The sequence below is a fragment of the Vibrio sp. YT-15 genome (genome assembly GCF_033337445.1).
GTDB lineage: Bacteria > Pseudomonadota > Gammaproteobacteria > Enterobacterales > Vibrionaceae > Vibrio > Vibrio alginolyticus.
Genome location: NZ_JAWOQR010000001.1, coordinates 115,343 through 173,013, shown reverse-complemented (window position 1 = coordinate 173,013; position 57,671 = coordinate 115,343). Strand labels below are relative to the sequence as shown.

53 protein-coding genes and 1 pseudogene (1 of these 54 cut by a window edge) are annotated in these 57,671 nt (G+C 46.6%); 42 read left to right on the top strand and 12 right to left on the bottom strand.

All coding sequences use genetic code 11. From position 1 onward, the window contains the following. The first annotated feature begins 96 nt into the window (after window positions 1-96). Window positions 97-399 carry a hypothetical protein gene (locus tag R7D93_RS00740; RefSeq protein WP_031781024.1) on the top strand — a complete coding sequence of 101 codons (303 nt, stop codon included), beginning with the start codon at window positions 97-99 and terminating at the stop codon, window positions 397-399. Between the two features lie 288 nt (window positions 400-687). Here the strand turns inward: R7D93_RS00740 and R7D93_RS00735 are convergent, their stop codons facing one another. Then, window positions 688-1,572 carry an AEC family transporter gene (locus R7D93_RS00735; protein ID WP_137282530.1) on the bottom strand — a complete coding sequence of 295 codons (885 nt, stop codon included), beginning with the start codon at window positions 1,570-1,572 and terminating at the stop codon, window positions 688-690. 4 nt (window positions 1,573-1,576) lie between these two features. Then, complete coding sequence (locus R7D93_RS00730; protein WP_137282531.1) at window positions 1,577-2,749, bottom strand: pyridoxal phosphate-dependent aminotransferase; 1,173 nt, start codon at window positions 2,747-2,749, stop codon at window positions 1,577-1,579. Window positions 2,750-2,891: 142 nt separating this feature from the next. Between R7D93_RS00730 and R7D93_RS00725 the strand changes: the two genes are divergently transcribed. The 12 genes and pseudogenes from R7D93_RS00725 to R7D93_RS00675 all read left to right on the top strand — a co-directional run bounded on the left by R7D93_RS00725 (window position 2,892) and on the right by R7D93_RS00675 (window position 13,322). Continuing rightward, window positions 2,892-3,359: an Lrp/AsnC family transcriptional regulator gene (locus R7D93_RS00725; RefSeq protein ID WP_225496222.1), complete on the top strand. Its 468-nt coding sequence runs from the start codon at window positions 2,892-2,894 to the stop codon at window positions 3,357-3,359. A 178-nt stretch (window positions 3,360-3,537) separates the two neighbouring features. After that, complete coding sequence (locus R7D93_RS00720; RefSeq protein ID WP_137282533.1) at window positions 3,538-4,578, top strand: zinc-dependent alcohol dehydrogenase family protein; 1,041 nt, start codon at window positions 3,538-3,540, stop codon at window positions 4,576-4,578. 10 nt (window positions 4,579-4,588) lie between these two features. After that, window positions 4,589-5,410, top strand: coding sequence for a pyrroline-5-carboxylate reductase (gene proC, locus R7D93_RS00715; protein ID WP_137282534.1), 822 nt, complete (start codon window positions 4,589-4,591; stop codon window positions 5,408-5,410). Between the two features lie 254 nt (window positions 5,411-5,664). Continuing rightward, window positions 5,665-5,907, top strand: coding sequence for a hypothetical protein (locus R7D93_RS00710; RefSeq protein WP_318129388.1), 243 nt, complete (start codon window positions 5,665-5,667; stop codon window positions 5,905-5,907). Between the two features lie 164 nt (window positions 5,908-6,071). Then, a pseudogene (locus R7D93_RS26335) lies at window positions 6,072-6,851 on the top strand (PAS domain-containing protein); the annotation flags it as partial. After that, window positions 6,849-7,385 carry a methyl-accepting chemotaxis protein gene (locus tag R7D93_RS26330; RefSeq protein ID WP_374188916.1) on the top strand — a complete coding sequence of 179 codons (537 nt, stop codon included), beginning with the start codon at window positions 6,849-6,851 and terminating at the stop codon, window positions 7,383-7,385. The pseudogene R7D93_RS26335 and the gene R7D93_RS26330, both read left to right, overlap by 3 nt. A gap of 287 nt (window positions 7,386-7,672) precedes the next feature. Then, window positions 7,673-8,275: an ABC transporter permease gene (locus tag R7D93_RS00700; protein WP_017635730.1), complete on the top strand. Its 603-nt coding sequence runs from the start codon at window positions 7,673-7,675 to the stop codon at window positions 8,273-8,275. A 24-nt stretch (window positions 8,276-8,299) separates the two neighbouring features. Continuing rightward, window positions 8,300-9,469, top strand: coding sequence for an ABC transporter ATP-binding protein (locus R7D93_RS00695; protein ID WP_137282536.1), 1,170 nt, complete (start codon window positions 8,300-8,302; stop codon window positions 9,467-9,469). Next, window positions 9,466-10,200: an ABC transporter permease gene (locus tag R7D93_RS00690; protein WP_006742426.1), complete on the top strand. Its 735-nt coding sequence runs from the start codon at window positions 9,466-9,468 to the stop codon at window positions 10,198-10,200. Before R7D93_RS00695 ends, R7D93_RS00690 begins: the two co-directional genes overlap by 4 nt. 35 nt (window positions 10,201-10,235) lie before the next feature. Continuing rightward, the gene (locus R7D93_RS00685) at window positions 10,236-11,117 is read left to right on the top strand and encodes a glycine betaine ABC transporter substrate-binding protein (RefSeq protein WP_137282537.1); all 882 of its coding nucleotides are present in this window, start codon (window positions 10,236-10,238) and stop codon (window positions 11,115-11,117) included. A gap of 4 nt (window positions 11,118-11,121) precedes the next feature. Beyond that, window positions 11,122-11,958, top strand: coding sequence for a nitrilase-related carbon-nitrogen hydrolase (locus tag R7D93_RS00680; protein ID WP_137282538.1), 837 nt, complete (start codon window positions 11,122-11,124; stop codon window positions 11,956-11,958). Between the two features lie 17 nt (window positions 11,959-11,975). Beyond that, window positions 11,976-13,322: an MmgE/PrpD family protein gene (locus R7D93_RS00675; RefSeq protein WP_137282539.1), complete on the top strand. Its 1,347-nt coding sequence runs from the start codon at window positions 11,976-11,978 to the stop codon at window positions 13,320-13,322. 36 nt (window positions 13,323-13,358) lie between these two features. On the opposite strand, the gene R7D93_RS00670 is transcribed toward R7D93_RS00675, so the two are convergent. Then, window positions 13,359-14,315, bottom strand: a complete 957-nt coding sequence (locus tag R7D93_RS00670) for a GlxA family transcriptional regulator (protein WP_137282540.1) — start codon at window positions 14,313-14,315, stop codon at window positions 13,359-13,361. 154 nt (window positions 14,316-14,469) lie between these two features. Between R7D93_RS00670 and R7D93_RS00665 the strand changes: the two genes are divergently transcribed. From R7D93_RS00665 to R7D93_RS00650, 4 genes are all read left to right on the top strand, one after another. Next, a complete protein-coding gene (locus R7D93_RS00665) occupies window positions 14,470-15,363 on the top strand; it encodes an alpha/beta hydrolase (RefSeq protein WP_137282541.1) in 894 nt (297 codons plus the stop codon). Window positions 15,364-15,421: 58 nt separating this feature from the next. Further along, on the top strand, window positions 15,422-16,291 hold the full coding sequence (locus R7D93_RS00660) for an amidohydrolase family protein (RefSeq protein ID WP_137282542.1): 870 nt from the start codon (window positions 15,422-15,424) through the stop codon (window positions 16,289-16,291). A 55-nt stretch (window positions 16,292-16,346) separates the two neighbouring features. Next, window positions 16,347-19,394 (top strand): FAD-binding and (Fe-S)-binding domain-containing protein, encoded by a 3,048-nt coding sequence (locus R7D93_RS00655; protein ID WP_154203917.1) that lies wholly within the window; start codon window positions 16,347-16,349, stop codon window positions 19,392-19,394. A gap of 215 nt (window positions 19,395-19,609) precedes the next feature. Continuing rightward, entirely contained in the window at window positions 19,610-20,488 is an 879-nt protein-coding gene (locus R7D93_RS00650; RefSeq protein WP_005375761.1) for a DMT family transporter, read from the top strand. Between the two features lie 46 nt (window positions 20,489-20,534). On the opposite strand, the gene R7D93_RS00645 is transcribed toward R7D93_RS00650, so the two are convergent. The 5 genes from R7D93_RS00645 to R7D93_RS00625 form a co-directional block, all read right to left on the bottom strand. Then, window positions 20,535-21,443 (bottom strand): hydroxymethylglutaryl-CoA lyase, encoded by a 909-nt coding sequence (locus R7D93_RS00645; RefSeq protein WP_154203916.1) that lies wholly within the window; start codon window positions 21,441-21,443, stop codon window positions 20,535-20,537. Further along, complete coding sequence (locus R7D93_RS00640) at window positions 21,443-22,282, bottom strand: enoyl-CoA hydratase-related protein (protein WP_086047314.1); 840 nt, start codon at window positions 22,280-22,282, stop codon at window positions 21,443-21,445. The genes R7D93_RS00645 and R7D93_RS00640 overlap by 1 nt, the downstream gene beginning before the upstream one ends. A gap of 29 nt (window positions 22,283-22,311) precedes the next feature. Further along, window positions 22,312-23,916, bottom strand: coding sequence for a carboxyl transferase domain-containing protein (locus R7D93_RS00635; RefSeq protein WP_086047315.1), 1,605 nt, complete (start codon window positions 23,914-23,916; stop codon window positions 22,312-22,314). Between the two features lie 25 nt (window positions 23,917-23,941). Further along, window positions 23,942-25,111: an isovaleryl-CoA dehydrogenase gene (locus tag R7D93_RS00630; RefSeq protein ID WP_005387610.1), complete on the bottom strand. Its 1,170-nt coding sequence runs from the start codon at window positions 25,109-25,111 to the stop codon at window positions 23,942-23,944. Between the two features lie 66 nt (window positions 25,112-25,177). Next, complete coding sequence (locus R7D93_RS00625) at window positions 25,178-25,552, bottom strand: MerR family transcriptional regulator (RefSeq protein ID WP_017821195.1); 375 nt, start codon at window positions 25,550-25,552, stop codon at window positions 25,178-25,180. Between the two features lie 275 nt (window positions 25,553-25,827). Here R7D93_RS00625 and R7D93_RS00620 point away from each other — a divergent pair, with 275 nt between their 5' ends. The 13 genes from R7D93_RS00620 to R7D93_RS00560 all read left to right on the top strand — a co-directional run bounded on the left by R7D93_RS00620 (window position 25,828) and on the right by R7D93_RS00560 (window position 40,767). Next, a complete protein-coding gene (locus R7D93_RS00620; RefSeq protein ID WP_017821196.1) occupies window positions 25,828-27,039 on the top strand; it encodes an acetyl-CoA C-acyltransferase in 1,212 nt (403 codons plus the stop codon). A 23-nt stretch (window positions 27,040-27,062) separates the two neighbouring features. Beyond that, the gene (locus R7D93_RS00615) at window positions 27,063-28,556 is read left to right on the top strand and encodes a CoA-acylating methylmalonate-semialdehyde dehydrogenase (RefSeq protein WP_130545561.1); all 1,494 of its coding nucleotides are present in this window, start codon (window positions 27,063-27,065) and stop codon (window positions 28,554-28,556) included. A 19-nt stretch (window positions 28,557-28,575) separates the two neighbouring features. Then, complete coding sequence (locus R7D93_RS00610; protein ID WP_225496220.1) at window positions 28,576-29,730, top strand: acyl-CoA dehydrogenase family protein; 1,155 nt, start codon at window positions 28,576-28,578, stop codon at window positions 29,728-29,730. A gap of 38 nt (window positions 29,731-29,768) precedes the next feature. Beyond that, a complete protein-coding gene (locus tag R7D93_RS00605; protein WP_053307785.1) occupies window positions 29,769-30,554 on the top strand; it encodes an enoyl-CoA hydratase in 786 nt (261 codons plus the stop codon). An 8-nt stretch (window positions 30,555-30,562) separates the two neighbouring features. Then, window positions 30,563-31,702, top strand: coding sequence for an enoyl-CoA hydratase/isomerase family protein (locus tag R7D93_RS00600; RefSeq protein ID WP_213876110.1), 1,140 nt, complete (start codon window positions 30,563-30,565; stop codon window positions 31,700-31,702). An 11-nt stretch (window positions 31,703-31,713) separates the two neighbouring features. Next, on the top strand, window positions 31,714-32,619 hold the full coding sequence (gene mmsB, locus R7D93_RS00595; RefSeq protein WP_005375775.1) for a 3-hydroxyisobutyrate dehydrogenase: 906 nt from the start codon (window positions 31,714-31,716) through the stop codon (window positions 32,617-32,619). 110 nt (window positions 32,620-32,729) lie between these two features. Then, window positions 32,730-33,488, top strand: a complete 759-nt coding sequence (locus tag R7D93_RS00590; RefSeq protein WP_225496218.1) for an SDR family oxidoreductase — start codon at window positions 32,730-32,732, stop codon at window positions 33,486-33,488. Between the two features lie 798 nt (window positions 33,489-34,286). After that, window positions 34,287-35,168, top strand: coding sequence for a ubiquinol oxidase subunit II (gene cyoA / locus R7D93_RS00585; RefSeq protein WP_005388604.1), 882 nt, complete (start codon window positions 34,287-34,289; stop codon window positions 35,166-35,168). 5 nt (window positions 35,169-35,173) lie between these two features. Beyond that, window positions 35,174-37,210: a cytochrome o ubiquinol oxidase subunit I gene (gene cyoB, locus R7D93_RS00580; RefSeq protein ID WP_005375781.1), complete on the top strand. Its 2,037-nt coding sequence runs from the start codon at window positions 35,174-35,176 to the stop codon at window positions 37,208-37,210. Further along, complete coding sequence (gene cyoC / locus R7D93_RS00575) at window positions 37,200-37,802, top strand: cytochrome o ubiquinol oxidase subunit III (RefSeq protein ID WP_213911998.1); 603 nt, start codon at window positions 37,200-37,202, stop codon at window positions 37,800-37,802. Before cyoB ends, cyoC begins: the two co-directional genes overlap by 11 nt. Then, window positions 37,802-38,113, top strand: coding sequence for a cytochrome o ubiquinol oxidase subunit IV (cyoD, locus tag R7D93_RS00570; RefSeq protein WP_012842490.1), 312 nt, complete (start codon window positions 37,802-37,804; stop codon window positions 38,111-38,113). The genes cyoC and cyoD overlap by 1 nt, the downstream gene beginning before the upstream one ends. Next, window positions 38,074-38,988, top strand: coding sequence for a heme o synthase (gene cyoE / locus R7D93_RS00565; protein WP_213911997.1), 915 nt, complete (start codon window positions 38,074-38,076; stop codon window positions 38,986-38,988). The genes cyoD and cyoE overlap by 40 nt, the downstream gene beginning before the upstream one ends. A gap of 672 nt (window positions 38,989-39,660) precedes the next feature. Beyond that, on the top strand, window positions 39,661-40,767 hold the full coding sequence (locus tag R7D93_RS00560; protein WP_225496216.1) for an NADH:flavin oxidoreductase: 1,107 nt from the start codon (window positions 39,661-39,663) through the stop codon (window positions 40,765-40,767). Window positions 40,768-40,847: 80 nt separating this feature from the next. Here the strand turns inward: R7D93_RS00560 and R7D93_RS00555 are convergent, their stop codons facing one another. Beyond that, the gene (locus R7D93_RS00555) at window positions 40,848-41,738 is read right to left on the bottom strand and encodes a LysR family transcriptional regulator (RefSeq protein WP_205391130.1); all 891 of its coding nucleotides are present in this window, start codon (window positions 41,736-41,738) and stop codon (window positions 40,848-40,850) included. Between the two features lie 155 nt (window positions 41,739-41,893). Between R7D93_RS00555 and R7D93_RS00550 the strand changes: the two genes are divergently transcribed. The 7 genes from R7D93_RS00550 (at window position 41,894) to R7D93_RS00520 (ending at window position 49,682) form a co-directional block, all read left to right on the top strand. After that, on the top strand, window positions 41,894-42,292 hold the full coding sequence (locus tag R7D93_RS00550) for a RidA family protein (RefSeq protein ID WP_213869707.1): 399 nt from the start codon (window positions 41,894-41,896) through the stop codon (window positions 42,290-42,292). Window positions 42,293-42,365: 73 nt separating this feature from the next. After that, window positions 42,366-43,826, top strand: a complete 1,461-nt coding sequence (locus R7D93_RS00545; RefSeq protein WP_025767670.1) for an aldehyde dehydrogenase family protein — start codon at window positions 42,366-42,368, stop codon at window positions 43,824-43,826. A gap of 69 nt (window positions 43,827-43,895) precedes the next feature. Next, the gene (locus R7D93_RS00540) at window positions 43,896-44,885 is read left to right on the top strand and encodes a membrane dipeptidase (protein WP_176311592.1); all 990 of its coding nucleotides are present in this window, start codon (window positions 43,896-43,898) and stop codon (window positions 44,883-44,885) included. A gap of 109 nt (window positions 44,886-44,994) precedes the next feature. After that, window positions 44,995-46,596 (top strand): BCCT family transporter, encoded by a 1,602-nt coding sequence (locus tag R7D93_RS00535; protein WP_005375792.1) that lies wholly within the window; start codon window positions 44,995-44,997, stop codon window positions 46,594-46,596. A gap of 101 nt (window positions 46,597-46,697) precedes the next feature. Further along, window positions 46,698-48,434: a hypothetical protein gene (locus R7D93_RS00530; RefSeq protein WP_225496214.1), complete on the top strand. Its 1,737-nt coding sequence runs from the start codon at window positions 46,698-46,700 to the stop codon at window positions 48,432-48,434. Beyond that, entirely contained in the window at window positions 48,431-49,162 is a 732-nt protein-coding gene (locus R7D93_RS00525) for a DUF3726 domain-containing protein (RefSeq protein ID WP_132936382.1), read from the top strand. Before R7D93_RS00530 ends, R7D93_RS00525 begins: the two co-directional genes overlap by 4 nt. 142 nt (window positions 49,163-49,304) lie before the next feature. Further along, the gene (locus R7D93_RS00520) at window positions 49,305-49,682 is read left to right on the top strand and encodes a nuclear transport factor 2 family protein (RefSeq protein WP_005390944.1); all 378 of its coding nucleotides are present in this window, start codon (window positions 49,305-49,307) and stop codon (window positions 49,680-49,682) included. 82 nt (window positions 49,683-49,764) lie between these two features. Here R7D93_RS00520 and R7D93_RS00515 read toward each other — a convergent pair whose 3' ends face one another. Together R7D93_RS00515 and R7D93_RS00510 are read right to left on the bottom strand one after the other, a co-directional pair. Further along, window positions 49,765-50,760 carry an ABC transporter substrate-binding protein gene (locus R7D93_RS00515; protein WP_005375798.1) on the bottom strand — a complete coding sequence of 332 codons (996 nt, stop codon included), beginning with the start codon at window positions 50,758-50,760 and terminating at the stop codon, window positions 49,765-49,767. Between the two features lie 141 nt (window positions 50,761-50,901). Further along, window positions 50,902-53,136 carry a hypothetical protein gene (locus R7D93_RS00510; protein ID WP_225496212.1) on the bottom strand — a complete coding sequence of 745 codons (2,235 nt, stop codon included), beginning with the start codon at window positions 53,134-53,136 and terminating at the stop codon, window positions 50,902-50,904. 425 nt (window positions 53,137-53,561) lie between these two features. Between R7D93_RS00510 and artP the strand changes: the two genes are divergently transcribed. The 5 genes from artP (at window position 53,562) to R7D93_RS00485 (ending at window position 57,189) form a co-directional block, all read left to right on the top strand. Further along, window positions 53,562-54,290 carry an arginine ABC transporter ATP-binding protein ArtP gene (gene artP / locus R7D93_RS00505; protein WP_114139536.1) on the top strand — a complete coding sequence of 243 codons (729 nt, stop codon included), beginning with the start codon at window positions 53,562-53,564 and terminating at the stop codon, window positions 54,288-54,290. 88 nt (window positions 54,291-54,378) lie between these two features. Then, window positions 54,379-55,122, top strand: coding sequence for an arginine ABC transporter substrate-binding protein (locus tag R7D93_RS00500; RefSeq protein ID WP_005388572.1), 744 nt, complete (start codon window positions 54,379-54,381; stop codon window positions 55,120-55,122). Window position 55,123: 1 nt separating this feature from the next. Next, entirely contained in the window at window positions 55,124-55,813 is a 690-nt protein-coding gene (artQ, locus tag R7D93_RS00495) for an arginine ABC transporter permease ArtQ (protein ID WP_005388570.1), read from the top strand. Next, window positions 55,810-56,478, top strand: a complete 669-nt coding sequence (gene artM / locus R7D93_RS00490) for an arginine ABC transporter permease ArtM (RefSeq protein ID WP_206958915.1) — start codon at window positions 55,810-55,812, stop codon at window positions 56,476-56,478. The genes artQ and artM overlap by 4 nt, the downstream gene beginning before the upstream one ends. Before the next feature lie 138 nt (window positions 56,479-56,616). Next, complete coding sequence (locus tag R7D93_RS00485) at window positions 56,617-57,189, top strand: protocatechuate 3,4-dioxygenase (protein WP_213867782.1); 573 nt, start codon at window positions 56,617-56,619, stop codon at window positions 57,187-57,189. A gap of 9 nt (window positions 57,190-57,198) precedes the next feature. Here the strand turns inward: R7D93_RS00485 and R7D93_RS00480 are convergent, their stop codons facing one another. Next, window positions 57,199-57,671: the 3' portion of a LysR family transcriptional regulator gene (locus R7D93_RS00480; RefSeq protein WP_186585230.1), read on the bottom strand. 358 nt of this gene lie beyond the right edge of the window; 473 of the gene's 831 nt are visible here — the last part of the coding sequence; the start codon falls outside the window, past its right edge; its stop codon occupies window positions 57,199-57,201.

Genomic DNA, 57,671 nt, shown 5'->3' with positions numbered 1-57,671 from the left:
TACAGGCTATTGACTAAATACCACTGCCAAATACTGTTTAAGACAATGTACACTGAAACCTAATTAAAGGCGTTAGATAGGAATGAAGTTTAATTTATGCGCAAATCAGATAAGAAGGTCGAGAATCTAATTAGAGAAGTGTTGACCGAAGTTTGTGAAGATACGCTAAAAGGCTACGATGGCTTTCTTTGGGTGACTCATACCGTCAAATTCTCTTCTTTTCCACAAAGCTTAGAAATAGTCTGCGTCTTCGAAACGAAGCAAGATCGAGCTAACTTTTTTGAAGGAGAGGGCCGCCAGCATGTTTCCACAACTATTCAAAAGGCCTTTAATAAGGTAGGAGTGCAACTAAAGAACGTCAGTAAGCAAATCAGTTACGATACAAAACAAAAGTGTTAGTGCGGGCAGCAATTGAAGTGAGTTAGGGTTGTTTTAGGCATCCAAAGCTTCATTTTATGAGTTTTGATATAAAGCCTGAAGACTAAGCTTGGGCTTTCTCTGCCAAACTTATCTTTGCCCCATTATTTGCTAAAAAAATTTTCGATCGATAAATCCCGTCAGAATTTGCCCTATATTTCCTAATGTCGAACCAGAGCCGGGGTGTGCACATTCTGGACAAAAGCGAGAAAAACATGAACTCTTAAGAGTTTTGTCCAGAATGTATAGTCATTCAAAAGAGAACATTGATTAAAAAGGCTCTAATGACAAAGCAATCGTCAATAGCACTGGCAAAGTTACGATGCTTAAAAAGTTACCAAACAGAACCATTGAAGCGACCTTGGCAGGCTCAAGGCCAAACCTCTCAGCAAGCAGGTAATTCATGACTGCTGGAGGCAACATCGAAAAGAGTAACATCATCTGCAAATGCATGGTCGGCAGTGGAATAAGCATATAAATAATCCCAAAAGTAACCGCCCCTGTTGCCAACGACTGCAGAGTGCAAAGCAGACCGACTTTAAGACCGCTCAGGCGCATATTACACATCTGAGTCCCGAGGGATAAAAGCATAATTGGGACGGCTGTCTGCCCCAGAAGTGCTGTTGCATTATAAAGAGGCTCCCAGATACCAATGTCAGTCAAGTTTAGTATCAGAGCCACAATAGCCGCGATAAACATAGGCATACGTACCACTTGCTTAAGAGGATTCCCTTTGCTGACTAATGTCAGACCAAGACTGACATGCGTACAAACCGAAACGACGAGCAACAGTACTGCTGGTGCTATAGCAGCCTCGCCAAACGTGTAAGTAAAGAGAGGTATTGCTAAGTTACCACTATTGCGAAACATATGTGGCGGAGCCCAGACTTTATAAGGCAGTTTAAGCAACCAACATATTGGAACCATTAACAAGCCAGGGATAAATATCGCAATAAGCGAGGCACTAAGCAGCGGCACTTGGGTCATATCAAGTGGCATCGTTCCTACTGAAGAAAACACCAGAGCAGGCAAGAACATATCCATGTTAATACGGTTAATGGGCCGAAAATCCATTTGAATCCAACGACCAATGCCGTACCCCACAGCCACGAGGGAAAATAGCGGAAACAGTATTCCAATGACTAATTCAAACATCTTACTACCTGTTTTCCAGTGCCGTCTGTAAACGCTCTAAAGCGATGGCAAGACTAGTGTGATTGGTACCATAACAGACACGCAGGTGACCACAGCCCGCCTCACCAAATGCTTCTCCGGGTGCGACGCCTACTTTAGACTTCTCAATCATATCCAGAATAAATGGTTGGCTATTGTTGGCTAACCCATCAACCTTCAGGAAGGCATAAAAGGTTGCCGGCATTTCATACAAGGTGACGCCAGAGATATTACCTAATGCTTCACGCACCATATCTCTCGAATGACGAAAACGCTTCAGTGTCTGTTGTAAAAAGACTTCGCCCTGCTCAATTGCAGCAACGCCTGCGGCCTGAACAAAGGCAGGAGCACAGGAAACATTAAACTCAATCAGCTTGGTAATCGTTGGCCGGAGAGGCTTAGGCAGAGTAAGCCAGCCCAAACGCCATCCCGTCATACACCAGGTTTTGGAGAAACTATTACAAACAATAATACGATCATGGTCATCGATGAACTGACAAAAGGAAGGGGCAGATGTTCCCTCATAAACATGGCGGTTATACACTTCATCCGAGATTACCCATCCCCCGGTCTGTCGAGAAAACTCGGTTATCGCTTTAAGCTGTTGTTCGCTCGCCATCCATCCAGTCGGATTGGCTGGTGAATTGATAACTAATGCCCGGGCATCTTTCGTCACCGCAAAAAGCGCCTCCATATCCAGTTCGAATCGTCCTTCGACCTGAGTAAGAGGGAACTCTACGACTTCCGCACCAAGTAGACTTGGAATAGCGGTCAGTATCGGATAAGCAGGACTGATAACAACCACCTTATCCCCTGGCTTTAATACGGCCTGAGCGGCAAGCATCACCGCATTGGTACCAGACAAGGTCACTACGATATTCTCATCGGTAAACGGACGCTCAAACAGACGTGACTGGTAGTCAGCCAGCGCCTGGCGCAACTGCGGTATACCATTGTTTGGTGTATACAATGTCTGCCCCTGCTCCAGGCTTTCGAAAGCCGCCTGCTTAATAAAATCAGGTGTAACAATATCTGACTCTCCAAACCACAGGGGAATGACATCTTTTTGCGACATACCAAAGTTGGCAATAGCGCGGATAGAAGACTCTTTCAATTGTGACGCAACCGGACTGATGTCGCTAAGTATGGAAGACTGCATTGTTGTACCTCGGCTAAAAACTCGACTAATAAGCTCTAATCTTATCGGTCATAGCAGGAATTGCCTTGCTTTTCAGGTGTGACATAAGCCCATTTTTGCATTAGTCTTCCAATTATTACCTCATTAATGGCGGAATCTTTCCATGAAGAAGCTTGATAAAGTCGATGTTGCCGTATTGCAGCGTTTGCAGCAGGATGGACGCTTAACAAATGCAAAGCTTGCCCAAGAGCTGGCAATCAGTGAAACCCCCTGTTGGAGGAGGCTAAAGCGCTTGGAAGAAGAGCAATATATAGAGGGGTATCAGGCTAACCTGAATCGCCGCAAGCTAGGGTTTGGCGTTCTGGCATTTGTTCAGCTTACCTGTACAAAGCATGATACTGAAACAACTAGGATTTTCGAGTCTATTATCCAAAGCTCTGAGAACGTGCTTTCTTGCCACAATACAACCGGCGATTCGGATTTTATGCTCCAGGTTGTCGCTAAAGATCTTGATGATTACAGCGATTTTGTTGAAAGAGAGCTAAGGCAGCTACCCGGCGTGTCTGTGATTAACTCAAATATTTCTCTACGAGAGCTGAAGTCATCCACAAGGCTACCGGTTTCTCTTTGACACAACCAACCTATGTCACAATTTCTTTACATTTGAATTAGTCTTTCATAATTACGTTGTTTTATGAAAGACTATTTACTTTTTGATTGATATCCAGGCAACCTTTGCAAGGTAATTTCTTCGCACAAAGATAGACTGTTAACAACTGATACCACTAAACAGCACTGCGGAGAAGCCTATGAAAGCCGTCGTTATAGAAAAATTTTCATCTATTCCAGAAATCAAAAATGTACCGGATCCAACACCCGCTTCCCATGGTGTGGTAATTAAAGTTGAAGCGACAGGCGTATGTCGCAGTGACTGGCACTGCTGGCAAGGTCATGATGAGGACGTTGTACTCCCGCACGTACCCGGTCATGAATTTGCCGGTGTTATCGAAGAAGTTGGTTCAGAGGTGAATAGGTTCAAGGTTGGCCAGCGAGTGACAGTGCCGTTTGTAAACGCATGTGGCTCCTGTCCTGAGTGTAATACCGGTAATCATCAGGTGTGTGGTAACCAGACCCAGCCCGGCTTTACGCATTGGGGATCATTTGCTGAATACACCACTGTTGATCACGCTGACGTAAATTTGGTCACCCTACCAGAGCATCTGGACTTTGTTACAGCAGCCAGCCTTGGCTGCCGGTTTGTAACTTCATTCAGAGCGGTAGTCGATCAAGGCAAAGTTTCTGCCGGACAATGGGTAGCAGTACATGGCTGTGGTGGTGTCGGCCTGTCAGCGATTATGATTGCGACTGCAATTGGTGCCAATGTAATCGCCATCGATATTGATGATACCAAGCTGGAAATGGCACGCTCGCTTGGGGCTGTAGCCACGGTAAATGGCAATAAAGTCGCTGATGTTGCAGAAGCTGTAATTGAGATCAGTAAAGGAGGTGCACATGTTTCTCTTGATGCTCTGGGGCACCCTATCACCTGTGTAAACTCAGTGAAGAGCTTGCGCAAATTAGGCAAGCATATACAAGTCGGGTTATTACTTGCTGAACAGGCCAACCCTGCTATGCCTATGGCTAAAGTTATCGCTGACGAACTGGAAATTATAGGTAGCCACGGCATGCAAGCACATCGTTACGATGCCATGTTAGCCATGATGATGTCCGGAAAATTAACACCAGAGAAATTGCTGGGCCGTACTATCAGCCTAGAACAATCGATTGAGGCTCTAACCACTATGGATTCGGCAACCACACCTGGCGTTACGGTTGTTACAGGTTTCTAAGGAGGGCGAAATGACACAAGATAAACAATCTCCGATTATCGGGTTTATTGGGGGTGGTAATATGGCCGCCGCCATGATTAGTGGGCTGATTTCGAAAGGTTTTCTGGCGCAGGATATACAGGTGTCAGAACCATCCGCAGAAAGAGTGGCATGGTTATCAGACAAATATGGTGTATCTACGGTAAGTAAAACGCAGGATGTCGTTGATAAGTCCGATGTTGTTGTGCTGGCGGTCAAGCCTCAGGTTATAGAAGCTGTTGCAAAACAAATTGATATCAGAGCAGATAGAAGTCAGGTTTTTGTTTCCATCGCTGCAGGCACATCTATCAAAACACTCGAGAATATATTGGGCCATGAGTGTGCAATAGTGCGCTTGATGCCCAATATGCCAGCGCTGGTCGGCGCTGGGATGTCTGGTTTATATGCAAATGCCAACACCGATGAGCAACAAAAGAAGCTTGCAACCACGGTCGCTGAATCTTTTGGTGAGTGTTTAGAAGTACAGAATGAAAATGACATTAACCTAGTCACAGCGCTTTTTGGTAGCGGTCCGGCGTATTTCCTGCTTATGATGCAATGCATGATCTCAGCTGGTGAAGAGCTGGGGATAAGATCTGATGATGTAAAGCGCCTGGTTGGTCATACGGCCCTGGGGGCTGCAAAATTAGCATTACCACCTGATGATGAACCAGATACACTTTGCCAACGTATTGCGTCACCCGGGGGAACCACTGAAGCGGCGCTTACTACTCTGCATGAGAGAGAAGTTGAAAGTGCTGTAAAACAAGCGGTTAAAGCGGCATACCAGCGTGCTTTGGAATTAAGTGTTTAAGTAGGCAGAGGCAATATATGAGCTACTTAAATGCATAGTTATGCGAACTACTAATATGCTCCAGCTTTTAAAAATGCTCACTGATGTCCAATTCCTGTTACGGCGACCACCGTTATAAATGGTGGTCATTGTCGTTTTGGGATACTAAAACTTATCGATAGAGTAGAAATCGTCCTATCGTCCTAAATTGAAAATGTCCAAAAGCTTGTTGGTCTGTGTGCTGTTATTGGTCGCTCCGTGCGCTATTAATAGAAATGCAAGCGAATAATGAGTGGGTAATCGCTCAAAAGTCGGGTGGAAAAGCGGTAAAACGGCAAAAATTATTGGAACTAAGTCAAAGCCCTTTTTTGATGGAAAGACTTATTGATCTGAACACACCAATTTTCCATATAAGTACATCCACAAATACAAACCTCAAACTGGCGATAAAGAGCTTTAATATTGATAAATATATAAACAGCTTGGGCGCTGAAGAAATTTCAGTATACTGCGCTTAGGTTATACTGGAGAAAAAATCGCCGTATTCCCAACGGGGTCCTTTGATGAGAAATAGAAATCGCGTTTGAATATGCAACCAAACGATTTTGCCGCTTGCAGTTTATTCGGTATACAAATAATAAACCTTTGACTAGTCCGAAGGTCGGTCAAATGAGAGAAAGTCATGTTTTTTAATAAGTCGCTTCAACAAGAAAATCAACGATTAAAGCAGGAGTTGCAAATCCTGCAGCAAATCCAAACCAGTTTAGATGAAGAGATGATCCGCTTAACATTGGATAGTAAAGGCCTCATTACTTCTGCAAATACCAAACTACAGCAAGAACTTTTCTTACATGATGATGAGATCTTAACGAAATCAATTACTGAATTGGTACCGTCAAATTCGCGCAATACAGACCACTTTCATCGAATGAAGAAAGCCGTCCAAGATAAAGTGTTCTGGAATGGGGCATTGCAAGTACAGAAAGGTAATGGTGAGGAAGCCTGGTTAAGAACGATTATCCAGCCTGTTTTAAATGAGCGCAGAGAAGTAGAAAGCTTTTTTGTTTTTGCTTCTGAACTTACGCGAACGATCAAATCATCTCGTGAGCAAGAGGACATGCTAAATGCATTAAGTCGTTCTATGGCGGTGATTGAGTTCACATTAGATGGCCATGTTTTAAAAGCCAACGATAATTTCCTAAACACAATGGGTTATACGCTTGATCAGATTCTAGGGAAGCATCATCGCATGTTTTGTGATCAGGAAGAGTCGAGCTCTCAAGCTTACCGTGAGTTTTGGCAACGTTTAGCAAAAGGGCAATTTTCATCAGAGCGATTCAAACGAGTTAACCGTTATGGTGAAGAGGTGTGGTTAGAGGCTTCATATAACCCAATCCATAACGACAGAGGAGAGCTCTATAAGGTCGTTAAGTTCGCGACAGATATTACCCAGCAGGTGATGCAGGAACAGAAAATGGCCCAGGCTGCGCAATTGGCGAACGAAATCTCCCAAGAAACTGGAACACAAACCCAGCAAGGGCAAGAGGTTATAGGCTCAACGTTAGAAAAGATGCAGATACTTTCCGAGCAAATGCAGCAAGCGAACACCGCGATTGACGAGCTTAAAGCGCACTCATCGCGTATTAGCGAGTTGGTAAATAGCATCAGTGGTATCGCTGACCAAACTAACTTATTGGCGTTAAATGCGGCGATAGAAGCGGCTCGTGCGGGTGAGCATGGTAGAGGTTTTGCCGTTGTTGCTGATGAAGTCAGACAGCTTGCTACAAGAACCAATGCAACCACCGATGAAATTGTCACAATGGTCAGTGAAAACCTACAGCGAACAGATAACGCAGTTAAGCTGATCGCTAAATGCCAAAAAGAAGCACTAGATACGCTAGAGCTCTCTGAAAAAGCAGGCAATGTGATGAATGAAATACAAGATGGCGCTAGCCGTGTTGTAGAGGCCGTGGAGCAATTTAACCGCTCGTTGTAGTCAGTTCTTCATGCCAGCACAGGCTTTTAAGTTCCTATATAATCAAATTGTTTACTAGTGCTACTCATCGCCAATCAAGCGTGTTTTTGGTGATGAGAAAGCCAGTTCATTCCTTTCTTAATATTTCGTATTTCTATCTTTACGTGTCGCTATTTTACAACACTGTTAATAAAAAGTAGCGTAATTTAATCTCCTGTTAACTTGGTTGCGAATCACAGTTGGGGGAGACCTACTTGGACTTACTAAATTTCACCATAGATAACTTAGCGCTGCTAGGTACGCTTACCATGGAGCACATCTCTTTGGTTGCTCTGGCTGTTGGGCTTGCCATCTTAACTGGCGTACCTATCGGCATTCTTATCACACAAAATGAGCGCGCTGCGAAAGTGGTGCTTTACGTAGCGTCCATCATTATCACCATTCCTTCAATCGCATTGTTTGGTTTGATGATTCCTCTCTTATCGACCATTGGTCATGGGATTGGCTACGTGCCCGCCGTGATTACCGTACTGCTTTATTCTCAGCTGCCTATTATTCGCAACACTTATACCGCCATTCACAACGTAGAACCGTCACTCCGAGAGGCAGCTCGCGGTATCGGGATGACGCCTTTTCAACGTTTGAAAATGGTGGAAATTCCATTGGCGATTCCGGTGATTATGGCGGGTGTGAGAACGGCAGTAGTAATGAATATTGGCGTTATGGCGATCGCCGCGTATATCGGAGCCGGTGGGCTGGGCGTGTTTATCAGCCGTGGCATCTCGCAAAGTGATCCTCGACAACTGATCGTTGGTGCCATCGCCGTCAGCCTTCTGGCTATCATCGCGGATTACGGATTGATTCGACTACAAAAAAGATTAACGCCACCGGGCCTAACCGCTGCTCGATAAAGGACAAATAATAGGGACATTCAAATGATCAAAATTGACAAGCTAACCAAAATTTTTGAAACGCCTAATGGCCCGGTGACTGCCGCAGATCACATTGAGATGGAAGTTCCCAGTGGTGAAATTTGTGTGTTACTTGGCCCGTCCGGTTGTGGCAAAACCACAACGCTGAAAATGGTCAACCGAATTATTCCCGCGACATCGGGCAAGATCTATCTTGGCGGTGAAGATACTTCTGGGATGGATACAGTCACTCTGCGCCGCAACATCGGCTATGTTATTCAGCAAATTGGCTTATTTCCCAACATGACGATCGGCGAAAACATCGCGGTGGTTCCCAAGTTATTAGGGTGGGATAAGGCAAGGTACATGACGCGTGCAAAAGAGCTATTGGAGATGGTTGCTCTTGATCCTAGTGTCTTTCTTAATCGTTATCCAAATGAGCTGTCTGGCGGACAGCAGCAACGAATTGGAGTTGCTCGAGCGCTAGCTGCGGATCCTCCCGTCATGCTGATGGATGAACCTTTTGGTGCGATTGACCCGATCAACCGTGAAGTAATCCAGGATGAGTTCCTTAAAATGCAGCAAGAGCTCAACAAGACCATCATGTTTGTCAGTCATGACATTGATGAAGCGGTCAAAATGGCCGATAGAATTGCGATTTTCCGTGATGGTCACCTGGTTCAGTACGATACGCCTGACGATTTGCTCGCACACCCGAAAGATGATTTCGTGAAAAACTTTGTCGGAGATGATCGCGCACTTAAACGTCTTCGCTTAGTGACGGCTGAATCCGTCATGCAGACCACTTTTGCGTACGTGAAACCTAACGATACGCTTGCCGACGCCCTAACCAAAATTGACGCGTATGGGTATCGCGACGCCGTGATATTAGTGAATGACCAACACCAACCTATCGGTTATGTGCCAAAAGCTACCGCAATCAATATGAAGGGGTACTGCGGCGAACATTATGTCGGCCTGAAAACAATCGCCCGAACCACGGATGATCTGCGTAAAGTCGCATCGAAGATGTTCACGCACGACATTGTTTGGATGCCGTGTGTTGACGAGAATGGCCGCTTAGTGGGCGAAGTCACACAGCGCGGCATTACCCATTATCTCGGTGCAACTTATCAGCGCGATACCTCTCCTAGGCAGCCGCAGCCATTGCATCAGGCTAAGGAGGCATCGTGACCAATCAGCTTAAACAAACCTACTATTTCGTTTTATTGGCGTGTGTCTTTGCGTTGGGTATTTATTTACAAGGCGCGGGTACGATCGATGATTTTCTTTACTACCAAGAAGACATTGTTTATTTGACGGTTCAGCATATTGAACTGGTGCTGCTGTCTGGTGGATTGGCGATCCTAATCGCGATTCCCGTCGGCGTATTGCTCAGCCGTCCTCGTTTTCAGAAAGTCGCAGAATCGGCGATGCAGGTTTTGAATGTGGGGACCACGATTCCTACTTTAGCCATTCTCGCGCTGGCAATGAGCTTTCTTGGTATTGGCACCGTGCCTGCGGTATTTGGGCTGACGATTGCCTCGTTGTTGCCGATTGTCAGAAACACCTACATTGGACTGAAAGAAGTGCCCGCTCATTTAAAAGAAGCGGCGTCAGGCATTGGTATGACCGAGTTACAAATGTTGTTTCAGGTTGAAATTCCTAATGCGCTGTTCGTCATTTTTGCCGGTATCCGCACGGCGTTAGCTGTCAACGTGGGCACCGTTCCACTGGCCTTCTTAATTGGTGGCGGTGGGTTAGGGGAGCTCATTTTTACCGGTATTGATCTGGATGAACCCATCATGATGCTGGCAGGCGCTATTCCTACAGCGATGCTGGCTATCGCTATCGACAGTGTGGTAGGAGCCGTTTCTTATGTCACTGTACCTAAAGGCTGTAACCCTATTAGAGCTAGACAATAACAATCCTAAAAATTGAACACAGACAGGAGTCAAACATGTTGAAGCAAATTACTCGCCGCTTGCTGGCCGTTGGTGTACTGCTTTCAAGTTTTCACGCATCTGCGGAAATCGTCGTAGGTGGTAAAAACTTTACAGAACAACAGCTTTTAACGGAAATCACGTCTCAATATTTAACCAAAAAAGGCTACGACGTTGATAAACGTTCGGGCATGGGCAGTGCGGTTTTGCGTAAAGCGCAAGAAAACGGCCAGATTGATCTTTATTGGGAATATACGGGCACATCACTGATCATTTACAACAAAGTCAAAGACAAGCTCCCAGCCGAGCAAGTGTATCAACGCGTTAAGGAACTCGATGCGAAGAAAGGTCTAGTTTGGCTTAACCCTTCAAAAGCGAACAACACCTACGCGCTCGCTATGCGCAGTGACGATGCGAAGCAACGTGGCATCTCAACCTTATCCGACTTCGCCGAGCAAATGCGCCAAGACCCGCCAATGAGCATTGCTTTGAATGCGGAATTCTATGCACGAAAAGATGGCTTCCGACCTTTACAGAAAACCTACAAATTCAAAGCTTCACGAGACCAAGTGAAACGCATGGATACGGGGTTAACTTATGATGCGCTGAAAGGGAAAGAAGTCGATGCTGCGCTCGTATTCGCAACAGATGGTCGTATCAAAGCATTCGGTTTTACCGTTTTAACGGATGACAAACAGTTTTTCCCTGATTACGCGATCACACCTGTGGTTCGCCAAGAAACGCTAGATGCGAACCCAGAGCTTGCCGAGCAAATGAACGCGCTTTCTGCGGCGATCGATGGCGATACGATGTCGACTTTGAATCAACAAGTTGATGTGGAGCGACGTTCGATCTCAGAAGTCGCAAGCCAGTTCCTATCTGAGCATAACTTGGGGTAATACCATGACTATCCTGCAAGTCAGTGTGGCCCAAATCAACGCCCAGTTAGGCGATGTGAATGCCAATCTGAATACTCATCAGGATTACATAAAGCAAGCTGCGGCCTTGGGGTTGCAGCTATTACTGTTTCCTGAACTCTCCTTGACCGGATACCAGCTCCAATCTTCTGTGCGTGAAGTTGCCATGAAGCGTGATGATGCTCGGCTTAAAGAGCTTGCGCAACTTGCACCGCACATGTCCGTGATTGTCGGCTTTGTGGAACAGGCCGCTCCGGGAGAATACTACAACGCGATGGCTTGGTTGCTCGGTGGTACGGTGGTTGCTGTGCATCGCAAAATCAATTTACCAACCTATGGTGGGCTTGAAGAGGGCAAGTGGTTTCATTCTGGTGACGCAACCACCAGCGTTTCTCTTGATGATAATTGGCGAGGCTCGGTTTTAATTTGTGCCGATTTATGGAATCCACCTTTGGTTCATTGCGCGCTACTCGATAAGCCTGAAATCTTGCTCGCGCCGATCAATTCGGCCAGCAGTATTGTCAGTAAAGATTTTTCCAATGAAGACAACTGGTTAGTTAACGTTAAATTTTATGCGGTGCTCTACGGAACTCCAGTTTTGATGGCCAACCGTTACGGGCCAGAGGGCGAAGCGTGGTTTTGGGGAGGAAGCTGTATTTTGTCTGCAACGGGTGAGCTATTGGCGCAGGCAGAAGACGGTGAAACCTTGATAACTGCAACCTTGTCATTGGACGATATTGATAAAGCCAGATTCGAGCTGCCTACCATGCGAGACAGCAATACACCATTGATCACAACACTATTGTCGAAGGCAAAACGCTAAAACTGGAGCAGTAGACGATGCAATCTATTCATCGATTTATTCACGAATTAACCTTTGAACAGCTTCCCGCTGACGTTATTGAACAAGCGAAATATTGCGTCTTGGATTTGTTGGGTGTCGCCGCAGCTGGTAAAGCGACGCAGCTGCAAAACATGGTAGCCAAACTCGCGCAGAAGCAGTTTGCCGGTGATACGCCGATGCTGTTTTCTGATCACACGGCCAGTGGTTGTGGGGCAACTCTATATGGCGGCATGTTGATTGACAGTATGGACGCGCACGACGGCCAAGTCCTGACGAAAGGCCATGTTGGCGTCGCTGTTTTGCCGGGGCTGCTCGCCAGTATGCATGAGTCAGCAGTTACGGGAGAAGAGTTATTAACGTCCCTCGTCATTGGCTACGAAATAGCAACTCGCGCCGGAATCGCGCTGCATCAAACCGCTTGTGATTATCATACTTCTGGTGCTTGGAATGCGTTGGGCGTCGCTGCGGTGTCTGCAAGAAGAAAAGACTTAACGGATGCACAAACAGAGCATGCGCTCGGCATTGCCGAGTTCTATGGTCCACGCAGCCAAATGATGCGTTGTATTGAACATCCAACCATGCTCAAAGACGGCTCTGGCTGGGGAGCAATGGCGGGCTTTGCCAGTGCAGAGCTGGCAGAAGAAGGATTTACTGGCGCGCCAGCCGTGACTCTGCTGGATCAACAAACTCACGCTTTGTGGGCAGATTTAGGGCAGCGCTGGTATATCCTGGAACAATACTTTAAACCGTATCCGGTTTGTCGTTGGGCTCAACCCGCGGTTGAAGCGGTGAGAGCGCTGCAACAAGAAAATAAACTAGAACCTGATGAGATTGAACTTATCGAAGTTCACAGCTTTCACCAGGCGGTGTGCCTGCATACCAAGCGCCCTGAGACAACCGAGCAGGCTCAGTACAGTTTGCCATTTTCAGTCGCGAGTGCGGTTATAGATAATACGGTCACGGTAGAAGCCGTCACCAGAGGACTGAAAGATCCTGCTCGCTTGGCACTTACGGAACGGATGAAGTTAATTGAAGAGCCTGCATACAATGATAAGTTTCCAGCCGAACGTTGGGCGCATGTCGTGGTGACGTTGAAAAATGGCGACAAACTGACTTCGCCTCCCTGTATTGCGCGAGGTAATCCTGAAAATCCGCTCAGTCGAGGCGAGATGCGAGGTAAGTTTCGTACTTTGGCAGAGAAAGAACTGCCCGCTTCGCGCGTGTCAGCGATAGAAGAGGGCTGTTTGCAACTTGATAAAGCCAGTAAAGAGCAGGTACTTGCTTGGCTATCATTGCTTTACCAAGGCACGTTGTCCGATAAGCCGTCTGACACATCACGATGAGATCGAAGAGATCGAACTCCTTTCTCTTACTCAATCTTAAGCTAAACGTCGCTCTTCACGCGGCGTTTTTTCATAGCGTTTTTTGTAGCAGCGCGCAAAATACGATGTAGAACTGAACCCACAAGCGGTGCTGATTTGAGTGATGGACAGCATGGTTTGCAACAACAAATGTTGAGCGCGTTCTAAGCGCAATTGAAGGTAGTAATTGCCTGGTTTGTCTTGCAAGTATTGCCAAAATAACCTTTCCATCTGCCTGACCGATAACCCTACTTGCTCGCCAATTTCATAGCACTTTAGTGGCTCTTCCATGTTGGCTTCCATGATTTCTACCGCGTCGAGCAGGCGCGGGTGGCGGATGTTGTGCTTACGGATTAACGACATCCTCTGTTTATCATGCGCGGGTCGAATCGCAGGGTGAATGCATTGCTCAGCCACTTGATTCGCCAAGTCACTCCCATGTTGGTTTGTAATTAAATGAAGCATCATATCCAAACCGGCTAAGCCGCCCGAACAAGTTGGTGTGCGTGGGTCGAATTCGTACAACTCACTGGTCACGTTAATGTTTGGAAACTCCTCTGCCAGACTGTTGGCGGACTCCCAATGCACGGTACACGTTTTGTTTTTTAACAGGCCAGCTTTTGCTAACAATACGCTGCCTGTCGAAGTCGAGCCCACGGCGATGCCTTGACGAAGCGCTTGCTTTAACCACTGATTCACCGAGCCACTCGCAGCAGCAACATGGGCGCCAATACCTGCCACAACTAGAAGCAAGTCTAAATGAGCAATGTTGTTGACTGACTGTGTTGGCGAGAATGAAACGCCATTACTGGCCGACACTTCTTTATCTTCGAATCCATAAATATCCCACTGATACAAATCGCAACCAGCGAGGCGGTTGGCCATTCGAAGAGGTTCGATAACCGCCGAAAAAGAGAGCATCGAAAAATCAGGAATAAGGAAAAAACCAATGCGATACGTGTGTGTCGTTTTCATTCTCTGTGGTCACCAAGTGGGCAGTTCATCTATGTCGTATTTCTGGATAAGAATGTCGCAATTGTTAAATTATTGCTATCAAAATTCGAACATGATGTGACTTAAGACAAGGAGTTCTTTGTCGAGCATACACATTCATTTGGACGAGATAATTATGATTGAACAAAAAGCCCCAGTAATTAGTGATGGTCTACGCCTTGATGGCGCTTTCTTTACTGACGAGAACGTTAACAACCCAGACTTACCGATCGTTATTGTCTGCTCAGGCTTTACTGGGCAAAAAAATATTCACCCAGAGCGTTACGCGAGAGCCTTAACTGCGAAGGGCTTTACAGTATTCGGATTTGACTACCGTGGCTTTGGCGAATCTGAGGGTATTCGTGAGCGAGTTATTTTGGATGAACAAGTACGCGACATCGCCAACGCGGTTGCGGTTGTGAAAATGCGCGCTGACGAGGAAGGCCGCAAAGTCGTACTGGCTGGCTGGGGCATGGCGGGGGGATTAATTCTTGATGCTTACCGCGTTTGCCAAGATGCGATTGATGGCCTTATCTCCATGAACGGCTTTTATGATGCGGTACGTGTTCAGGTTGCTCAACGTGGTGAGCACGGTTGGAAAGCGTTCCGTCAATTTATGTTAGAAGAGCGTACACGTCTTGCTCTTGGTGGAGAAAAGCAGGGGATTGATCCATTTGAAATCTACCCGCTTGATCCAGTAAGCCGCGAATATGTATTCACTGAACTGGTCAAAGCGCCGGGCTACGGCGTGACATCTGATCTGGATTTTGCGGATTCTCTCATCAATTTCAAACCGGAAGCTCTACTGGACGAGCGATTTGCAGACGCGCCAATCTTAATTGCGCACGGTGCAGAAAACGACCTTCACCCAGTGACCGAAGCAAAGTCGCTGTACGCGAAATACCCTGGGCCGAAATCTCTATTCTTATTGCCTGAAGGTGGTCACACCGAGTGGATGTTGGACGACGATCCTAAGTTTATTCAGTTCTCTGGCGTGATCGCGAACTGGTTGAGTGAGAACTTCAGTTAAGTCTTCAAGAGGTGCTTTCACTGATGGCACCTCTATCTTTCTGACAGGATGATTTTCGATGAGCATAATTCCATTTTGTGAAGCGGCTGACCCATTTGTAAATAAACCAACAATCGCGATTCCTGAAGGCGCGGTTGATTGTCATGCCCACGTTTTTTCTTCACGTTATCCGTACTGTGAAACGCGAACCTACACGCCACCCGATGCCAGCGTCGGCGCGTACCTGCATTTGCACCAGCAATTAGGCATCCGTCATGGCGTGCTGGTTCAGCCGAGTGTGTATGGCAATGACAACCAGTTGCATCTTGATACATTACGGTATTTACGCCAGCAAGGTTACGACTACAAAGGCGTCGCGGTCGTGGATGCGGATGTGTCCGAGCAAACGCTTGATGAGCTACAAGAAGCGGGATTTTGTGGTGTACGGATGAATTTGCTGTTTAAAGGTGGTATTGAGTGGCGTGATGTTGAACGTTTAGCGGCTCGCCTTGCAGAGCGATACTGGCACCTTCAATGCTTAATTGATGTTTCGCAGTTTGATGACTTATATCAGCGATTAAGGGCTTTACCCGTGCCCGTAGTGATTGACCATCTTGGACATATGCCAACAAACAAGCTGATTTCTCATCCTGGTTTTCAAACCTTATTGAAGCTTAAGGCCGAAGGGAAAGTGTGGACAAAATTGTCGGCACCGTATCGTTTGTCGCTTCAATCTCCGCCTTATGATGACGTTTCTTCGTTTGCTCAAGCTTTGTTAGAAGCGAATGAAGAGCAATGCGTCTGGGGCTCGGATTGGCCTCATCCATGTTTTGCTGCTGAGATGCCAAATGATGGCCAGCTATTAGATACCTTGTGGCACTGGACGCAAGATACGACAGTGTTTAGCAAGATTCTGGTCGATAACCCCAAGCGCCTCTACCGCTTTTAACTCCACATTCATGTTATGAACCTAAAAAGACAACCGTAAGGCACTGATTCAAATTATGCTTCCTGCACTTCCGCTGCAGCTTTCCTCTGATCCTGTGGTTATCAAGTTCTTTAACACCCTTAAACAGCTTGGTTTCAAGGGGGATACTGATGCTCGCTATACCACTCGATTGAGTATGGCGACAGACAATAGCGTCTACCAGCAACTTCCGTTGTCGGTCGTCTTTCCTGCCAACCATCATGATGTGGTAATACTTGGCAAGGTCAGTGCTCGTGATGAATTTAAGCACCTGACCTTTTCGCCCAGAGGAGGCGGAACGGGCACCAACGGACAATCATTGAACTCGGGGATCGTGGTTGATCTGTCTCGCTATATGAATCGAGTGTTAGAGATCAACGAGCAGGAAGGTTGGGTGAGAGTGGAAGCTGGGATAGTCAAAGATCAACTCAACGACATCGTTCGCCCTTATGGTTATTTCTTCTCGCCAGATCTGTCGACCAGCAACCGCGCAACATTAGGTGGGATGATTAATACTGATGCATCAGGCCAAGGCTCTTTGCAATATGGTAAAACCTCGGATCATGTGTTGGCACTCAAAGCCGTATTGGCGGATGGTTCGGTTCTCGATACCGAAGCAATTCAACAAAACAAATGGTTTAACAGTGATGTAGTATCGCGAGCGTTAAAAATTACGGAGGAAGTTTGTCGAGACAAGCGTCAACAGATTCTGGATAAGTTTCCTCCTCTGAATCGATTTCTTACTGGTTATGACCTAAAAAACGCCATCAACGACAAGAGTGAAGAGTTTGACGTCACGAGAATATTATGTGGCTCTGAAGGTACGTTAGCTTTTATCACTGAAGCCAAGCTCAATCTTACGCGAATACCTACCACTCGACTATTAGTGAACGTAAAATACGATAGTTTTGACTCTGCGCTACGAAATGCGCCCTTGATGGTCGAAGCAGAGGCGCTATCGGTTGAGACAGTTGATGCAAAGGTACTCAATCTTGCAAGAGAAGACATTGTCTGGCACTCGGTAAAACACGCGATCTCAGACGTGCAGGGCAAACAGATGCAAGGGATTAACTTTGTCGAGTTCACAGGCAGTCAAAGCGATGATATTGAGGATAAAGTTGAACGCTTACTTTTAATTCTTGATAAAGAAATCGTTCATCGACGCAGTGGTATCATCGGCTATCAAGTCTGTCGCGACCCCAAAGACATCCAGGCCATTTATGGCATGCGCAAGAAAGCGGTTGGGCTGCTTGGCGCGACCAAAGGTCAGGCAAAGCCGATTGCATTCGCGGAAGATACCTGTGTGCCGCCTGAAAATTTAGCGGACTTTATCGAGGAATTTCGTACGTTGCTGGACGACAATAACCTGCATTATGGCATGTTTGGGCACGTGGATGCTGGCGTCCTTCACGTGCGTCCTGCGCTCGATATGTGTGACCCCGAGCAAGAAGCGTTGATGCATCAACTGTCTGACGATGTGGTCGCGCTGGTGGCAAAATACAATGGCTTAATGTGGGGAGAACACGGTAAAGGATATCGCTCAGAATATGGACCAGCCTTCTTTGGTGATGAGCTCTTTACTGAATTAAGGCGTATTAAAGCGGCGTTTGACCCCGACAATAAAATGAATCCGGGGAAGATTTGCACACCACTGAATAGCGACGCTGAAATGGTAAAAGTCACAGCGACCAAGCGTGGCTACTATGATCGTCAGATCCCCGTAGAAGTCCGAGAGTCGCTTAAGCCCGTACTGTCTTGCAATGGCAATGGGCTGTGTTTTAATTACGATGCTGATAGCCCAATGTGTCCATCATTTAAAGTGACAGCCGATCGTCGCCACTCTCCGAAAGGGAGGGCGGGGATAATGCGTGAATGGCTGCGTCGCCTTAATGACAGTGACTTCGATTTGCTCGCCAACGAACAGCAACTTCTCAATCAAACGTTATCGGTTAAGCTTTTGGCTCAGAAGCTGAGTCAACTGATATCTCGCCCCGCATCTGATGATTTATCGCATGAAGTTTATGAGGTGATGAACGGTTGTCTAGCGTGCAAAGCGTGTGCGAGTCAGTGTCCTGTGAAAGTTGATGTGCCTGATTTTAGAGCACGTTTTTTAAACCTCTATCACTCTCGTTATCGCAGACCTCTGCGCGACTATCTGGTGTCGAATATTGAGCAACTGCTGCCGATTATGGCAAAAGCTCCCAAGCTGGTTAATCAAATTGCATCTAGTAGGCCTGTTACGCAAGTATTAGAGACATCCATCGGTTTTATTGATTCGCCAGTGCTATCGATCCCTACGTTGCAAAGTCGATGTCAGGCACTTGGAGTGAGCCCGTTTGACTTTGTGTATCTAGAATCGCTTTCCCCAGAAGTGAAGCAAAATTACGTCTTGATTGTTCAAGATCCATTTACCAGCTTTTATGAAGCCGAGTTGGTTGCGGACTTTATTCAGTTATTGCAGCGGTTAGGGAAACACCCTGTTGTTCTGCCTTTCAAACCCAATGGGAAAGCTCAACATGTAAAAGGTTTCCTTAAGGCATTCGCCAGAAATGCACAAAACACCTCGGATTTTCTCAAACAAGTTGCTGAGGTTGAAATTCCTATGATCGGTATCGATGCAGCCTTAGTGCTTTGTTATCGTGATGAATACCATCAGGTTCTAAAAGAGAAGCGAGGCGAATTTACAGTTTATACGGCTCATGAATGGCTGGTGGATACACTCAACGAATGGCCAGCTGTACGCGCATCAGATGAAGAGCCTTGGTATTTGATGGCGCATTGCACAGAAAAGACCAAAATACCGGAGACTGAGAAATCTTGGCAGTCTATTTTTCAGCACTTTGGCTTAAATCTGCAAGTCATACCTACGGGATGTTGTGGCATGGCTGGGACATTCGGACATGAAGTGGATAAGAAAAGTACGTCTGAAGCTATATATCAGCTTAGTTGGAAACCGAATATAAAGAACCTGCCCACTGAGCGTGTGTTAGCCACGGGGTACTCCTGCCGCAGTCAAGTTAAGCGTTTTGAAGGGGAGGTAGTTCGACACCCGGTACAGGTTTTAGCCAGTTTGCTTGCTGTATAGAATGCTAAAGTAATTTAGTATGCGAAAAGGCTTGCCTTAAGACTTTGCCTGCATTTAATGTATCTAGAAGCAGAACTTCAATCTGCGTGACAACAATACAGGAGAGGATCGGGCTTTCACTTTTTCGCTCGACACAAACCCCTTTCAAATTTACACAATAGCGCAGTAAAACTCTCTTGCTGCGCTATTGTGTGTTCCATATTTTGTGAGTACTTATGTTTAACTCAGAACGTAAAGCGACGGTTATTCTGGTTGCGACGACGATGATCGCTGCACTTGGCTGGATATTCTCTAAGGAAACAATACAGGGTTTACCACCTTTTGGCTTTATTGGGGCGCGATTTACTATCGCTTCGCTCTGCTTACTGCCTCTATGTTACCGACCTTTGCTGAAAGCAAACTTAAAAGATGTGCTTTCTGCTGGTGGTGTCGGGCTCCTGTTAGGCAGTGCCGTTATGACATGGATTTACGCTATTTCTATCAGTGATACTCTCGGGGAGGGCGCATTTATCATGAGCCTTTCCATGCTGTTTGTGCCGATTGTTGCATGGGTTATGTTTCGTCAACGACCACAACGAATTTTCTGGCTTTCTTTGCCTATCGCTGTATTAGGTCTTGCTTGTCTTTCTTTAGTTGGTGGCTGGAAACAATCGGCCAGTCAATTGTGGTTTCTTGGTGCAGCACTGGTTTTGGCGCTTCATTTTAATGTGAATAGCAAATACTCTCAAAAACTACCTGTGTTGCTGCTTACTTGCGTGCAACTTTTTTCAGCAGGTTGCTTAGGTTTGTTGGTTTCATTTTTTATGGAATCTTTCCCGGCAGAGGTTGACTCCTCTATTTGGTGGTGGTTTGCGTTGAGTACCTTATTAGCGACGAGCTTGCGTTACGTAATGCAAACCATGGGGCAAAAATTTGTTCAGGCAGGTAACGCTGCTCTAATTATGATATTAGAACCAGTTTGGACGGTTATTCTGAGCGTGCTGTGGTATGGCGAAGTGCTAACGGCAAATAAACTAGTAGGTTGTGTGCTTATCTTATTTTCTCTAATTATTTATCGTACTGGCGGGCGGTTTCGCTTCCCTACTCGAAAGTAGAGCAAATTAACTTGGGTTGGGAGAATTTGAGGTGCCGGATGGCCTTCTACGAAAGTGATAATACGCGGTTACGCAATGCTAATGACACTTTTGATGTAGGCTCCCGCCCCAGCTCTTCGCTGATCATCCAGCCAGCTTTAGCTAGTAGCTCTAAGTCGATCCCCGTCTCTATTCCTAACCCTTGGCATAAATACAGTACATCCTCCGTTGCGACATTCCCTGATGCTCCATGAGCGTATGGGCATCCACCCAGCCCAGCTACACTACTGTCGATGGTATTGATGCCCATACTTAATGCTTGATGAATATTGGCGAGCGCTTGTCCCCATGTATCGTGGAAATGGACAGCAAGTTGGGGGAGAGGTGTAACCAACATGACGGCTTCTAGCATAGCAGCGATACGGTTTGGCGTGCCTGTACCGATTGTGTCGCCTAGAGACACCTCATAACACCCTAAATCGATGAGTGATTTGACCACGCTCGCCACTTGTTTAGGGGCTGTCGGGCCATCGTAAGGGCAGTCGGCAACGCAGGATAGATAGCCACGAACAGGGATGCCGTGTTTGGTGGCTAATCGCATTACAGGTTCGAAGCGAGTTAGGCTTTCTGCAATCGAGCAATTGATATTGTGTTGGCAGAATCCTTCTGAGGATGAAGTGAAAATTGCGACCTGATTGGCGTCAGCCTCCAACGCTTGTTCTAAGCCTTTTAGGTTTGGAGTCAGGGCAGAGTAGGTAACATGATTTCGCCGTGTTATTGCTTTCATGACCTCTGTTGAGTCCGCCATTTGTGGCACCCATTTGGGTGAGACAAAAGAGCCCACCTCAATATGCGTTAACCCAGTATCAGAGAGTAAGTTGATCAGCCGGATTTTAGTCTGGGTCGCAACAGGAGATTCATTTTGCAACCCATCTCTAGGACCTACTTCGACAATCTTTACTTTGGAAGGTAGCATTACTTGTCCTGTGACTTGGTGACCCAACTTGGGCTACGTTTTTCAAGAAACGCTTGCAGCCCATCTTGACCTTGGGGTGATACTCTAATGTCCGCAATGAGCTTGCTAGTATAGTGAATCAGTTGTTGATCGATGGGGTTTTGATGACATTGATGGCAGAGCGTTTTCGCTTTACGCATCGCATCTGGGCTATTAAGTAGCAACGTCTTGATTACGCTATCGACCGCATTTTCAAGCTGTTTGGCTTCTTTCACTTCGTGCACAATACCAAACCGTTCGGCATCTTCGGCTGAAATGACTTCACCACTTAAGATATAGCGTCTAGCTTGTCTATTCCCCATCGCGCGCATGACGTAAGGCGCAATGGTCGCTGGAACTAAACCAAGCTTAACTTCACTTAAGCAAAAGTTGGCACTTTGGCTTGCGATGGCGATATCACTACAACAAATCAACCCTAAAGCACCACCATAAGCGGAACCTTGAACAACTGCGATGGTGGGTTGAGGGAACGAATCTAATGTTTCCATGAGTCTTGCCAAGTTTTGGGCATCAATGAAGTTATCTTGCCTCGTGCTGTCGGCCATCGACTGCATCCAATTCAAATCGGCCCCGGATGAAAAATGCTTACCGTTACTTCTTAATACCAAGCACCGCACATCCGTTCGTAAAGCGAGATAATCTAGGCGGTGGATCAGCAAGTCGATCGTACAAGCGTCAAAAGCATTGTGTTTGGCTGCTCTGTTTAGGGTAATGGTCGCTACGCCATTATCATCGACATGCCAAAGAACATCATCTTGCCTTTGGGCGTTGGGAATAATGCTTGGTTGCATTTCCTGCATACTTACTTCCTTAATTCATCTTTGGATGTTTACATTCTGAAGACGCCAAACTCGCTATCAGGAATGGGGGCGTTTAATGCTGCCATTAACGCTTGACTCAACACCTGACGCGTTTTTTTAGGGTCAATAATTCCGTCATCCCATAGCCGAGCACTCGCAAAATAGGGATGTCCTTGTGTTTCATACAAGTCTATGATCGATTCTCTAAAAATGTGCTCTTCTTGCTCTGACCACGCTTCCCCCTGACGTTCCTTCGCGTCTTTTCGAACTTGTGTTAAAACGCCTGCTGCTTGTTCTCCGCCCATCACAGAAATACGCGCGTTCGGCCACATCCACATCATGGTTGGATCATACGCTCGGCCGCACATGCCGTAATTACCAGCGCCGTACGATCCACCGATGATCACGGTAAACTTCGGCACGTCAGCACAAGCGACGGCCATCACTAACTTGGCGCCATGTTTTGCGATGCCTTCTTCTTCAACCTTTTTTCCGACCATAAAGCCGGTAATGTTTTGGAGAAAGAGAAGCGGTGTTTTCCGTTTGGCGCACAGCTCAATAAAGTGCGCGCCTTTTTGTGCCGATTCAGAAAACAAGATACCGTTGTTTGCCACAATACCAATCAAGTGTCCTTGAATACGAGCGAAGCCACACACTAGCGTTCTGCCATACAAGGCTTTGAATTCGTCGAAATCAGAATCATCGACGATGCGGGCAACAATTTCTCGAACGTCGAATGACAGTCGTAAGTTGGCATTCACGATTCCGTAGATTTCTTCTGCGTCGTAGCGGGGAGGAAGCACGGTGTTTTCTGGCTTAACAGGTCTTGTTCTATTGGCATTGGCAATGGCTTCTCTCGCAAGCATTAGGGCATGTTCATCATTTTCAGCGTAATAATCTGCGACACCAGATTTCCGACAATGCACGTCTGCACCGCCGAGCTCTTCACCCGTCACGACTTCGCCAGTGGCTGCTTTCACCAAAGGTGGTCCCGCCAAAAAAATGGTGCCTTGCTCTTTAACCATAATGGAGACATCCGCCATGGCAGGAACGTACGCGCCCCCAGCAGTGCAAAGCCCCATCACAACAGCAACTTGGGGGATGCCTTTCGCTGACATTCTCGCTTGGTTAAAGAAAATGCGACCAAAGTGTTCTTTGTCGGGGAAGACGTCGGACTGATGAGGGAGATTTGCGCCACCGGAGTCCACCAAATACACGCAGGGGAGTTGGCAACGTTGGGCAATCTCTTGCGCTCTAAGGTGTTTTTTTACCGTGAGTGGGTAGTAGGTTCCGCCTTTTACCGAAGCATCGTTGGCGATGACCATGCATTGAATCCCCTCTATGATACCAATGCCGGCGATAACACCAGCGCAGGGGATCGCTTCGTCATACACTTGCCAGGCGGCAAACTGGCTGATTTCAAGAAAGTCAGTGTTGTCATCAAGCAAGCGCGCGATGCGTTCTCGTGCGGGGAGTTTTCCTTTTTGCCTCTGGTGCTGAATGGCTTTTTCACCGCCGCCCTGTTTGATGGTCTCGATGTGTTGATTAAGTTGAGTGACCAACGTTTCCATCACGGCTTTATTGGAAAGAAATAACTCGTCAGTTGGCTTAGTTTTACTTTTGATAATGGCCATAATGACTTCCTTGTCGTATGTTCTGTTAGCGAGATTCTTCGAACAGCTCTCGGCCTATTAACATGCGGCGAATCTCTGAGGTACCCGCGCCGATTTCATAAAGCTTTGCATCACGTAGCAAACGACCAGCAGGGTATTCATTGATGTAGCCATTCCCACCGAGCAGTTGTATTGCATCGAGTGCCATTTGTGTGGCGAGTTCTGCACTGTACAAAATCGCGCCAGCGGCGTCTTTGCGTGTTGCGTTACCTCGATCACAAGCCGCTGCGACGGTATATACATACGCTTTTGCTGCACTCATTCGAGAGTACATATCGGCGATCTTGCCCTGAACTAACTGAAACTCGCCAATGGATTTTCCAAACTGCTCTCGTTCATGTACGTACGGGACCACAATGTCCATGCAAGCTTGCATTATCCCGAGTGGTCCGGCAGCGAGGACGACGCGCTCGTAATCCAGCCCACTCATTAACACCTCGACGCCTTGATTCAACTCGCCAAGAATATTCTCTTTTGGCACTACGCAATGGTTAAATACAAGTTCGCAAGTATTCGAGCCTCTCATGCCTAGCTTGTCCAGCTTTTGAGCATGAGTGAAACCTGCGAAGTTACGTTCAATAATGAATGCGGTAATGCCACGTGAACCTGCGCTGACATCTGTTTTAGCGTAAAGCACCACTACGTCAGCATCGGGCCCGTTTGTTATCCACATTTTGTTGCCATTCAGTACAAAATGGTCGCCCTTGTTCTCCGCTTTCAGTTGCATGCTTATCACGTCTGAACCGGCATTGGGCTCACTCATCGCTAGGGCGCCAACGTGCGTACCATCAATGAGTTTTGGAAGGTATTTTTCGCGTTGAGAAGGCGTGCCGTTACGAAAGATTTGGTTGACGCACAGGTTAGAATGAGCGCCGTAGCTTAAAGCGACAGACGCAGAGGCACGGCTGATTTCTTCCATGGCAACAACATGAGCGAGGTATCCCATGCCTGCACCACCAAGCTCTTCATCGACGGTCACACCAAGCAACCCCATTTCTCCCAACAAAGGCCATAAATGATTCGGGAACTGGTTATCGCGGTCTATCTCAGCGGCGATGGGCGCAATATGTTCCGTAGCAAAGGCATTAACGTGTTCTCGGAGCATATCGATGGTATCACCAAGTCCGAAATTGAGTGGGGTATAGGTGCTTTTCATAACGTCTCCCGGTATCAGAGGTAAGGTGGAAAAGCCTGTAGCGGTGTTGCTAATTGAGTATAGCGTTTATGTCTGCTTGCTTTTGAGTGTTTGAATACAACGCTCCTTAGCGGCATTCAACTCTGCCATAACGACGCTGATGTCGTTGAGTTGTTGCTGTAGGACGGCTTGTTTCTCTTCAATGATATTGAGCATTTTCAATAACTGTCCTTCGGTTTGTTGCATGTCGTAGAGCTCGAAAAGTTCACGAATTTCTGCCAACGAAAAACCGAGTCGTTTCCCTCTTAAAATCAGTTTGAGGCGAATTCTATCCCTGCGTTGATAAACGCGCATATTGCCTTTTCGCTCTGGTTCAATCAGACCCACGTCTTCATAAAACCGGATACTGCGAGTAGTAATATCAAACTCCTTGGCGAGGTCACTGATCTTGTATTTTTCCATAACATACTTACCTCGAATAAAAATCCAGTTTCTGGAAATCGAACCTTAAATGGGAAGGCCGAACATCAACTTTGAAATATAAACGTCTGCTTGGTGTGTTTTTTCATCTCATTGTAAAGGCTAGTGCTATGCTTACGTAAACGTCAAGAAATCGCGGAATGAAAGTTTGTTAGTGAAAAAGGCGATAAAGGCTGGTGTGGCGCTTGGTGAGTAAGTCTATGTAGGGTGTCATCATTCTGCCAAGTGTTCACATATACCTTAAGGGAATGCGAATCATGGGAAAAGACATCTGGATTGTCAGCGCGAAAAGAACGCCAATTGGGCGCTTTCAAGGCAAGTTGCAAACTTACTCTGCTCCTCAATTAGGCGCACTGGCGATCAAGGCGGCAATGCACGAAGTGAATGTGACTTCGGTGGATGAAGTGTTCATGGGATGTGTGCTTCCAGCAGGGTGTGGACAAGCTCCTGCGAGGCAAGCATCTATGGGGGCCGATCTTCCTTTGGGTGTAGGGTGCACCACCATTAACAAAGTGTGTGGCTCTGGCATGAAGAGCGTCATGTTAGCGCACGATCTCATTAAAGCTGGAACGATTCGCTCTGCCATTGCTGGTGGTATGGAAAGTATGACCAATGCGCCGTATTTGCTGAGGGAGGCGAGAAAGGGAATGCGCATGGGGCACCAGTCTACGTATGACCACATGTTTCTCGATGGGCTACAAGATGCTTACGAAGGGCACTTAATGGGTGTTTATGCTCAGCAAGTCGCTGACAGGCTTAAGTTCACCAGAGAGCAAATGGATGAATGGGCCGTGATGTCGGCAAAGCGTGCGTTGGAAGCTCAAGAGCGAGGCTTGTTTGCCGATGAACTTTCGCCGGTTTCACTCAATACCAAGTCAGAACAAGCGGTGCTGGACTACGATGAGCACCCTCGCTCGATTGACCTTGGTAAAATTCCTCAACTCAAACCTGCATTCGATGAAAAAGGTACGGTGACCGCTGCTAATTCGAGTGCCATTTCAGATGGCGCGGCGGCTCTGGTGCTTATGGATGAAGACACTGCGCGTCATCAGGGGCTTAAACCACTTGCGATCATCAAGGCGCACTCTACACATGCCAGAAAACCTGCAGAATTTACTTTGGCACCCGTCTACGCAATTGAGCAACTGCTGTTCCAGCTAGATTGGTCAATTTATGAAGTGGACCTGTGGGAAATCAATGAAGCCTTTGCCGTCGTGACACAAATAGCGGTGGCGGAACTTGGACTAGATACGAGCAAAGTAAATATTAAAGGTGGAGCCTGTGCACTTGGGCATCCGATAGGGGCTAGTGGCGCACGAATTCTGGTGACATTGATTCACAGTTTGCGTCAGCTACAAGCGCTAGGCACCAATGGTGATCTCGAAGCCAAAAAAGTGATGCGTGGTGTTGCGTCACTTTGTATCGGTGGTGGAGAAGCCACGGCGATAGGCATTGAAATACCGCTTTAATTGAAATCAGAAAGGAGTAAATGATGACTCGTTTGGTTCCCTTGTTTATTGGTGGCGAGTTTCGTGAATCTCAAACATCGGATTGGGTTGAGGTAACCAATCCCGCCACTAATGATGTCATTGCGTACGTTCCATGTTCCACAGAGCACGAGATGGAAGCCGCCATTGATAATGCGAAAGAGACATTCCAATCCTGGAAGGAAGTGGCAGTATCCGAGCGTGCCAGAGTCATGCTGCGTTATCAGCACTTGCTCAAAGAGCATCATGATGAGCTTGCCACACTGCTTTCTCATGAAACGGGTAAGATTTTAGCGGATGCTAAAGGCGATGTGTGGCGAGGCATAGAGGTTGTTGAGCAGGCTGCAAATATTGCCAGCAACATGATGGGCGAAACCGTCGAAAACGTTGCCACGGATATTGATAGTTACTCAATGATTCAGCCCCTAGGTGTGTGTTGCGGCATTACGCCATTTAACTTTCCTGCCATGATTCCGTTGTGGATGTTCCCAATCGCTATCGCTGCGGGCAATACATTTGTGCTTAAACCCTCCGAACAAGTGCCGTTGACCTCTATTCGTTTAGCTGAACTATTTGAGCAAGCTGGCGCGCCGAAAGGAGTGTTGCAGATCGTTCATGGCCGCAAAGAGCAAGTCGACTTTCTTCTGGCTCATCCTGATATTCGAGCGGTGTCATTTGTTGGCTCGGTTCCCGTTGCCCGTTATATCTACACCACAGGGACTAAACATTTTAAACGGGTTCAAGCTTTTGCTGGTGCAAAGAATCACATGGTGATCATGCCTGATGCAAACAAAGATCAAGTGGTGAATAACCTAATCGGAGCCTCCGTAGGGGCTGCGGGGCAGCGTTGTATGGCAATTTCTGTTGCGGTATTTGTCGGCGATTCAAAACAATGGATTGCAGACCTGAAACTGGCGATGGCGAAAGTACACCCAGGGCCTTGGGATGATGAACAGGCTGCTTATGGCCCACTGATCAGTGAGCAAGCCAAGCAACGCGTATTGGACCTAATCGAAGATGGCAAACAACAAGGCGCAGTGTGTGAACTCGATGGCAGTCAGTGTGAAGTGGACGGCTTTCCCGATGGAAACTGGATTGGCCCAACCTTGTTTAGCGGTGTAACAGCGAACATGTCGATTTACACGCAAGAGATATTTGGCCCTGTTTTAGTTTGTATGGAAGTCGAAACGTTGCAAGAGGCCATTGAGTTAGTGAATCGCAACCCTTACGGCAACGGAACTTCTATATTTACCGCTAATGGCGCTGCTGCGAGAAAATATCAGCATGACATTCAAGTCGGTCAAGTTGGGATTAATGTGCCAATTCCAGTCCCTTTACCATTTTTCTCCTTTACTGGTTGGAGAGGCAGTTTCTATGGTGATTTACATGCGTATGGTAAACAAGCGGTACGTTTTTATACCGAGACTAAAACGGTGACGGCACGTTGGTTTGATGACGATATTCCGACGGGGCCCAATCTGACCATCCAACTGCGCTGAGTGAATAAAAGGAGCTTTTATGGACTTTGAACTTAATGAAGATCAACGTGCATTTGCTGATACCGCTCAGCAATTTGCCGATGAGTGTTTAGCACCGATGGCGGCGGAGTGGGATGAAAAGCAGATCTTCCCCAAAGACGTATTGAGAGAGGCGGGGGAACTGGGGTTTCTCAGTCTCTACACTCCAGAAGCGCAAGGTGGCCTAGGGCTGAGTCGTTTGGATGCTTCAATTATCTTTGAACAACTGGCCATGGGATGTACGTCCACTACGGCGTTTATGACGATTCACAACATGGTCAGTTGGATGATAGCCAGTTTTGCTACCGATGAAGCCAAAACGCAGTTCTGTCCGAAATTAGTTACGGGGGAGTGGTTAGGCTCCTATTGCTTAACCGAGCCTAATGCGGGATCGGATGCCGCTTCGTTGGCCACAACCGCGAGCAAAAAAGGCGATACTTACGTGATGAATGGCGGCAAAACCTTTATCTCTGGCGCAGGAGAGACAGATGTTTTGGTCGTGATGGCGAGAACCGGAGAAGCGGGTGCCAAAGGCGTGTCCGCATTTGTTGTTCCTGCTCAAGCAGATGGTATCAGCTATGGGCGCAAAGAACCCAAAATGGGTTGGAACAGCCAACCAACACGAGCGGTTACTTTTGAAAATGTCGTTATTCCAGCTAGCCATTTACTGGGCGAAGAAGGGCAAGGTTTTGTCTTTGCGATGAAAGGGCTTGATGGAGGGCGTATAAATATTGCGACCTGTTCCGTCGGTACGGCTCAACAGGCCCTTGAACAGGCGACACAATACATTCAGGAGCGTAAGCAGTTCGGCAAGTCGCTTGCGCAGTTTCAAGCCTTACAATTCAAATTAGCAGACATGGCGACAGAGCTAGTGGCTGCTCGGCAGTTAGTGCGCTATGCCGCCAGCAAGCTCGACCGAAATGACCCAGATGCCACGGCTTATTGCGCGATGGCAAAACGGTTCGCAACCGATGTGGGCTTTCAGGTTTGCGACCAAGCGCTGCAGCTTTATGGCGGCTATGGTTACATCAAAGAGTATCCAATGGAGCGTCATTTCAGAGATGTGCGTGTGCATCAAATTCTGGAGGGGACAAACGAAATCATGCGCTTGATCATCGCACGTCGTTTGCTCTCTGAGGAGTCGGCCTTGCTGTAGCGAAGTATTGGATTTGCTCATTGAGAAAGGATTCAGATATGCCATTAACCCAAGAAGCCATTCAACATACGATCACTAATCACGTTGCGGTGGTGACGATGAACAACCCGCCAGCCAATACGTGGACAGCAGAGAGCCTCAAGGTACTGAAGTCGCTGATACTCACACTTAACAATGATAAGCAGGTCTACGCACTGGTTTTAACCGGCAGTGGAGAAAAGTTTTTCTCTGCTGGTGCAGATCTCAAGCTATTTTCTGACGGTGACAAAGCGATTGCGTTAGACATGGCGCGATGCTTTGGTGAAGCCTTTGAAACGCTCTCGGAATTCCGTGGTGTTTCCATTGCCGCTATTAATGGTTACGCCATGGGTGGAGGTTTAGAAGTGGCATTAGCTTGTGATATTCGAGTCGTTGAAGAGCAAGCGGTACTTGCTTTACCTGAAGCCAAAGTCGGACTTTTGCCCTGCGCTGGCGGTACCCAAAACCTCACAGCGTTAGTAGGGGAAGGCTGGGCAAAGCGTATCATTTTATGTGGAGAGCAAGTCAGCGCTGACAAAGCAAAAGAACTAGGCCTAGTTGAGGAGTTGGTTCCCAAAGGTGAAGCTTTAAGTAAAGCGCTGGAACTTGCTGAATCTGTTGCGAACCAGTCACCATCTTCTGTCGCCGCATGTAAGGCGCTCATTCAAAATATGCGCTCTGCGCCACTTAAGCACGGCTTAATGAAAGAGCGAGAGTTGTTTCTGAATCTTTTTGATACGGAAGATCAAGTTGAGGGTGTTCGCGCCTTTTTAGAAAAACGCCCACCGCAATGGAAAAACCGATAGGAGGCCACATGGCAGGGATGGTAACCATTAGTGAAATAGAGTGCTTAGATGGCGTGCACCGCATTGGTATCGCAACGTTAGACAACACCGCTTCATTGAATGCATTGACGTATGACATGTTAGTCCAACTTAACGATCAGCTTATCAAGTGGCAAGATGATCCACATATGGCTTGTGTGGTACTGACTGGCGCTGGAGAAAAAGCATTCTGTGCTGGTGGTGATGTTCGAGCTATGTATCACGTCATGCATAACGAGAGTAAAGAAAAAATCGTAGAGTTCTGTACGAACTATTTCTCGTTGGAGTATGAGTGTGACTATCTCATCCACACTTACAACAAACCCATTATCGGTTGGGGAGAAGGTATTGTCATGGGCGGTGGGATGGGGCTTTTTATGGGAACCAGCCATAAAGTTGTGACAACAACATCACGCCTTGCTATGCCAGAAATCAATATCGGACTGTATCCTGATGTGGGAGGTACGTGGTTTTTAAGCCAGATAGATCCGCAAGTGGGCTTATTCCTCGGATTGACAGGTTCAATGGTAAATTCAAGTGACGCTGTCACTATTGGTTTGGCCGATTGGTTACTGTTGGAAGAGCAGTATCCCACCTTACTGGATGAGCTAAAGCGGCTCCAGTGGGGCAAAGAAGACGCGAAAGAGTTGGTAACTGCACTACTACAGTTAATGGAAGAACAAGTTATTGATAGCAAACCAACCACGCAAATTTGTCCATACTTAGATCAGATAGAGGAAGCGTGCAAAGGCTTTGATCTTAATGCGATAGCACAGCGAATCATGACTATCGAAGGGAATAGCCAGTGGATAGAAAACGCGAAACAAACGTTCGCATCGGGCAGTCCGATCACCGCGCATATTTGCTTTAGACAAGTGAAAGAGTACCACAGCTTACCGCTTGCAGATTGCTTCCGTTTAGAGTTGAGTTTGTCGGTTCGCAGTGCCTTATTAGGTGAGTTTAAAGAGGGCGTCCGTTCTCGGCTCATTGACCGGGATGGCGAGCCGAGCTGGATATTTAACAGTGTCAGTGAAGTCGATGAAGATGTTATCGATACTTTGTTTACCTCGCTTTGGTCGGATAACGAGCATCCGCTTGCTAATTTGGGTGAACAAACACTAGGTCAATAAGGAGAATGATCATGAGTACCATCGCATTTATCGGTTTAGGAAGAATGGGGCATCCTATGGCGCAAAACTTACTCGCGTCTGGATTTAACGTGCAAGTATTCGATGTCGATAGCGAAGCCGCAAAGCAACTAGTACCTTTTGGTGCGGTGGTGGCGAGCTCTATCGAGGAAGTCGTGGATGGTGCTAGCACAGTCATCACGATGCTACCAGCAGGGTCTCACGTTCGTTCCGTGTATCTTGGTGACTTACATGGAGGCGTAGGTGTCCTCAATCTTGTCTCGCCAAGTACCTTGATGATTGATTGTTCAACCATTGATCCGGACTCTGCGCGATTAGTCGCCAATGAAGCGGCAAATAAACGCGTGTTGTTTGTCGACGCGCCCGTTTCGGGGGGCGTTGCTGGCGCTAAAGCGGCGACATTAACCTTTATTGTTGGTGGTTCGGATCAAGCGTTTTCTAAAGCCAATGCGATTTTGCAGTATATGGGAAAAAATGTTTTCCATGCTGGCAAAGCAGGCGATGGTCAAATGGCGAAAATCTGTAACAACCTTATGCTCGGCATTTTAATGTCTGGTACGTGCGAGGCATTAAACCTAGGTATCGATCATGGACTCGATCCAAAAGTGCTATCAAACATCATGCTGCAAAGCTCTGGCCGAAATTGGGCATTGGAGCTTTACAATCCTTGCCCAGGCGTGATGGACAGTGCGCCAGCCAGTCACGATTACCAACCGGGCTTTATGAGCAAACTCATGCTAAAAGATCTCGGCTTGGGGTTAGATGCGGCGTTACAAACACATTCTTCGGTTCCGATGGGGTCGTTAGCGCGCAACTTATATTCTTTCCACAACGCGAGCGGCCACGGCGAGCTCGATTTCTCAAGCTTATTTGAGTTATACAAGAGTAAGAAAGGCTAGACTGAGTTTTGTGACAAACCAGCCCGAGATGGTGACCTAAAACGCGCATCATTTCGGCCAACTTAGACTGGTTGAGATAGAGAACATTACGAGCTATGGAGTGCACCAATATGGACATAAAAAGTAGTGTTATTGCCATTACAGGAGCAGGGCAGGGGCTTGGGCAAATGATGGCCATTACCCTTGCTCAAGCTGGCGCTGATTTAGCGTTGTTGGATGTAAACGCCAGTGGCTTAATGGAAACACAAGAGCAGTGTCGAATGCTGAGTGCGAAAGCGTTGACATATCAAGTGGATGTCACCAACGAAATCGACGTTGAAACCACGTTTGAAGCGATTATCCAAGATTTTGGTCAACTCAATGGATTAGTCAATAACGCTGGCGTGTTAAGAGATGGGTTACTTGTAAAAGCAAAAGATGGCGTGATCAGTAAGATGTCTTTGGATCAATTCAACTTGGTCATGAACGTTAACGTGATAGGTACATTTTTGTGTGGTCGTGAAGCTGCCGTCAAGATGATTGAGAGTGGCTCCCAAGGCGTTATCATCAATATTTCTAGTGTTGCGAGAGCAGGGAATATCGGACAAACCAATTATTCTGCGTCAAAAGCGGCGGTCGCGACCATGGCGACAACATGGGCCCGTGAGCTCGCAAGATACGGTATTCGCGCGGCGGCGGTTGCACCAGGTGTAGTTCATACCGCGATGGCAGAGCAAATGAAACCAGAAGCCATAGAGCGATTAGAAAAGATGATCCCAGTTGGCAGGATGGGCGAAACAAGCGAAATCGCGCGTGCAGTAAAATACATTATTGAGAGTGATTACTTTACTGGCAGGGTTTTAGAAGTGGATGGCGGCATTCGTATGTAAGTGACCACTGAAATAAGGCTCTAATAGACCTGAATAATAAGTCTCTTTCCATTTCAACATTTTCTATGTTGTGGAGTGCTAATTCTGCGCAACCCAAATGTATTTACAACTTATGTTTGGATTTACCTTGAGAATGATTTCTCACAATCCAATAAAGAGATGTAAATACCACTCAAATATTAAGTGAAATCATTAATTTGATACTGATCACACTTTTGGTTTTTTAGTTTCCGCTTCTCATTAAGGCTATCTGCGTAAATGAAGTTGATAGTCAGTCTCATCAATTTTAAGTTTCAACTGTTTGTTTTTAAATAATTAATTGTTGAAGCACGAGAAATTCGTGTTGAGGTTAATATTCTATTTAAAGTGTGTAACTTCCATTAATGGAAGGTTAGTTTCCAGTTGTGGCTAATGAGCTTTAACTTTTTACTCCTCATAATGCGCCAAATGTAACATAGTGTTTCAAAGTGTAACAATAAACTCACACTAAGAGTGTGGTTTTGATCTCCACTCAATTCCGTTTTGTTTCGCTCTGAGCCCGACGTTACTCATGCTCAACACATAAACATTCTAATGACTATAACAACTGGTTCTTGGCTTGATACCTATCGTATCGTAGCAAATAACGGTTCATTCTAGCTGGTTAAATGCTTGATGACGAAGTTGAAAAATTGTAAGTAGAATAACTACTTATCGAGGTTTTTTCTTGTTCTCATACATTACCTCTGCGCTATTTGTGAGCTCTTATTTACTTTGATTGGCATCTGTTTTGAAACCAGACAACCATCGAGAAAGTTAATGGAAGCCTCAAGATATAAACGCATCTTGTCGAGGGGAAGTTTGGCGTCCGTCATACTTATGCTCTCAGGATGTAATTCAGCTTTACTTGACCCCAAAGGTGCCATTGGTGTGCAGGAAAAAGAGCTAATTATTACTGCTCTTTTGCTGATGTTGATCGTTGTAATCCCTGTGATTCTAATGACGATTTACTTCGCTTACCGATACCGCGCCTCTAACACTGAAGAAGAGTACGCACCCGAGTGGTCACACTCGACCAAAATCGAAGTGGTGGTATGGACAATTCCAATCATCATCATTGCGATTCTTGCGACGATCACATGGCGTTCGACTCATGAACTAGAGCCCTCTAAACCATTGGAAAGTGATGTTAAACCAATGACCATCGAAGTGGTGTCACTCGATTGGAAATGGTTGTTCATCTATCCAGAAGAAAACATTGCGACGGTGAACTATGTGGCGTTCCCGAAAGATGTGCCAGTGCAGTTCAAACTGACTTCGGACAACATCATGAACGCGTTTTTCATCCCTCGCTTAGGTACACAGATCTACGCGATGCCAGGCATGGTTACCAAGCTTAACCTGATAGCGAACCACGAAGGTGACTACAAAGGTTTTGCATCGAACTACAGCGGCGAAGGCTTTTCGCAAATGAAGTTCACAGCTTCAGCAATGTCTGATCGTGCTGCGTTCCTAAATTGGGTGCAGAAAGTGAAGGCGAGCCCTGATCGTATTGAGGATTGGGAGCAATACAGCTCACTGGCAGCGCCAAGTATCGCAGAGCCAGTCACTTTGTTCTCTAGCGTTCCTCCGTTCTTGTTCACCGATGTTGTGACTCAGCATCCTGGTTCAATGAACTGTTTGCCTGAAAACCAAGGATAATCGTAATGTTTGGAAGATTAACTCTTGATTCAGTTCCATTCCACGAACCTATTATCGTCATCACCTTAGCGGTTGTGGCGCTGGTTGGTTTAGCCGTAGTTTACGCGGTAACTAAAGCCGGAAAGTGGCAATATTTGTGGAATGAATGGTTTACTTCAGTAGACCATAAAAAACTTGGCTTCATGTACATCGCAGTAGCGATGGTGATGCTTGTTCGTGGTTTTGCTGACGCAGTCATGATGCGTAGTCAGCAACTCCTTTCTTCTGCGGGTGAAGCAGGTTACTTGCCACCGCATCACTACGATCAAATTTTTACTGCCCATGGCGTGATCATGATCTTTTTCGTAGCGATGCCATTGGTTATTGGTCTGATGAACATCATCGTGCCATTACAGATTGGTGCGCGTGACGTAGCTTTCCCGTATCTGAATAACTTGAGCTTCTGGCTGTTTGTTGTTGGTGTCATCCTAACAAACATGTCTCTCGGCTTAGGTGAATTTGGTCGCACCGGTTGGTTGGCGTATCCGCCGCTTTCAGGTATTGAGGCTAGCCCAGGAGTCGGGGTCGACTATTGGATTTGGGCGTTGCAGATATCAGGTGTTGGTACGACGTTAACAGGCGTGAACTTCTTCGCGACCATTTTGCGTATGCGTACACCGTCTATGCCAATGATGAAGATGCCAGTTTTCACTTGGGCATCTCTATGTGCAAACATTTTGATCATCATTTCATTCCCAATCCTGACGGTGACTATCGCTCTGCTAACGCTGGATAGATACCTAGGCATGCACTTCTTTACCAATGATCTTGGCGGCAACGTAATGATGTACGTCAACCTGATTTGGGCTTGGGGCCACCCAGAAGTGTACATTTTGATCTTGCCAATTTTTGGTGTGTTCTCAGAAGTCACCGCAACCTTTTCACGTAAAAAGTTGTTCGGTTACACATCGCTAGTTTGGGCTACCGTAGTTATCACGATTCTTGCGTTTGTCGTTTGGCTACACCACTTCTTTACGATGGGGTCTGGCGCGAACGTAAATGCCTTCTTCGGTATTGCCACGATGATTATTTCTATCCCAACAGGGGTGAAGATCTTCAACTGGCTATTCACGATGTACAAAGGCCGCATCCGCTTTACGACGCCAATGATGTGGACGGTGGGCTTCCTGATCACCTTTACTGTTGGTGGTATGACAGGCGTACTAATGGCTGTTCCGGGCGCAGATTTCGTTCTGCATAACTCAGTATTCCTGATTGCTCACTTCCACAACGTTATCATCGGTGGTGTGGTGTTTGGATGTTTCGCTGCGATCACTTACTGGTTCCCGAAAGCGACAGGTTTCACCATGAATGAAACTTGGGGCAAACGCGCGTTCTATCTTTGGATTATTGGTTTCTTAATGGCGTTCCTACCGCTTTACGCGCTGGGCTTTATGGGTATGACTCGTCGTTTAAGCCAAGACATCAACCCTGAATACTTCCCACTGTTGTCGATTGCCGCAGCAGGTACGGTTGTGATTGCGCTGGGCGTATTGTCTCAGTTCATCCAAATTTACGTGAGTATCCGTGACCGCGAGCAAAACCGTGACCTAACTGGTGATCCGTGGGGTGGTCGTACTCTTGAGTGGGCAACATCGTCTCCACCGCCGTTCTACAACTTTGCGCACCTACCAAAAGGTGATGTGCTGGATGCCTTCTGGTACCAGAAACAAAGTGGCGAGTTCGATCCAACTAAAGAAGTGGAATACGAACGTATTCATATGCCAAAAAACACGGCAACAGGCATCTACGTGTCGGCTTGGTCGCTCCTATTTGGCTTCGGCATGATTTGGTACATCTGGTGGCTAGCGGCAGCAAGTTTGGTCGGTATTATCGTGACGTGTATTCAGCACAGCTACAACGATGACGTGGATTACTACGTGGAAGTTGAAGAGATCAAAGCAATTGAGGCCGAGCGTCGAGCTCAGCTTGAAGAAGCGAAGAAAAACTCAGTGAAAGACAGCGAAAGTAAAGATGATCTGGAGGTGACGTATGCAAACTAATATCGCAGCACATCACGACCATGATCACCACCATGACACGAATGGCAACAAGCTATTTGGCTTTTGGGTTTACCTGATGAGTGACTGCGTACTGTTTGCGACCTTGTTCGCGACATACGCTGTGTTGTCGAGCAATTCAATTGCGGGCCCAACAGGTAACGACATTTTCGAACTGCCATTCGTGTTTGTCGAAACCATGCTGCTGCTGTTTAGCAGTATCACATTTGGTTTTGGCATTATCGCGATGAAGCGCAACAATGTTGCTGGTCTCAAACGTTGGATGTTAGTCACGTTCGCGCTTGGTCTTGGCTTTATCTGTATGGAGGTCTATGAGTTCCATCACCTGATTGAAGAAGGCTATGGGCCCCAAACAAGTGCATTCCTGTCGGCATTCTTTACGTTGGTTGGTACGCACGGCCTGCACGTAACCTTTGGTCTGATTTGGTTAGCGGTAGCGTATCATCAACTGTCGACGAAAGGTCTGAACGACAATATGGCAATGCGCTTTAACTGCTTAAGCCTATTCTGGCACTTTCTAGATATCGTTTGGATTTGTGTCTTTACCATCGTTTACTTACTGGGGGTAATGTAATGGATCAACATGTAGAAACCAGTGCGTCAGATTACGTGAAAGGCTTTATTGCCTCACTGATTCTGACTGTAATTCCGTTCTACTTTGTTTGGACGAAATCATTACCAGATACAACGACCTATGCGATTCTATTTGGATGTGCATTAGTGCAGATATTTGTTCACTTTAAATACTTCTTGCACATGGAAACAAAAACATCCGACGGACGTTGGAACCTTGTATCACTGATGTTTACCGCCATTGTTGTACTTATCCTTATCGCTGGCTCGGTATGGATCATCTACAACATGAACGTCAACATGAAGTTGTAGGTCAAGGTATGCTGAAAAGTTATTTGTCTATCACTAAACCGGGCATTATTTTCGGCAACCTGATTTCTGTTGCGGCGGGGTTCTTCCTCGCCGCAAAAACAGAACCAGCCAGTCTAATGTTGTTCGTTACGACGTTAGTTGGTGTTGGGTTAGTCATCGCTTCAGGTTGTGTGGTGAATAATATTTTCGATCGTGATATCGACCAAAAGATGGCACGTACACGAAATCGTGAAACAGTGAAAGGCAACATCAATATCGATATTGCGTTTGTTTATGCACTTGCTTTATTGCTGGTAGGAACCGCACTGTTATTTATCCAAGTGAACCCACTATCCGCTGTCGTCGTGTTGCTTGGCTACGTGTATTACGTGTTCTTTTACACGATGTGGTACAAACGTAACTCGGTGTATGGGACCTTAGTGGGAAGTATCTCAGGCGCAGTTCCGCCATTGGTGGGTTACTTAGCGGTAACAAACTTCATTAGCTTGGAAGCGATTTTACTCTTTACCATGTTCTGTCTCTGGCAAATGCCGCACTCGTATGCCATTGCCATGTTCCGCATGCAAGACTACCGAGAAGCCGGGATTCCCGTATTGCCAGTTAAAGAAGGCATTCATAAAGCGCATCGACACATGAAAGCGTATGTCGTGGCTTTTGGAGCAGCATCATTGGGGTTATTTTTACTAGGTGAAGCCGGGTATGAATACTTAGCGGTTGCAGCGGTTGTTTGCTTTATGTGGACGAAAGTGACCTTTCGCAGCATTGATGACAACAACTACATCGCTTGGTCAAAGTCGGTGTTTAAAGTCTCACTGCTAGTGGTGATGGGGATCAGTGGTGTGCTTGGCGTCGAGTTGATTCCTCTAGCTCTGTAACAACCAAACCTAAGCGTTTGCTAAGCGCCAATATCTTTTGCTGCTGAATGCATGAATGACCTTACCTGGAAGTAAGGTCATTTAACTTTCTATTGTCCTTTATTTTCCCTGTTTTTCCTGTTCCTCCTCTAGCTTCACTATCACGTATTCATATCTAAAAGCAAAAACAACCAGAGTGTAAAACATAGTGGGTCGCGCGTTTCCGCTGATGCGTAATAATGCCAAGAGATAGCGACGGTTAAGCTAAAAAGTATAAACAGCGCAATAACTCTACTTACCATATGAGAATTCAATATCGATAGTTTGTAATGTAAACATTTGGGGGGAGTGCTAGTTCTCATAGCAGCATACAAACTAACAATGTGAATGTTTGAGTTGAATCACCTGCTAGCGAAATACACAAGTTTTACTACTGAAAGTGGGAGAGGAAGCATCTTAACTCCAGTGAAATGAACACGATTGGGAATCATCCTTTTACATAATCTAAAAACTCACTAAACCTTAACCCAGATTAAAGTTTTGTCGTCTCCGAGGCATTAAGGTGCGCCTGTAGTTTGCAGGTCTCAAGGATTCAGAGAAGGAACAGCCATACATCGTGTATCGCTGTTCCTTTTTCGATCTTGTTTACTTGCGAAAAGATAAAACATAATGACAACTTTAAGAGGACTGGTTTTGAGCATTTTGTTTTCCGAAGCCCGCATTGGCAACATGACCCTAAAGAACCGTTTTGTGAGGAGCGCAACGTGGGAGAACATGGCGACCGAAGATGGTCACATGACGGCAAAGCTTTACGATATTTACGAAACGCTTGCGAAAGGGGAAGTTGGGCTTATTGTTACGGGTTATGCCAATATCGTTGAAGAAGAGAAACCCAACGCAGGTATGATGGGGATCTACAACGACTCTTTTATTGAAGAATACAAAAAGCTAACAGAGCTAGTACATCAACAAGATTCTAAAATCGTGATGCAAATTGCTTACGGTGGCACCAAAACCATCCATAACGTCGGTGAGCGTGTCATCTTCGCTCCGAGTGACGTGCCTGAGCGTGGTACAAATACGCAAGGCAAAGCGATGACAAAGGACGAAATCGACTACATCGTAAAGGCATTCGCATTGGCGAGTAAACGTGCTCAAGACGCTGGTTTTGACGGCGTAGAGATTCATGCGGCGCACACTTATTTAATTAACCAGTTTTTAAGCCCGTACTATAATCGTCGCGAAGACGAATATGGTGGTGGCTTAGAAAATCGCATGCGCTTTCTTTTAGAAATTTATTCTGAAACCAGAAAGCTGGTTGGAAGCGAATTTCCCATCCTCGTTAAACTGACGGCAACTGAGTTCTTTGACGGCGGTTTAACGTTCGATGAAACTCGCGTCGTCTGTAAGAAACTTGAAGAAGTAGGCGTTGATGCGATCATCGTATCTGGCAATGTTCACGGCAAAGCAAACGAACTTGTTGGTCAAACGTTCGATGGTTACACACTACAAGAAGAAGGTTACTTTCACGAATATGGTCACGTGATCAGCCAGGACGTTAGCATACCGGTGATTACTGTCGGCGGGCTGAGCGACATTGATGCGATTGAGAAAATTGCAGAAAACACAGATATCCAATTTTTTGCTGTGTCACGCCCTTTATTGGCTGAGCCACAGTTGATAAAACGTTGGAAAGAAGGCAATCGCGCACCAGTAGATTGTGAACGTTGCTCAAAGTGTCGTACCAAGCGTGGTAACTTTTGCGTGGTGTATAAGAACCGAAATCGTCGCAAAAAATAGAACGAAGCGAATACACAAATACAAATTAGCCTCCACTCTGAATATGGAGGCTTTTAATTATCCGCATGTTAATCGAACCATTATTTATCTTCTTTTTGATAGTTTAAATAATGCACACAAAGATCGTGAAATGCTTTAGCTTGAGGCGAGATCGTGCGATCGGTTAACGTAAATATACCAATTTGCCTTTCAAGTGGTGGATCGATAAGCGGAATCCAAACCAAGCGTGTTTCATTGGTTGGGAAAGCAAGCTTCGGTAGGGTCGTGACACCAATCCCGAGTTCTAAGACAGAAAACAGCGAAGTAATATTTTCGACTGAATAGAGCGCTTGCTGACTCAGAGCTCTTGCTGGGGTTGGATCGAGAAGTGTACAAGTGCCGTTACGGATAAAGGGTTGTTCCAACAAAATTTGCCACTCGATTCCTTCTGGATGACTTGCAATAGGGTTATCCTTTAAACACACCACGCCTATTGGATCGGCTAACAGTGGCGTAAAGTCAATGCCGCCCTCATCGAGGTGAGAGGGGTTACCGATCGCCAAGTCGACTTCACCGGAGAGTAAGCGAGCCTCGACGCCCGCCGCGTTATCATCGATCAAGCTTACTTCTACATTTGGATACTGCTCGCAAAAGGCACCCAATACGCTAGGGATGAGTTTCGCTGCAACAGAAGGAACGCTCGCAATTCGCACTCTCCCTTGCTGTCCGGCCGCGGCAGCTTTGAGATCGTTGTCCAGCGCACTGTAGATATTGAGAAACTGAACCACCTTGGGCAGACAAATTTCACCAAATGGGGTCAATTTGGTTTTGTTTCCGGGTTCAAACAGCGTTTGCCCTAGAATTTTTTCAAGCTCTTTTATCGATGTTGACAGTGCCGCCTGAGAACGATTTGCACGATGTGAAGCGGCTCGAAAGCCTCCTTCCTCGACTACCATCACAAAATGCATTAATTGTTGAAGCTTAATACTCATCCCTAATGCCTCTTAATCCCTTTATTTACGTTATTTTAAACAGAGTGATAAGTTTAATTTATCAAATGTAAAAAATTTACCGTTAGATTTATCACCTGTCAATGTGCATCATTTAACCATATTGAAACAAAGTTGTTACAAAGGTTGAAAGGCACGTGAGTACTCCTACTAAAAAACACCCAGTTAAAACCAGTCTATTTGCTTCTAAAGCGCCGCTTGAATGGGCGATAGTCAACAACGGAACCCTGTATACGGCTCAAATTCCTATTGATGACACAGGCGCGGTTGTGGAAGGCGGTATCGAAGCACAAACACGCCAAACCTTTAACAATCTCATTCACACCCTGGAGTGTGCAGGGGAGTCTTTGGACTCGGTATTACAGGTCCTGATTTACGTGACCGACAGAGAATACTTAAAGACCGTTAACCAAGTGTACGCGGAATATTTTGAAGCGCCGTACCCAAATCGCGCCGCCATGGTGGTTGCAGGGTTAGCGCGAGAAGAGATGTTGGTGGAGTTTGTTGTCTATGCGTCGGCAAGCCAACCAGAATAAATCCAATAAGAACAATTAGAGATCAGTGAGTGGGTGGCTTGCCATCACAAATCGGAAGAACAAGGAAAGAACCATGACTTTTATTAACAATGTTCAAGCAGAAAAATCCCTCTATATAGCGGGTGAGTGGCAATCGGGCATGGACACCATCGCCAATATTAACCCTTCTGATATCAGCGAAAACATTGGCGATTTCGCACAAGCGAGTGTGTCGCAAGTAGAGCAAGCGATTCAAGCGGCTAAATCAGCGCAGCCAGAGTGGGAAAAAACACCAATCGAGCGCAAGCAAGCAGTGCTACAAGCGATTGGTGATGAGCTCATTGCACGATGTGACGAATTGGGCACCTTACTTTCGCGTGAAGAAGGTAAGCCATTTGCTGAAGGTCGAGGTGAGATTTACCGTGCTGGCCAATTCTTCCAATACTTTGCTGCTGAGGTTCTGCGTCAAATTGGCGATAGCGCTGCTTCCGTCCGTCCAGGTGTCTCCGTTGAAGTTACTCGCGAAGCCGTCGGCGTTATCGCCATTATCTCTCCTTGGAACTTCCCAACAGCAACAGCGGCTTGGAAAATCGCGCCAGCACTTGCGTTTGGCAACAGCGTCGTCTGGAAGCCTGCCAACCTAACCCCAGCAAGTGCCGTTGCGCTGACAGAGATTATCCATCGCCAAGGTTTACCTGCTGGCACGTTTAACCTCGTTTTGGGCAGCGGTTCGCAAGTCGGTAATACCCTTATCAATTCGAAGGACGTGAACGGCGTTAGCTTCACTGGTTCTGTGGACACTGGCCGTAAAGTTGCAGCGGCAACGGCACCAAATTTTGTGCGTTGTCAGCTAGAGATGGGTAGCAAAAATGCGCTCGTAGTGGCAGATGATGCAGACATTCAGATTGCTGTCGAAGCGACAATCGCAGGCTCATTCTCGGGTGCAGGTCAAAAGTGCACCGCGTCTTCTCGTCTTGTGGTTATGGACGGAATTCACGACGCGTATGTTGAAGCGCTAATCAAACGCATGAGTGAACTTAAAGTGGGTCACGCACTGGAAGAGGGCGTGTTCATGGGCCCAGTGGTTGATGGTAACCAACTGAATGCGAACTTTGAGTGGATCGAAAACGCACGCCAAGCAGGCGCGGAGCTGGCTTTCGGTGGTGAGCGTCTGAGCCTAGAGCATGACGGTTACTACATGTCACCAACTCTGTTTTTAAATACACAGAATGGCTGGGAAGTGAACCAAGAAGAAGTCTTTGCGCCAATGGCGAGCGTGATTCGCGTTTCTGATCTGGATGAGGCAATTGCAGTCGCGAACGATACGCGCTTTGGCCTGACAGGCGGCATTATCACGCAAAGCTTGCGTAATAGCGCGATCTTCAAACAGCAAGTCCAAACGGGCTGCGTCATGGTTAACTTGCCAACTGCGGGTACAGATTATCACGTTCCATTTGGTGGCCGTAAAGAGTCTAGCTTTGGTCCTCGTGAGCAAGGTCAGTACGCCAAAGAGTTCTACACCGTAGTGAAAACCGCTTATCAGCGTCCTTACTAAGATCGGCAGGGTAGCTGATGGTGTCAGCTGCCCGCACGAAAAGGCTAAGAAATTGTTTAAGGAGTGGTTATGTACCAACAACGGATTGTGATTGACGGATTGCAGTACTGCAATTGGGATCGAGAGTATTTCCAAACGCTTAAGGCGAGTGGCATTACCGCCGTTCATGCCACCATCGTCTACCACGAAACTGCGCGCGAAACCTTGACGCGTTTTGCTGAGTGGAACTTGCGCTTCGAGCAAAATGCGGACCTCATCATGCCTATTTATTCAATGGCAGATGTAGAAAAAGCCAAAGCAGAAGGCAAAGTCGGCATCTTCTTCGGCGCGCAAAATTGCTCACCAATCGATGATGAAATTGGCCTGATTGAAGTGATGCGCCGTCAAGGTCTGCTGATCATGCAACTGACCTACAACAACCAAAGCTTACTGGCGACAGGTTGTTACGAACAAAATGATTCCGGCGTAACTCGCTTTGGTAAGCAAGCGATTGAAGAGATGAACCGAGTCGGGATGATCATTGATATGTCCCACAGCGCGGAGCGTTCGACGTTGGAAGCTATCGAGCTCTCTTCGCGTCCAATTTGTATCAGCCATGCTAACCCGACGTTTGCGCATGACGCACTGCGCAACAAATCCAACACCGTGATCAAAGCACTGACGGAGCGCGGTGGTTTGATTGGATTCAGTTTATATCCATTCCATTTGCCAAATGGCAGCCAGTGCACGCTGGATGATTTCTGCCAGATGGTAGCGAAAACCGCAGACATGTTTGGCGTTGACCATTTAGGTATCGGTAGCGATTTGTGCCTAAATCAGCCGCAACAAGTGTTGGAATGGATGCGCAACGGGCGTTGGTCAAAAGCGATGGATTACGGCGAAGGTTCAGCAAGTAACTCGGGATGGCCAGATGCGCTGCCATGGTTCTGCGGCAGCGCAGGGATGGAGAACATCTACAACGGATTAATGGATCACGGATTCAGTGAATCTGAGGCTGGAAAAATATTGGGTGAAAACTGGTTCAACTTCCTTAAAGAAGGATTAGAGCCTATTTCATAGCATTCCCCAAAGTAGGAACCGCCTGCCCACATAATAACAATACGGCAGGCGTAAAACTCACATTTGTAGCCAGTCTTTGGCTGCTGCAAAGAACCTCTGGAGCCAGAGTATGTCTGATTTAACCAATAGCATGAAAGCTTCCACGATGAGCGTGTCATCGGGTAAGTCAAAAGTAAAACACAACACATCAACAACAGAAAACACGATGGACAAATTAGGACTGAATAACCCGGCCTTTTGGTATAGCGGTGGTTTCATCGCGTTGTTCGTTGCTATTGCACTTTATGACGGCGAGCTGTTATCTACGATCGTTAACGCCGGTTTTAGCTGGGCAGTTCAGGTGTTTGGTCCATACTGGCAGTTACTGCTGCTTCTCACTTTTCTTATTGGTCTTGGCTTGGCTGCAGGGCGAACAGGCAAGGTGATGTTGGGCGGGATTGCAAAACCAGAAATGGATTCTTTCCGCTGGATGGCGATTATTTTCTGTACCTTATTGGCTGGTGGTGGTGTTTTCTGGGCCGCGGCTGAGCCTATCGCGCATTACGTTAGCCCACCCCCTTTGTACGGCGCGCAAGATAACCCGCAGCAAGGTGCGGTGAATGCGTTGTCGCAATCCTTTATGCACTGGGGCTTTCTGGCTTGGGCGATTGTAGGTAGCTTAACTTCCATCGTGGTGATGCACCTGCATTACGACAAAGGTTTACCACTAAAACCCCGTATTTTGCTTTACCCAGTCTTGGGCGAACGAGCACTTAAAGGCCAACTCGGTGCATTGATTGACGCGTGCTGCATTATCGCGGTAGCCGCGGGCACCATCGGACCAATTGGGTTTTTAGGCTTGCAGGTTAGCTACGCGTTAAATGCGCTGTTTGATATTCCTGATGGCTTTACCACTCAGCTTATCATCATCTTGTTTGCGATTGCGCTTTACACCTTGTCAGCACTCAGTGGATTAAGCCGAGGCATGCAACTGCTTAGTCGTTACAACGTGATTCTGGCAATGGCATTGATGGTTTACATCCTGTTTTTTGGCCCTACGAATTTTATCTTTAACGGATACATTCAAGGTGTAGGGAGCATGCTGGATAACTTTATCCCAATGGCGACCTACCGTGGTGATGAAGGTTGGCTAAGCTGGTGGACAGTATTTTTCTGGGGCTGGTTCCTGGGTTATGGTCCGATGATGGCAATCTTTATTGCGCGTATTTCCCGTGGTCGAACTATTCGCCAAGTTATTTCCACCATCAGTATTGTGGCTCCGTTAACCACCTGTTTTTGGTTCACGATTGTGGGCGGCTCAGGTCTTGCGTTTGAAATTGCTGAACCGGGTAGCGTGAGTGCGGCGTTCGAAGGCTTTAACCTGCCAGGTGCTTTGCTTGCGGTGACTCAGCAACTACCAATGCCAATGTTGACTTCAATTCTATTTCTGATTTTAACCACGATCTTCATCGTCACGACGGGCGACTCAATGACCTACACAATCAGTGTCGTGATCAGTGGTGAAACGGAGCCGAATGCGATCATCCGTACCTTCTGGGGCGTAATGATGGGTGTGACGGCACTAATCCTGATTTCTCTTGGCTCTGGTGGCATCTCTGCACTGCAATCTTTCATTGTGATTACCGCGGTTCCGGTTTCGTTGATTCTGTTACCGTCACTTTGGAATGCGCCGCAAATCGCAATCAAAATGGCGAAAGAGCAAGGGCTATAACAATTATCTAATTCAAACAACGTGGAGCTTGTGCGGGTGTTTTCCTCCTGCATCCGCACAAACCCTAGTATTCTTACAATAACAAATAGGTGGTGAGCAAAATGGATGCACATCGTTCTACTTATACGGAAGCAACTATGCGCGATGCAGCGATTGTCATGGCAGCCGAAAGGCTTGGCGCAATGCACCAAAACCGAATTAGCTTTGTACGCAGTCTGATTCGTAATATGGCAAGCCAAAACTGGCAAGTAACCAAGCATGAGTGGCAGCTTTGTCCTCGTGGTTATGGTCATGTGATTTACAAATTGACCACGCCAGAGCACGTTTATCATTTGGTGGTATTCTGTGATGAAATTGCCGACGACGAGCGTAATGATCGCGTAATTGCTGAAAAGTGGGACGTCACATTTGCACTGGTTCAAGGCGATGTTGATGTTACTTTGTTGGAAAGATTGCGAGAAAATGTACCGCTGCAAGAAGCGGGACGTAATCCAAACAACGTACTTGTTCTTGCTCGCGCAAACAAAAGTGTGCGCGTGTTTGAGCACATTGTTAGCGCGCTTTCTCAAGGCGAGCAGCCTGAGCCGAAAGAGTTAGCGGAAGTGGGTTATATCCTGCGTACCACAGCTGTCTATGGTAACGGAAAGTTTGGTATCGCCGATTTCAAACTGTTAGAGAACAACTCAGATTTCAGCCAGTCTTTTAGTGCGCAAATGTGTGCCGTATATATGTTGCGTGAATTCAGCCTAGATTGGGTGCACTATCTGGCACTTCAACAAGGTGGCGACAAGGCGGTGGCTTTGCATCGTGGCTTGCAGCGCTACCTTGGTGTCGGTAATGCTACTGGCTTAGGCATGGCTCCATACTTGATTAATCACCCGTGTATTGTTGACCAATGGATGACCTCTCGCGAACGTGCGGTAGCGCGAGTCTTTGCGATGCCGTGTGAAGCGTCGTTCCATGATCCTTTGCAAGGATTGCTGCAAAAAGCACAGCGTCATTTAGAGCAAGTCATCACCATCAATGAACATCAAGATAGGCTCAATCACCAAGCGATAGCAGACATCAAACAACTGCTATCAGAGCTAACAACGTTAATGGCATCACATCCGAACTGGGCGAGTTTGGTCGAGCAAAAGAAAACAATGAGTGTGGAAGCCCAAGAAATCCTCACCTCTTGCTTGATCGAACTCTACCCATCTTTAGTGGATGAATTTGCTAGCCAAATGAATACGGATGAAACGTTATCGATTCCGGGCGGGAAAAAGATCCAAGATTTACTGGAAGTGTTGCAAAGCAAGTACCGCTGGGCGATTGATGCGGATTACTCACTAGCCGAGAACAACTACTGGTTCTGGTATCGCTCACAAGATAAAGAAGAGCCAAGGCTTGGTGTTCGCGGGGAAGAGGCTGGAGAAGAAAAAGAACTGCCGCTTGATATCGGCAGACAAGTGAATCGCTTGTACCAGGCCTTGCTTGACTGTGATGTAGAAATGTCCGTAGCAGAGTTTCTATTGCAAAAACCGGCTTATCGTTCGATCACACGTCGCGTATGGACGCTAGGCAACCGTGCGATGGGGGATATTCAAATGAATGTGCTGCGTAAAGATGCGTTACCAATGCACTTACTGCGCTGTAAATTGGCGATCTTTGGCGCGACTAAGTTTGATCCGCGCTCGGATCGTTGGGTTCGAGTAACTTTCTTCCAAGGTGCGCCGTTGTTAGATGAAATTCACGACCCTAAACTGGCAGACACATGGATTTTCCCTAGCATGCCGCCGCGTGACGAAATTGCGCAAAGTGATAATCAAAAAATCAGTGGAGGATTTGAATTATGATCGTCTCTCACAACGAATTGGTGGCCGCCGTTAGTAAGGCATTTCTTGGCATGCGCCGTCACTGTGGTGAGGCGGATGTCATTGCGAACATGGTGGCGGACTTGCAAATGGTTGGCTTACATGGAGTTCGCCATTTTAATAACGCGAGTCTGTTTCTTGGGTTAGATTCAGACTGCGCCGTATCGGTGACCAACAGCACGCCGTCAAGCATAGAGGTAGAACTGCACAACGGGAGTGTAGCGTGTCATTTACCCGCGGTGTTGGATTTCGCGCTCGAGAAAATGATCAACCGTAAGTCGATTACCATTACGTTGAAACAGTGTCATAACCGTTGGTTGGGTTTCAGTGAGTTGTTGAAGCTCTCTGCGAAAGGCATCGCGTGTCGAGCACAGTGGGTCAATGGCTCTAGTCCCAAGCGAACGCTTTATGTGTTAAACCGCGGACGAATCGCACCAGAAGTCTTTTTCTCGGATCAGTTTGATGGGCATGATACGGATTTGCATAGTATGGTTATCGAGCTCTCCGTGAACGATTTCGATATCGAGAAAAGTGCACAAGGATATACCACCCACATTGAAGGCGATGAGTTAAGCCGTACGCAACAAGCTTCTTGGCAAAATGGTATCTTTGTCGAAGACCAAGAATGGGAAACACTGAAACAAACCGCAACCGCGTTGCTGGTGGAGAACAGTGAGCGTTCTATGCTCGGTGCTGGTGGTGTGGTTTGAGCGATGAAAGGCGATGATTCCAAGTAGAAGTGATGAAGGCTGCTCTTTAGCGGCCTTTTTTGTGCGCGAAGTTTGGTCACTTCTGAAGTTCAAAGACTATGATTACCGTTATCCGCAAGATGGAGCAACACAGGTAAGAAAAATGGATCTGCAAGAGAATAAAAGAAATGCCATTGCGTTTTACGAAACCGCCTATCGAGGTAATCCAAGAAAAGCGGTTGAAGACTATGTTGGCGATGAGTACATCCAGCACAATCCATTAGTTGGAAATGGCCCCGAGGCTTTTATCGAGTATTTTGAGCGGATGCAAAATGAGTATCCCAATAAAGACATTACGTTTGTGCGAGCCATTGCTGAAGGGAACTTGGTGGCACTACACACTCACCAAACATGGCCTAATGATATTGAATACGTGACGATGGATTTCTTTCGTTTTGATCATAATGGGAAGATTGTTGAACATTGGGACGCTCTGCAAGAGATTCCTAAAGAAACATTGAATGGTCACACTATGTATTAACGAGTCGTTGACGAGTCTCCCATGCCGTTTATTCAAACGGTATGGGAGGTTAAATGATTTGTGGCACTTTAAGTATTAATCATCAAAGCGCTTTTTCGATTCTCACCGCGACGTCTTCAGATACCCAGCCTTTCCACAAGTCAGGGTAGGTATTAAAGAAGTAAAACATCGCTTCTTCACCGTCCGCGTAGTTATCTTCCATCCAGGCCAGCATTTCACTCATTTGCTCGTTGGTAAATCCGCGTTTCTGCAAGTACGCGAATGCTTGGGGTTCTTTGCTCGCAAACGCCTCAGTTGTTACTGTGCGAACTGGAGAAGGTGGGTACATTGTTACTTTTGGTGAAGCGCAATCAGGCTGAGTGGTACAGTTGCGATACTCTTCTAAATCTGTTCCGCTACCAAAATCCACTTTGACCATATCATACTTGCCCAATACGGGGGTCGGTGACCAGTAGTAACCAAACCAAGGCATTTTGCGATCATAGGCTTTGGCGATGGTGCCAGCTAATGCTGCGCCAGATCCTGGGTCAACCATCTCAAAGCCGTGCTCACTTAACCCTAATGCATTAAACAAGTGACCGGAGGTGATTTGGCATGTCCAACCAGCAGGGCAGCTATAGAACGCGAACTTGTCATCATCTTCTGGGTGTTCAAATAGTTTGGCGTGCTTGATGACGCCTTCTATCGTCGCGAGTTCTGGATACTGTTTTACCAGATAGGCGGGAACCCAAAACCCTTCTTCACCACCATTGACAAGCGATTCACTAGCGATGCGCAAGCGTTTATCCGCAATCCCTTTATCAAGTGCTTCTTTAATACCGTTTGTCCATAACTCTGGCGCAACGTCAGGCTGTCCCTTTTCAATCATAGAGGTGCCTGTAGGAACGCTATCACCAGGGATCAATTCCGCATCGCACTGGTAGCCTTCATTTAAGACAAATTGGTCGATGTGCGCCATTAAGCTGGCCGAATTCCAATTCATGTCTGCGATGGTTATTTTTCCGCATTCGTCCGCATTTGCATGAGTAGATAATGCTGATAGCAGCAGAACAGAGAGCATTGAAGGTGTCGTCTTCATGTGACTGAATTTCCTTGTCGTTGTCATTTACTTCAGTATATACATCGGTTTATAAAGATTCAGTGAACAAGTTTTTTTCAGTGACGTTAAGCATAAAAACGGCGATTTATGAAGCGTTTAGTCAGAGTGGTTGAAAGGGAGTTAATACAGCAAGAACACTCCTTCGTAGCCGCCAATCTCAATATGAGAAACATAGTCGCCGATGTTACCGTCTTGATCTACAGGTCGCATAGGCTCTGGAAGTGCGATAGGTATCCTCGGTGAGGAGAAGTAATCGATATTTTTGCCAAAAAAATCAGTCCGATACAGCACTCGGCCTTTAGTGAATTCGCGGGCTAACACCATCTCCGTAGGACCATGCACCACCACCGTATCGTCTGAGTGATACGCAAAGTACGTATGGGTTGGTAACAAATCGATAGCGCCATTGGGCAAGTCAGGATGAGCCACTTTGCTCATAGAAGCATCTCCAATCACCGTGTAATCGGCAGGATAGGGCGTGCTGGTGGACATCATTACCGGAGTCGCCTGATACCCCTCTGGTATTTGATTGGCAGGCTCTCCCAAATCAACGGCAAGCAAGGTGCTAGGTTGATAAGCAATATTCTTTGGTACGCCTGCCTTCCAGAAGTTGTCACTTGTTGTGTTATTACTTCCATATAAGTAGCCATTGTTCCACTGATTAAAGTAACTGCGCTCAGGGTGATAGTTTAAGTAGAACACTGCTAGTGCAGAGTATTGGTCCTGTTTCCAATTGTCTTCTGTGTTCCCAAAGTATTGAACGCGACCATAACGCGTTGTCGCTTGATAAATCACTTTCTGGCCAGCTTTAGCGAGTGCAGAGTTATCCCAAAACTTAGCTAACCCAGCATAGCCACTAAAGCCGGTAGAAGGGAAAAGGTAGTGCTCGCGCAAGTACAAGGAGCCAGCGTCAACCAAGTGGTTTTGCCCATTACGACCGAATAAGTTTGCCGTACCTATGTTGAGGCCAATTAACGCATCTTCATCCTGCGTTGCCAGTTTATTCAAGAACGCCGAGAATTGCGCTTTGTACGCATCGTCAGCAGCTTGGCTACCCGCCACCAAACCAAGCTCACCCACTGTGCCTCCGGAATATATGTAGAACTGATTTGCACCGAGTAACTTATTCGTGTCGTCGTTGTACGCACCATTTAAACCTTGTTTCGCCCATTCAGCTTGGTAATAGTGGCGCATTGTATTGGTAAAAACGGGATTGCCGAGATTGGTCAATGCCCAAGAAGAGGTTTGATTCCACATACGACCAAATGGAATAACCCGTGACTCCCAACGAAATCGTGCCGTTGCATTCTTATTCGAACGGTTTTTGTATTCATTCCAAGAAAGATAATTGTCTTGGTTTCGATCTGCAGATTTGTCGAAGCCACGAATTTTACGCCAGCGTTGAATGGTTTGACCTTCAGGTGTCTCCGTTGGTGCTCCTGAGATGTTGACGGCAGGGAAGCTATTTTTGAGTCGAATGTTTTCGAGACGTGGGCGGTTTTCTATGTTGTCGTCATGCCAAGTAATTTTCGCAAAGTAAAGGCGGCCGCCGTCGCGTAAAAAGGTGGAGCCAAAGTACTGACCGCCACCATAAGTTTTTCCGCTACCATCATGCGTTGTAGCGCGAACCCAATCCGAAGGAACAGACCAGTTTACTGTTTGGTCTTTGGTCATGCCCTGTGTTCTATCTTTCTTAATATCAAAGGGCTTCCACTCCGATACCTGACCAAACGAGTCGATAGCAGAAGGGTATTCAATTATGAAGTTGCCACCTTGAGCAAACTGGGAAAACGTAAGGGTTAAGCGGTCGAACTTCTCTGAGTGATAAACATAGAGGGCACCACCATTATTCGCCTGACCGAATACATCAGCATCCCATGGCGGTGGTTGATATAGCCAAAAACCGGCGTGGTCAGCACTAGCCGTATAACCAACAATCATCGGTTTTCGATTGAGCAGAGTATTCTCGCCATGGCTTGAGTCGACTTCAGCTAGGATAGTGTCTTCAGAAAAGTGGAGAAAGAAATCTTCGTAGTCAATTCCATTCAGTTCTGCTTGGTTACGTATATCGTTTTCCAGCCAACCTGAGTTAAGTTCCAGCTTTTGGTTGTACATGTAACCAAGTGCTTGTACACGCTCATTATGACTTTTACTTTCGTAAGCACCGAATAAGATATCAGCATAATCCAGTTCCCATTCACGTGTAGCCGCAGCAGAGATAGGCTTATCTTGAAGATCAATACCCTGTTCATGCAATCCAGGTAACACGATTGCTGTTCTACTCCAAACGTTGGGTATAGAAAGTAAGCTCAGAGAAGCAAGTGCAATGAGAGAAAAACAATGCGACTTCAACATGGAGTTATCTCACTCATACTTAGATGACTCAAATTAAGGGCCAGAATACAAAGAGAAATTATAGTCCATTCACAAAGTCCTAATCAGGAACCCGCCGATAGAAGGCTTTACCGGAAACCGAGGGGGGAAGCCCGGCAAAAATGAGAAGGTCTGCGTCGGGTGTAGTACGTTCAAAGACTCAAAATTCCGTCTACACAAGCACAAAAGTAACCAGAATTTTAACCTTGTTTCGATTGCCATCATATTGTTGGATTTTCATCAACAATTTCAGTTAAAACCAACTGATTAAACCAGTCATATTCTCTGTTGTATTGATTGCTCATCATACAAAAATTTAACAAAATTAATTTTTATACATTTTTATTGCATAAAAAATCCTTTTGAGTAATATAAATGCCAAGTGACAATTAATGCGGTATGTCAGCATGACTATTCAGGTAAGCGGAATCAATAAATCCTACGGTGAGACACAAGTGCTTCACGATGTCAGCTTTAAGTGTGAAAGCGGCGAAACACTGGTGTTACTCGGTCCGAGTGGTGCAGGGAAGAGCTCTCTGCTACGTGTTCTTAACCTTCTTGAAGGAGCGGATAACGGCCAGTTAAACATCGCTAATGACGCATTCGACTTTTCAACTGAAATCAAAGAGAAGCAAGGTTTAGCGCTTCGTCGTAAAGTGGGCATGGTGTTCCAGCAGTACAACTTATGGCCGCACATGACAGTAATGGAGAACTTGATTGAGGCTCCGGTAAAAGTCGCTGGCATGGATAAAGAAGAAGCGAAGAAGCAGGCAATGCAAATTCTTGCGACGCTGCATTTGGCAGACAAAGCGGATGCATGGCCGATGCAACTTTCTGGTGGTCAGCAACAACGTGTGGCGATTGCTCGTGCATTGATGATGAAACCGGAAGTCTTGCTTTTTGATGAACCGACCGCTGCGCTTGATCCGGAAATTACTAACCAAGTCGTTAAGATTATTAAAAATTTAAGCGAAACCGGAATTACACAAGTAGTTGTGACGCACGAAGTGGATTTCGCCAAGAAAATCGCTAGTCACGTACTGTATTTAGAAAAAGGACACATCGTCGAGCACGGCACAAATGATTCGTTTTCTAACCCGCAAACCGCCCAGTTTGCTGACTACTTAAATCACTAAATTACGTTTTTAAAATTCGGTCTATTTAACAGATAAGCTCGGCTGTCATTGCGAGTGTCAGCCCACTAAGTACACACGGAGTATTGCAATGAAAAAGATTCTACTAGCTTCACTAATCGGCCTTTCTTCTGCAACTATGGCGGCAAACGCAGCAGCACAAGAAGAGATCAAATTCGCGATGGAAGCGACGTACGCACCGTTCGAATACATGGATGAAAACAACCAAATCCAAGGTTTTGATGTGGATCTGGCGAATGCACTATGTAAAGAAATCGAAGCAAAATGCACCTTCCACAACCAATCTTTTGACAGCCTGATCCCAGCATTAAAATTCAAGCGCTACGATGCGGCAATCTCTGCAATGGACATTACTGAGGCGCGTTTGGAGCAAGTGAATTTCACGAATGCATACTATGACAACTCAGCAGCGTTTGTTTCTATCAAAGAAAAAGTGGCTGATCAAAAAGCACTAGAAGGTAAGCGTGTTGGTGTTCAAAACGGTTCAACACACCAAAGCTACCTGATTGAGCAAATGCCGGGCGTAACCGCGGTTCCTTACTCAAGCTACCAAGACGCGTTCATCGATATGAAAAATGGCCGTATTGATTCTGTATTCGGTGACACAGCAGTCGTAGCAGAATGGTTCAAGAAAGAAGACAACCTAGCTTACGTGGGTGAGCACGTCACTAACCCTAAATACTTCGGTAACGGTTTCGGTATCGCAGTGAATAAAGGTAACGACGAGCTAGTGAACAAGCTGAACACAGCACTGAAAACAGTGAAAGCAAACGGCGAATACGACGTAATCTACAACAAATACTTCGGTAAGTAATATGGCACTAACGGGTTACTCTTTATCGCTTGTTCAAGCTAGTTGGATGACTGTCCAGCTAGCCTTCACAAGCCTCTTAGTCGGTTTGATTCTGGCAGTGGTATTCGCCAGTGGTGAAATGTCTCGCCGCGTTTTCGTTAAATGGCCAATGACGGCGTTTGTGACGATTGTACGTGGCTTGCCAGAAATCCTTGTCGTGTTGTTCATCTATTTTGGTTCGACGCAGGTACTGTTTTTAATCACCGGCGACTTTATTGAAGTTAGCCCGTTCTTGTCTGGCGTGGTGGCGTTGTCATTGATCTTCGCTTCCTACGCTTCTCAAACTCTACGTGGCGCATTAAAAGCCGTTGGAAGAGGGCAGAGAGAAGCAGCAAGTGCACTCGGCATCAGTCAAGCACACGCTTTCGTTCGCATTGTTTTACCACAAGCAGTAAGACACGCACTACCAGGTTTAACTAACCAATGGTTGGTTCTGCTGAAAGACACCGCGCTTGTATCACTGATTGGCGTAACGGATTTGTTGAAGCAAGCGCAGCTAACATCTGCAGCGACGCATGAAGCGTTTACATGGTACGCGACCGCTGCGGCGATTTACTTAGGCATTACTTTGATTACGCAACGTGCCGTCAAACTGATTGATAAGAAGTTCTCAATTCAAGGTATGAGTATGGGACAGGAGGCGACCGCATGAACGAACAACACGTTTGGCAAATGCTGGATGGCTTAGGCACTAGCCTTCAATTGACCGCCGCTTCTTTGGTTGTGGGCTGTCTCTTAGCTCTGATGATGACGCTGACTCTGATCCTACGTACTCCGGGTTTGCATTGGTTAAGTCGTGGCATCATCACCTTGTTTACTGGTACGCCTTTATTGGTGCAGATCTTCTTGGTGTACTACGGTCCGGGTCAGTTTGATGCTGTAAGAGAAAGTGTATTTTGGACATGGTTAAGCCAACCTTGGTTCTGTGCGATGTTAGCACTAGCACTAAATACCGCTGCATACAGCACTCAGTTGTTCAAAGGAGCGTTTAACGCGATTCCTTCCGGTCAATGGCAAGCGTGTCGTGCGTTAGGCATGAACAAAACCGCAACACTGAAAGTGCTTCTGCCATACGCTATTCGCCGTGCTGTTCCGGCTTACTCGAACGAAGTGATTTTGGTCTTCAAAGGCACGTCACTAGCAAGCACGATTACGATCATGGATCTGATGGGTTACGCGCAGCGCATTAACGCACAAACCTACGATACGTTGACGGTATTTGGTATTGCAGGCGCATTTTATTTAACGGTAAATGGTGTGCTAACTCTCATTTTCCGTCATGTAGAGAAGAAAGCATTGGCGTTCGAAGCCGCATAATCCTTCAATCAACACTCATCATTTAGTTCCACAGTGCCTCTGCGAATGGCTCTCTTGCAGGGGCATTTTTTATATTCGTCATGGCAAATTCCTCAAGTTCCCCCAAACTTAATTCAACGCAATTGTATTGGTGGCACCATGGAAAGAAGACACTTTTTAGCGCTTTGGACATTGTTGTTCGTACCCTCTTTAAAAGCGAAAGCACCAATCCGGCCAACGCCAGCACAAACTGAAGGGCCATTTTATCCAGTAGTGAACATTCCTCTTCGTCAAAACTTGATTCTGCAATCAGAAGGTTTGGTCGGTGAAGCTATCGTGTTGCAAGGTAAAGTCGTAGATACATCGGGAAACCCAGTTTCAGGCATCAAAGTAGAAATCTGGCAATGCGATGGGCAGGGGATTTACGATCACCCTAAGCAGCCAAATAATGATAAGTTTGATGCTCACTTTGCAGGTTTTGGCGCGGTAAAAACTCAATCGGATGGTCGCTACTTATTCCAGACTTTGTACCCCGTGCCTTATGCCTCTCGTCCACCGCACATTCACGTTAAGTTGTGGCGGGATAACCAAGAGCTTCTGACCACTCAGTTGTACTTAAAAGGCAATACTGGTGATGAATGGTGGGGTGGCAAAGCCCGAGATTATCTACAGTTTGAAACCATACGAACCGACGGGCGATTAACTGGCCAATTTAACTTTGTGATTGGCTAGCTAATCCGGTTAAGCCATTAACTCAACCAATTGCGCCAAGCATTCTTTATCCAGTATCGGATGAGGCTCGACGCCCGTGACCAAAACGATATCCACGGAAGGTAGCGATGGCATATCGTCTAAGATCTTAAGATCCTCGCTAACGCTAATACTGCCCATCGCACCGATAGCCATGCATGAACGTACAATTGCTCGTTGTGCAGAAGCCGTATTGCAACATGCCAGTAGTTGATAAGGAGTGCCACGTTTGGTTAATCCGTCTACTGCTGCCGCATGGTATTTACAGTCGGTTTGGAATAGGGCGAGAGGGAGAGGTTGGGCGTTCTCAATGTCAAAATCAGGATGAGCAATCCACACGCCTTTGTCGCTTGCTAGCCAGTAACCTTCCTCACTGTCCGGTGCTCTTGTCACAATAGCGGCGTCTAGCTTTCCTTCATCAAGTTTTTCTCTCAAGGTGATGCTTGGCTCACTGAAGACTTGAA

Bases quoted from the DNA above. Each gene is read 5' to 3' on its own strand.
- R7D93_RS00540 (WP_176311592.1), top strand. From the start codon at position 43,896: ATGTACCAACAACGGATTGTGATTGACGGATTGCAGTACTGCAATTGG.
- R7D93_RS00740 (WP_031781024.1), top strand. From the start codon at position 97: ATGCGCAAATCAGATAAGAAGGTCGAGAATCTAATTAGAGAAGTGTTG.
- R7D93_RS00725 (WP_225496222.1), top strand. From the start codon at position 2,892: ATGAAGAAGCTTGATAAAGTCGATGTTGCCGTATTGCAGCGTTTGCAG.
- R7D93_RS00485 (WP_213867782.1), top strand. From the start codon at position 56,617: ATGGAAAGAAGACACTTTTTAGCGCTTTGGACATTGTTGTTCGTACCC.
- R7D93_RS00525 (WP_132936382.1), top strand. From the start codon at position 48,431: ATGATCGTCTCTCACAACGAATTGGTGGCCGCCGTTAGTAAGGCATTT.
- R7D93_RS00545 (WP_025767670.1), top strand. From the start codon at position 42,366: ATGACTTTTATTAACAATGTTCAAGCAGAAAAATCCCTCTATATAGCG.
- R7D93_RS00700 (WP_017635730.1), top strand. From the start codon at position 7,673: ATGGAGCACATCTCTTTGGTTGCTCTGGCTGTTGGGCTTGCCATCTTA.
- artQ (WP_005388570.1), top strand. From the start codon at position 55,124: ATGGCACTAACGGGTTACTCTTTATCGCTTGTTCAAGCTAGTTGGATG.
- R7D93_RS00590 (WP_225496218.1), top strand. From the start codon at position 32,730: ATGGACATAAAAAGTAGTGTTATTGCCATTACAGGAGCAGGGCAGGGG.
- R7D93_RS00520 (WP_005390944.1), top strand. From the start codon at position 49,305: ATGGATCTGCAAGAGAATAAAAGAAATGCCATTGCGTTTTACGAAACC.
- R7D93_RS00710 (WP_318129388.1), top strand. From the start codon at position 5,665: ATGCAAGCGAATAATGAGTGGGTAATCGCTCAAAAGTCGGGTGGAAAA.
- R7D93_RS00640 (WP_086047314.1), bottom strand. From the start codon at position 22,282: ATGCAGGAAATGCAACCAAGCATTATTCCCAACGCCCAAAGGCAAGAT.
- R7D93_RS00720 (WP_137282533.1), top strand. From the start codon at position 3,538: ATGAAAGCCGTCGTTATAGAAAAATTTTCATCTATTCCAGAAATCAAA.
- R7D93_RS00500 (WP_005388572.1), top strand. From the start codon at position 54,379: ATGAAAAAGATTCTACTAGCTTCACTAATCGGCCTTTCTTCTGCAACT.
- R7D93_RS00660 (WP_137282542.1), top strand. From the start codon at position 15,422: ATGAGCATAATTCCATTTTGTGAAGCGGCTGACCCATTTGTAAATAAA.
- R7D93_RS00620 (WP_017821196.1), top strand. From the start codon at position 25,828: ATGGGAAAAGACATCTGGATTGTCAGCGCGAAAAGAACGCCAATTGGG.
- cyoB (WP_005375781.1), top strand. From the start codon at position 35,174: ATGTTTGGAAGATTAACTCTTGATTCAGTTCCATTCCACGAACCTATT.
- R7D93_RS26330 (WP_374188916.1), top strand. From the start codon at position 6,849: ATGCAGGAACAGAAAATGGCCCAGGCTGCGCAATTGGCGAACGAAATC.
- artM (WP_206958915.1), top strand. From the start codon at position 55,810: ATGAACGAACAACACGTTTGGCAAATGCTGGATGGCTTAGGCACTAGC.
- R7D93_RS00635 (WP_086047315.1), bottom strand. From the start codon at position 23,916: ATGGCCATTATCAAAAGTAAAACTAAGCCAACTGACGAGTTATTTCTT.
- R7D93_RS00515 (WP_005375798.1), bottom strand. From the start codon at position 50,760: ATGAAGACGACACCTTCAATGCTCTCTGTTCTGCTGCTATCAGCATTA.
- R7D93_RS00615 (WP_130545561.1), top strand. From the start codon at position 27,063: ATGACTCGTTTGGTTCCCTTGTTTATTGGTGGCGAGTTTCGTGAATCT.
- cyoE (WP_213911997.1), top strand. From the start codon at position 38,074: ATGGATCATCTACAACATGAACGTCAACATGAAGTTGTAGGTCAAGGT.
- cyoD (WP_012842490.1), top strand. From the start codon at position 37,802: ATGGATCAACATGTAGAAACCAGTGCGTCAGATTACGTGAAAGGCTTT.
- mmsB (WP_005375775.1), top strand. From the start codon at position 31,714: ATGAGTACCATCGCATTTATCGGTTTAGGAAGAATGGGGCATCCTATG.
- proC (WP_137282534.1), top strand. From the start codon at position 4,589: ATGACACAAGATAAACAATCTCCGATTATCGGGTTTATTGGGGGTGGT.
- R7D93_RS00605 (WP_053307785.1), top strand. From the start codon at position 29,769: ATGCCATTAACCCAAGAAGCCATTCAACATACGATCACTAATCACGTT.
- R7D93_RS00510 (WP_225496212.1), bottom strand. From the start codon at position 53,136: ATGTTGAAGTCGCATTGTTTTTCTCTCATTGCACTTGCTTCTCTGAGC.
- R7D93_RS00625 (WP_017821195.1), bottom strand. From the start codon at position 25,552: ATGGAAAAATACAAGATCAGTGACCTCGCCAAGGAGTTTGATATTACT.
- R7D93_RS00685 (WP_137282537.1), top strand. From the start codon at position 10,236: ATGTTGAAGCAAATTACTCGCCGCTTGCTGGCCGTTGGTGTACTGCTT.
- R7D93_RS00655 (WP_154203917.1), top strand. From the start codon at position 16,347: ATGCTTCCTGCACTTCCGCTGCAGCTTTCCTCTGATCCTGTGGTTATC.
- R7D93_RS00630 (WP_005387610.1), bottom strand. From the start codon at position 25,111: ATGAAAAGCACCTATACCCCACTCAATTTCGGACTTGGTGATACCATC.
- R7D93_RS00670 (WP_137282540.1), bottom strand. From the start codon at position 14,315: ATGAAAACGACACACACGTATCGCATTGGTTTTTTCCTTATTCCTGAT.
- R7D93_RS00665 (WP_137282541.1), top strand. From the start codon at position 14,470: ATGATTGAACAAAAAGCCCCAGTAATTAGTGATGGTCTACGCCTTGAT.
- cyoC (WP_213911998.1), top strand. From the start codon at position 37,200: ATGCAAACTAATATCGCAGCACATCACGACCATGATCACCACCATGAC.
- R7D93_RS00730 (WP_137282531.1), bottom strand. From the start codon at position 2,749: ATGCAGTCTTCCATACTTAGCGACATCAGTCCGGTTGCGTCACAATTG.
- artP (WP_114139536.1), top strand. From the start codon at position 53,562: ATGACTATTCAGGTAAGCGGAATCAATAAATCCTACGGTGAGACACAA.
- R7D93_RS00650 (WP_005375761.1), top strand. From the start codon at position 19,610: ATGTTTAACTCAGAACGTAAAGCGACGGTTATTCTGGTTGCGACGACG.
- R7D93_RS00535 (WP_005375792.1), top strand. From the start codon at position 44,995: ATGTCTGATTTAACCAATAGCATGAAAGCTTCCACGATGAGCGTGTCA.
- R7D93_RS00735 (WP_137282530.1), bottom strand. From the start codon at position 1,572: ATGTTTGAATTAGTCATTGGAATACTGTTTCCGCTATTTTCCCTCGTG.
- cyoA (WP_005388604.1), top strand. From the start codon at position 34,287: ATGGAAGCCTCAAGATATAAACGCATCTTGTCGAGGGGAAGTTTGGCG.
- R7D93_RS00675 (WP_137282539.1), top strand. From the start codon at position 11,976: ATGCAATCTATTCATCGATTTATTCACGAATTAACCTTTGAACAGCTT.
- R7D93_RS00645 (WP_154203916.1), bottom strand. From the start codon at position 21,443: ATGCTACCTTCCAAAGTAAAGATTGTCGAAGTAGGTCCTAGAGATGGG.
- R7D93_RS00600 (WP_213876110.1), top strand. From the start codon at position 30,563: ATGGCAGGGATGGTAACCATTAGTGAAATAGAGTGCTTAGATGGCGTG.
- R7D93_RS00530 (WP_225496214.1), top strand. From the start codon at position 46,698: ATGGATGCACATCGTTCTACTTATACGGAAGCAACTATGCGCGATGCA.
- R7D93_RS00695 (WP_137282536.1), top strand. From the start codon at position 8,300: ATGATCAAAATTGACAAGCTAACCAAAATTTTTGAAACGCCTAATGGC.
- R7D93_RS00610 (WP_225496220.1), top strand. From the start codon at position 28,576: ATGGACTTTGAACTTAATGAAGATCAACGTGCATTTGCTGATACCGCT.
- R7D93_RS00680 (WP_137282538.1), top strand. From the start codon at position 11,122: ATGACTATCCTGCAAGTCAGTGTGGCCCAAATCAACGCCCAGTTAGGC.
- R7D93_RS00555 (WP_205391130.1), bottom strand. From the start codon at position 41,738: ATGAGTATTAAGCTTCAACAATTAATGCATTTTGTGATGGTAGTCGAG.